This is a genomic window from Pontibacter populi (assembly GCF_040278685.1).
Taxonomy (GTDB): domain Bacteria; phylum Bacteroidota; class Bacteroidia; order Cytophagales; family Hymenobacteraceae; genus Pontibacter; species Pontibacter populi.
On the sequence record NZ_JBEOKT010000013.1, the window covers coordinates 57672 to 111179 of the forward strand.

Below are 53508 nucleotides of genomic sequence, written 5' to 3' on the forward strand. Positions count from 1 at the left end.
ATTTTTGCGACGTTTTCTGTTCATACTGGCCCTGGCGCTGCTTTTCGATATACGGGATTATACCTACGACCGCCATACCAATACCCTTACTGTACCCGGCCTGATCGGTGTGAACTATACAAAATTACTCTCGCTGTGTCTACTGCTGATCTATAGTTTTATAGTGATAGTTACCGAGACCGGAAGCACCGAAATGGCTTTACTTATAGCTGCTGTGGTGGCTGCTATAGTTGTATGGTTCTCGTCGGAACTGAAACCTCGTGTTTACTTTTTGCTGCTGGCTGATGGTGCCATGTTGCTGCATGCAGCGCTGGTGTACTTTATAAAAGTTTAAGCGGTAACCAGTGCCATGAAAGCCTGCGGCAGATGATCTGTCAGGTCAGATGCTATCATGGCGATGTCTCCCACTTTCTGTAAAGCAAGATCTCCGGCGAGCCCATGTACATAAACACCAACTATAGCTGCTTCTTCTAAACTATAGCCCTGCGCTACCAAAGCTGTCATTACACCGGTCAATACGTCGCCGGTGCCGCCGGTGGCCATGCCTGCATTGCCAGTGGTGTTAAAGTATAGTTTGCCTTCGGGGGTGCAGATAGCCGTATGTGAACCTTTCAGGCAAATGTAGCAACTATAGACCCGGCAAAATTCCTTCATATCCTGCAGCCGGTCGTAATCGTTTTTTGATTTGCCAACAAGCCGTTCAAACTCTTTAGGGTGAGGGGTAAAGATGACTTTGTTTTTAGGTAGCTGCGCTTTCAGTTTTTCGCTGCTGGCTATAATGTTAATGGCATCGGCATCTATCACCAAAGGTAATTCGCTGGTTGCCAGCAGTTGGCCTATGGCAGTTTTGGTTATTTTTTCGGTGCCTATGCCGGGGCCTAAACCAACCACGCTAAACTTCTCAACGTCTTCTGGCAGTCCTGAAATATGCTTGCGGTTATTATCTGTCAGCGTCATGGCTTCAGGCACAGCTGTCTGAAGTATAGGATAGCCGGATGAGGGCACATGCATGGTTAGAAGTCCTACACCACTTCGTAAACAAGCTCTTGCTGCCAGCACCGCAGCTCCCATTTTACCGTAGCCGCCACACAGCAACAATGCATGCCCATACAAACCTTTATGCGAGAATTTTTTGCGAGGCTTAATTAGCTTGCTTATATCATTTATAGTTGTGAAATAATGCTCCGTAGTTACATCAGCTATAAATGCCGGACTTAAACCAATAGGAACCACATGCCACTCGCCTACAAACTGCTCGTGCTGCGGCAGGAAAAAGGCCAGCTTCGGCAGCTCAAAACTTACCGTATAGTTTGCCTTTACGATAGCGCCATCATCTGGCGTTTGAGCATCGGTGTAAAGCCCGGAAGGCATATCTATAGCTGTGATGCAGGCGCTACTATTATTCAGGTGATCTATAAGTTCAGCAAACAAACCGGTTACAGGTCTGTTCAGTCCGGTGCCAAATAGCGCATCTATTATGCTATGGCTTTTATGCAGAGGCGGCAGGTCGGTAGCAGCGTTTATAATTTGCGGGACTATAGTTTCGGGGAGGCGTTGCAGGTTTACCTTGTGGTCGGGTGAAGCAGTTTCAGAGTCGCCAACTATAAATACTTTAACATGATACCGCTTTTGATGCAGCAGCCTTGCCACTACCAGTCCGTCGCCGCCGTTGTTACCGGGGCCACAAAAAATATAAACTGGCTCCTGCGGCATAAACTTATTCTCAAACCAGCCTGCAAAGGCTTTAGCGGCCCGTTCCATCAGCTCCAGCGAGTCAATCTCTTCATATTGCAAAGTGGCGGCATCGGCTTCGCGTGTCTGGGTAGCAGAAAGTATTTTCATGTGGAACAATGAATTAAAGTTTAGATAAAAACACAGGGTGTATTTATATTTTAAACTGTTTTATTTACTTTGTTAAGTATTTAGATGTTGCCAGAGCTACAGACTTATCCTGCTACGTTTCTTCATTTCTTCTTCATCAAATTAATTGAAAACAACTTAATTACATATAACATGAAACAGTTTTACATTTTATTATTCTCGCTCTTTATTGGGTTCACCTCTTATGCACAAACGGACTCCTTAAGTCTTCAAATCGCAGAGATAGAGAAGTCTTTAAACTATCAGTACGGCGAAATCTCGTTAGGGGAAGGCATGGCCAAATTAAAGGTGCCAAAAGGTTTTAAATACCTGGATGCAACGCAAGCAGAGTACGTGCTGACAGAGCTATGGGGTAATCCGGCATCAGGGACATCGCTGGGTATGCTGGTACCGGAAAATAAAGGCGTACTAAATGATGATACCTGGGTATTTGACATTGAGTTTGAGGAAATGGGCTATGTGAAGGACGATGACGCCGCGGAAATAGACTATACCGAACTGCTTGCCACGATGAAGAAAGACATGGCAGAAGGAAATAAAGAAAGAGTTGCTAACGGGTACGAAGAGATAGAACTTATAGGTTGGGCAGCAAAGCCATTTTACGATAACGAAAAGAAGACACTGCACTGGGCTAAAGAACTGAACTTTGGTGGTGCAGAAACAAATACGCTGAACTATAATGTGCGTTTGCTTGGTCGTAAAGGGGTTTTAATGCTGAATGCCATTGCCGGTATGAACAGCCTGCCTGAAGTAAGGCAGAATATACCACTGGTTTTAAATAGCGTGTCGTTTGAGCAGGGCCATAGTTATTTTGACTTTGACCCGGATGTGGATGATGTAGCAGCCTGGACGATAGGAAGTTTAGTAGCGGGAAAGTTACTTACAAAGGTTGGATTTTTTGCGCTTCTGCTTAAATTCTGGAAGATTATTGCAGTAGTTCTTGTGAGTGGAGGTGGTGCCTTATTCCGTTTTCTGAAAGGCAGAAAGAAAGAAGAGGAGGTATATGTTACAGAAACTGAAAAGGAAAAAGTGCTGAACTAATCTGTATTAAAAGCATTTAAGAGCCCCATATCAGCCAGTAACTAATAAGGCTGTTATGGGGCTCTTCTTTTAAAACGCAATGGTAGCGGTCATTTTAAACTTCAGGTTATCTTTTCGCTTTGGCAAACTATAAGCGCCGTAGCGGTAAAAAGCGCCAACACCAATTCCGGATAAAGCTGAGCTGATGATATTATTCAGCATCACCCCGGATTCAAAAAAGCCTTTACTCATGGTCTTTACCTGCGGAACTATAAAGTAAGGGAGTGGCTGTTCGACATTGCCGTAGCCTACATTTGTGACCAAAACAACATCAGGTTTAAAGAATTTGGTGCGTAAAAGGCGCTTGCCCAGGTCCTGCTGCAAAAACAAAGCAGTATATCGGTCAGAGAAGAACTCGTACGGAGCCATGGTTTCAAAGCCTTCGCCGGCATACAGTTCGTAATTGTCGGAGTAGCTGCCGTAACCGTTGTAGAGGTTCACAAACGGTACGTTGCCGTTAACCAAACCAGCTGCCAGCGTGGCGTTGGTCTTACCGAATGTGCGGTGCTGAAAACCGGCCTCCAGGCGCAGGTCGTATTTGTTGTAACTATAGTCTCCGTCCATCACATTATCTAAACCGCGCGTGTATTGCAACCATAACACAGGATATTTACCGGGCATAGCGGTGGTCTGGTTAAAGAGCTGCATGAGTTGCTCGCCGTAAGCAAAACGCAACCCAGCCGAGGCTTCGGTGATACTATAAGTTGCTTGCGGCTGATCGTTGGTAAAGTATAATGTTGGCCGGCGCTCTTCGTGTTGCAGTTGTGTGTTTAGTTGCAGATACCTGCCTACCCGGCCGCTCAGGTTTAGATGTTTATGGGTAGCGTAATCCAGCATAGGTAAAAGCGGTTGGCGCAGGTCTGATAGCAAAGTTGTTTGCCGGAACGGAAGTCTGCGTCCACCGGGCTCCAGCACATCTTCCCAGAAAGCGGCTTGTAGTTTTAAGTTGCTTGGTTTGTGCAGGGTTATAGTTGCATCGGCGCCGTATTTCTGTTCTTTATCTTTAAAACCATAGCCCCAGTAACCGCCAATGCTAAACCAGTCCAGGAGCCGGTCGTTGGTGTGGGCGCCGAGGCCTAAACGCAGGCCTTCAAACGTGCTGACATGAAACAGGCGATTCAGGTCTAAACTGATGGGGCCGATGGGCAGCTGTTTGGTAAGCAGGTACTCCATTACCCGGATGGTACGATCCAGTTTCTGGGCTTTGCCGGTGCTGTCCATAACGGTGTAGGTGCGCTGCTCAAAACTGTCCAGCGTGTCGGGGCGGTATTGCTGTAGCAGGCTTTCGGGTTGCTTGTTAGCATCGGATGTTTGCTGCAGGGCAATAATACTGAAGTCGCTTTTCTTCAGATCGGGGCTTAAGTTAATGTTGGAGATATATGTGCGGATGCGGCCGTAAGGCTGGTGACCTTTGAGCTCTATCTGCGGAATGGTTATCTCTACGTCGAGCTCTGTGGGGAACCAGCGGCCCTGCACTTTACTGAACTGCTGCTGTAGCTTTATGCCGCGTTTGTCGTCGCTGGCTGATTCGGCTATCACGTTCTGCACTGCCCACCCATCGGAGTTAATGTACAGCAATCCCTTCAGTCCGTTAAAATTCTTGCCTTTGAGCGGGGCAAACGAAATGATAAAAACAGAATCCTGGCCCGAAACTACGGTTTCCTGTAGTATGAAATCGTATTTGCGCGTACTTCCCGGGCTCAGCGGACTCAGGTAGTTCTTCCCGAAAAATATGGGCATATCAGCGTAAACAGAGAAGTCGCGGGCTTCGGCGGCAACTATACCAAAGCTAGGCTGCTGCAACCCCGATACGCGCGTGGCAACTATGGTTTCGTTGGTGCGGTTGGGTTTAAGGTAGGCGAAATTTGTAACGCTCTCCATTACAAACAGGTGCTGATTTTCCAGGAGCCTGCTCATTTTATAGTATGCCGAGTCTTTTGGATCTATAGTTAGCGTGGTGTCGCTGAAGTTGATGTTGCGTGGGTCGGTGGCGGTGAGTACGAATTTGTTGTAAGTGCGGTAAGTATAAGCTGTTATATTTTCGGTGCGGTTGCGTTCGCGGTTTTGGGTGGCCAGTTCTATAATGCGGTGTGCCGGGTTCTGGCCTGCCCTCACTATAACTTCCTGTAATTGCGCTGCCGATGGCTGCAGATACACATCAATCCTGCCTGTAGAGTCGGGCTGAATAAACTGGGGTGTGTAGCCTACATAACTAAAGCGCAGGCTGGTAATGGGTTTATGATGCTGCAGCCTGAACTGCCCTTCCAGGTTGGTGGTGGTGCCGGTTTCGCCATTGTTGGCAGCAATGCTTACAAAAGGTAGCCGCTCTTTGGTTTCGGCATCGCGCACGGTGCCATACACGTTGCGTACCTGCGCTATAGTTGGTATAGTTACAAGGCAAAGTAAAAATAGAAGTAGCAGACGAAGTTGTGGCATGCAGTAAAGATAAAGCAAAAGGCGCTTCTTCCTGCTACGGAAAAAACGCCTTTGTTTGTTAATTATAACTGGGCTGGTGCGAGCTTGTAGCTCGTACCTTAATTTGGCAGAAAGGTAAGGTACGAGCTACAAGCTCGCACCAGCAAAGGGGATGATTTACCTGTGCAAGCAATTAAAACGTGAGTGACATACCCATACCGGGTTTGCCGTTTGGCAGCACTGTCGGCGCAATTACAGGATTGTTCAGGCCTTTGTCTTTAAATATCTTGTCGTGGAGCCAGTATACGGTGTTTACCGATAAAATACCTACGCCAGCACCAGCCAGCACATCGGCCATCCAGTGTTCGTTGTTCATCACGCGCAGCACGCCGGTGGCACCAGCTATAGTATAGCTACCCACACTTATCCAGGGGCTCTTATGCCGAAATTCTTTATCAACTATAGTGGCAATGGTAAAAGCATAAGCTGTATGCCCCGACGGGAAAGCATGGCTGTCACCGTTAGGCCTGTCAATGTTTGTAAGCTTTTTTGTTGGCCATACCAAGGCTGAGGTAACTACACCCGAAGCTAGCAGCAAGCCTGTCTGGCGGCGGATGTCGTGGCGGTTCTGTGAAGAAAAGGCGTTGAAACCATACATGTAAGCTACCGGCAAAAAGAACAGGTAATCGTCTACCTTAGTGCTGAAATTCGGGAAGCTTTCGTGGCGGGCATCGCGGGCATCGTGACTACTGAAAAAGCCATTGCCCTGTATAGTATAGATGCCTGCCCCGATAAGTGCTGCTGCTGGAAGTACTGCTCTTGTAAGGTAGCGCCTGTTGCTGCCCTCTTTTAACTGCGACTCAGTGAAAGGCTTTTTCTGCCCCGGATAAACTGTATCGGCCGGCATAGCCACCACCGAGTCTACCGGGATTATCTTAACAGAATCAACCGCAATAGCAGTGGGCTGGACCCGTACTATAGTTTCCTGTTGCACTTGTGCCGCAACCGGGCTTGCTAGTACACTCAGCCAAAGCAAGTGTACCGCTATTAACTTAGTTAGCTTCAAAGTATGAAATGTTTTGTGTGAGTTTATTTTTACTAAAACTTTATAAGTTCTGAAATCGTGCCCGCAAAGGGTTGGTTTTTTTATAGTTGAGGTTAGAGGTGAGCTTACCGATCCACTTCTCCCAGTACAATATCTATAGAGCCAATTATAGCAATAAGGTCGGCAACCATGCAGCCCCGGCTAATTTCGGGCAGCACAGACAGGTTTACGAAGCTTGGCGCACGGCCATGGCAACGGAAAGGTACGTCGCTCTTATCGGTGGTTCTAAAAAAGTATCCCAGCTCGCCACGCGGTGTTTCGCCACGGAAGTATAGTTCCTGTGAGCCCACCATGCGCAGCTTTTTAGGGCAGGCCGCTTGCGGGTCAAAATCAGGGGTTCGTTTATAGTCGCCGGTTAACCTGTCAAGGCACTGAAGTATAATCTTGGCAGATTCTCTGCATTCTAAAGCACGTACATAGTTTCGGTCCCAGCAATCGCCGGTAGTGCCCACCATGCCTGTACCAATGGGTACATCAAATTCCAGCTCAGGATATACACTATAGCCATCTACACGACGCAGGTCATACTTTAGGCCGGAGCCGCGCAGCATCGGGCCGGAGCAGCCATAGTTTATCGCCACATCCAAAGGCAACACGCCTACATTGGCCGTACGGTCTATAAAGATCTTGTTCTCTAAAAGTATCGTGTCGAGCTCATCCAGCTTGGGCAACAGGTAGTTTATAAATTCGCGGCAGCGCTCCTCAAACCCAATAGGCAGGTCGTAGTATAGGCCTCCCACCCAGATATAGTTGTAGAGCATACGTGCCCCCGAAACCCACTCCAGCAAGCGCTGAATATGCTCGCGGTCGCGGAGCAGCCACAGGAACGGCGTAAAAGCCCCGATATCGATGGCGTAAGTACCAACAGCTACAAAGTGTGAAGCAAGGCGGTTGAGCTCGGCTACCAGCACCCGGATGTACTCTACCCGTTTCGGGATCTGGTCGGTAATGCCCATCAGTTTCTCAACGCCCATGCACCACACATGCTCCGAGTTCATGGCTGCCAGGTAGTCCATGCGGTCTACGTAAGGGATGGTCTGGTTATAGGCCATGTGTTCGGCGTGCTTCTCGAAACAGCGGTGCAGGTAGCCAATGTGCGGCGCCACTTCCTGTATCACTTCGCCATCGGTTATCACCTCAAGGCGCAAAACCCCGTGCGTGCTCGGGTGCTGAGGCCCCATGTTCACGATCATCTCGCCCGCCTTCAGGCCATCCAGGCTGAACTTGTTCGGCTCCGACTGCAGCAGGTATTCTTTGTAGATAGTTGACTGGCTCAAGTGCGAAATGATTAATGATTGCCAAAGTTCGGAAAAAGGCTTGAGAAATGCAGCAGTTTATAATTGCCTGTAACAATGGGTAAAAGTTTTGCCTTTAAGCGCTAATAAGTAGGATGGAGTAAATATAATGTTGGCGATATATTGTATCTTTGATATACACAATGAAGCTTTACCGGTGATCAATTGATATAGAACTAAACTTTTCTACCCTTTTTAGTTATGAACAAACTTTTACTTACATTCTTTCTTATCCTTTTGGGTTTTACAGCATTTGCACAAGCAGAATTTGAGCCTGGCTATTTTATAGATAATGATGGCAATAGGGTTGAGTGCTTTATCAAGAATGCTGACAAGAAAAATAACCCCACCCAGATCGTATACAAACTTTCTGAAAACGCTCTGTCTCAAATCGCAACTATAGATTCTATACAGGAATTCGAGATACTGAATTCAGTGCATAAGTACAAGCGGTTTACAGTAAACATAGACCGTTCTGAAAGTAACCCAAAATACCTGAGCCATAACCGGGAGCCTGAGTTTAAGGAAGAAACGCTTATGTTAAGATTAGCAGTAGAGGGTAATGCCAGCCTGTATACTTACTACGCATGGGGAGGTTTGCAGCGCTTTTTCTATAAAATGGAAGATTCTGATATTCAGCAGCTTGTGCAAAAGGATTACATTGTAAATGAAATTGAAATAAGAGAGAATAATGCCTACAAACAACAGTTGTGGACTAGTCTAAAATGCTCAACTTTTACTATGGACCAGTTTGACAGGGTTAGGTATATTGAAAAAGCACTGGTTAAGGTATTTGTAAAACACAATGAATGCGTTGGAGGCGCCTATACAGATTACACCAGAAGAAAAGCAAAAGGAGAGTTCAATTATTTTGTAAAAGCGGGCGTAGCTTCGGCAGCGCTGCAAATGAACCAGAAGGTACTTTTAAGAAAATCCTCGGGCAGTAATAGTGCCTCTGAGGAATATAAAATGGAGACCTACACTACTCAATTTGATCGGCAAATAGTGCCACAATTAGGTATTGAGATTGAATATGTTTTACCTGCTAATCATAGAAGATGGTCATTATTTCTGGAGCCTACATACCAATACTATAAAAGTAAGAACGATTTTATATATCGCACGCAAGTCAGCAAATATTCATTTTTAGTAGGCTCAGATCCTGGCACCTTAGAGGTAAATTATTCTCATATAATGTTCCCTTTTGGTGTAAAATACCATTATTTCTTAAATGATAATTCAAAGGTGTTTATGAGCGGTGCTGCAGCATTTAACTATGTTATAGATAAATCAGGTGCTTTTAAGTCTGAGAATTACATTAAGAAGCCCGTGTTTGATCAAACAAGTATCAATCTCTTGCCAAGCATTATTGGAAGTGTAGGATATAAGTATAAAAACAAATACAGCATTGAGGCCAATTATCATCTTAATAAAATGATGCTTGAAAATAAGAAATGGAAAACAACCATGAGTAATTCCTTTTCAGTAGTTCTAGGCTATAGATTACAGTAGTACAAAAACTAGCCAAGTTTACCTCTATTGCTTAAAATTTCAATGCTTATGAAGTTTCAATACCTGCTTATACTCGGTCTGCTGCTTATAGCCGATATTTTTGCTTATACCGAAGTGGTAGGTCTGATCCGGAAGCCTTCTGATACGTCGGTTGTACTTGGGTTGGTGCTGCTGGCTATACTTATAGTTGTTAATTTTATAGTTATCCGTTTTACCCTTTCCAAATTTAAATCTTAATGAACCGCCAAATTATTACCTGGGCTATTGCAGCCGTGCTTATACTTGTATTTTCTGTTACCGCCATGACCTCGTGCACCCGCATTGATGCCGGCCACGAAGGTATACTGGTGAAACTATATGGCACCGACAAAGGCGTGCAGGACGTGAGCCTTGTAACAGGGCGTGTATGGTATAACCCGTTTACCGAAGAAGTATACCAGTTCCCGACGTTTGTGCAGACAGTGGATTATGCTCCCTTTACAGTAAATGCCAAAGACGGTTCGGTATTTACTGTAGATCCTACTATTTCTTTCAGGGTAATGCCAGGTGAGAGTCCGCGTATTTTCAGTAAGTACCGCAAAGAGATAGGCCTGATAACCGAAACGACGCTTTACAACTATACCCGCGACGCTTTCCGCATTCAGTTTAACAAGTATAGCACCGACAGCATCATCTCTAACCGCCAAAGTTTTGAAGATAAGGTGCAGATAGCGCTTGGAGATGCTTTAAGTAAAGAAGGGTTTGACCTGGAGCAGATGACCAGTGGCTTACAGTACCCGGATGTAATTGTGCAGGCCGTAAACCTGAAGAACAAAGCCGTGCAGCAGGCCATGCAGGTAGAGAACGAGCTAAAAGTAGCCGAAGCGCAAGCCCGTAAAAAGATAGTAGAAGCTGAAGCCGAAGCAAAAGCCAACGAACTACGACAGCGTACACTTACCCCATTGCTGATTCAGCAGCAGTTTATCGAGAAATGGAATGGCAGCACGCCGCTTTATGGCAACTCGCCGACCTTCTTTAAGAACGTGCAGTAACGAATAACCAAGTACAAAAAAGGCTATCAAAATATAATCGGTAGCCCGCGCTAGTGTGAGCTTATAGCTCGTACTTTTTGCTTTAAATTATAGTTAAAACACGAGCTACAAGCTCGCGCCAGCAAAAAGCTGTTAGCTATAGTTATACTTACCAACTGCTTCGTAATCCATTTTAACACAACCAACTTTTATGCAATTGAAACTACTTTTTTCAAGATGGGTACAGGTAGCAGGTCTGCTCCTGATAGGTGGTGCTGTAGCCTGGGCTATAAAGCTAGCCGTTATTATCTCCACGAATGGCGAGATCATAACTACGGGAGCCGCGGCACTGCTCATGAAAATAGGTATGGTGCTGCTTTTGGTAGGGTCTACAGGTATAGGGTATTACCTGACTATAAATCGTGGCGTTTTGCTTCGGGTTCTTGCTATTATACTTTCCCCAGCCCTGGTTTTTGGCTCGTTTCTGCTGTTTGGTATGTTAACCAGCCCGTTATTTAAGAACAGTAGTATCAGTTATGCACAGGAAGAAGCGCCGATCGCCGTGGCAGTTATAGTTTACCTGGCCGTAGGGTTCTTACTTTACAGGAGTGGCAAACGTCGCACTCAATTTCAATAGTGCATTTGTAGTTACCTTACTACCTACTCCGGCTTCTCCCGCATATCAGGAAATTGCTCGTGAGGGTGATTGGTGAGCTTCACAGGTTCGCCCCGGAAACCGCTGTTTTCGTTGTGGTCGTCGTAGGGTACTTTAATGCCGTGGTAGTAGTCCTGTATTTTGTAGTCTTTGCGGAGCGGGTGGCCTTCCCAGTCGGCGGCGCAAAGGATGCGGCGCATGTCCGGGTGATTAGTAAAGTAAATACCCAAGAGGTCAAAGACTTCACGCTCCTGCCAGTCGGCGGTGCGCCAGATGTGGCTTACAGTTGGTACGGCATGTATAGCTTCGTTTTCAGAATTACGCGGTACCTGCACTTTCAGCATCAGGTGATGATCGTACGGAATAGAGTATAGGTTGTAAGCCACTTCCATAGTTCCGGCTTCGGGACCATTATCTATTCCAGTCAGGCAGGAAAGAAAATCGAAGTAGGTTTGTTCGTTATCGTGTAGTTCCAGGCATACGTCGGCGAGACGCTCGGTTTGCAGCACCAGGTAAGGTTGCAGGCTATCGGCCTTCTCGGCAATTATAGCCTCAGCGCCAAACTTTGCAACTATAAAATCTCTTAGCTCTCCGAACTGCACGTTGTCTTAATTTTGAATGCTTATACTTGCTGGTTACGTTTTGCCATGATCTGCTGCACAGCCCTTGGTGCGCGTATGGTTTCCTGGCGGATGATCTCCTGTAGTTTCAGGAAACCGCCGATCAGGGCTTCGGGGCGCGGAGGGCAGCCGGGGACATATACATCCACAGGAATGATTCTGTCAACGCCTTTTACTACATGGTAACCGTGCTCCCAGTAGGGGCCGCCACAATTAGAGCAACTACCCATGGATATCACATAACGCGGCTCCGGCATCTGCTCATACAAGCGTCGTACGCGGTCAGCCATTTTAAACGTAACCGTACCAGCCACTATCATCACATCAGACTGCCTCGGAGAAGCACGCGGAATAATGCCGAAACGGTCCAGGTCGTAGCCCGACGCATAAGCACCCATCATTTCGATAGCGCAGCAAGCCAGGCCAAAACCCATCGGGAACAGCGAGGTTAGTCGCGCCCAGTTCAGCAGGTCGTCCAGCTTAGTAATTACAATGCCGCCTTCTCCGGTTTTATCCAAGGTAATTAGTAATGATTAGTGAGTAATGACTAATTCTTCTTTTGTCCTTTGTCAAACTATCCTTTGTCAGGAGTTTTGCCTGGGCTATACTTTCGTTCGTTTACGCGCTGGTATACATCCGTTGGTATTTTAGAGCGGCTTTTAGGTATAACCGGGGCAGGCTTTATCCAGTCGAGGTGGCCTTTTGCCCAGGCATAAGCCAAGCCTAAAACCAGGATACCGATAAAAATAAACATTTCGATAAGCGAGAACCAACCCCACACGCCATCAGTCGCTTCAATCAGATCACGGCGCCCAAACACCGTTGCCCACGGAAACAGGAAAGCCAGTTCCACATCGAAAATAATGAAGATAAGCGCTACCACGTAAAAACGGGGGTTAAACTGCACCCATGAGTTGCCAATAGGTTCTTCACCTGATTCGTAGGTTGTGAGCTTTTCGGCATTTGGCCGGCTTGGGCGAATAAGTTTAGCCGTAAACAGGCCAATAACCACAAATATGGCACCGCCTACCAAAAAAAGCAGGATCGTTCCGAAATCTGAAGCATAGGTTTCTGCCATAGTTGCCACTGTTTACACAAATTTACAATAAAATTAGTTACCCCACCCCGGCCCTCCCCTAAAAACAGGATTCGTCTATTGCTATCATTTAGGTTCTAGTATTATAGTTGGCGTGGTCCAACCACCCTGCCACTCTCCCAAATCAAGTTGGGGATCTGTGACTTGTCTAAGAAGGGAGTTTCTAATAAGCTCCCTCCCCTGTTTTTAGGGGCTAAGATTAGGACACAAGTATAAAATGGCCGTTGCTCTTCGGGATTTGTAATCCCGAAGCCCCTACTATGAGGATTTGCAATCCGACTTTTAACCTCAGTTCAACAGCTGGCAAGGTATAAAACCGGATTACAAATCCTGATAATAACATACTTCCGGATTACAAATCCGAAAGAGCGGATAGGTCTTCCATCCTGTTAATCCTCTAATCCTATAAATCCTGATTCAGACAAACCTTTACCCTTATAACCCGGTAACTATAAACCCATCAACCACAAACTTAAGACCATGCTGACAGGCCGCGTAAATGCACCGGAACTATACACAAAACACGGTTGGTTGAACACTGACCGCGAATGGACCATTAAAGACCTGCGCGGCAAGATCGTACTGCTGGATTTCTGGACTTTTGGCTGCATTAATTGTCAGCATATTGTGCCCGACCTTAAGCGGCTGGAAGAAGAATTTGCGGATGTGCTGGTGGTAATTGGTGTGCACTCGGCCAAATTTGATGCTGAAAAACGAAACGAAACTATAAGACAGGCTATACGAAAGTTCGGGATCACGCATGCGGTGGTAAACGATGCTGACTTTAAACTTTGGGACCAGTATGGTATAAAGGCGTGGCCAACTATAGTTCTGATAGACCCGAAAGGTAAAGTAGTGGGCCAGCATGCCGGCGAAGGTGTGTATGACAAAGTGCAGCCTTATTTGCTGCGCATGAAGGCCGAGTTTAAAAATGAGCTGAATTATGAACCGGTGCGTTTCCACGTGGAGCAACCTGTAAGTTCGGCCTTATACTTCCCCTCCAAGCTGATACACGACAAGGAAGGCAATATTTACTTAGCCGACAGCGGGCATAACCGCATCCTGAAACTAAACCAGCAGGGGCAGATACTGGAAACTATAGGCAGCGGCAAACAGGGTTTTACTGATGGCAACTATACCGAGGCTGCTTTTTACGAACCGCATGGCCTGGCACTTTGTAACAACACACTTTACATCGCTGACTCTAAAAATAACGCCATCCGCAAAGCCAACCTCGAAACGAAAACAGTTACAACTATAGCTGGTACCGGTGAGCTGGAATATTATTTCCATGATGATAAGCTGGGAGAACCCGTAAACCCGAACAGTCCCTGGGACCTGCTTGTTTTCGATAACCACCTGTACATTGCCAGCGCCGGCAACCACCAGATATTACGCATGCACCTTGGTAACGAAAAAGTGTTACGCTTTGCAGGCACCGGCCGCGAAGCACTTGCCGACGGCCCTTTACTGGAAGCATCTTTTAACCAGCCCAGTGGCCTCACCCGCCACGACCATATGTTGTTTGTAGCCGATGCCGAAGCCAGCGCCATACGGACTATAAACCTCGACACCGGGCAGGTGCGCACTATAGTTGGCCACGGTTTATTTGATTTTGGTGATGAAGACGGCGACTTGGAGGAAGCGCTGCTGCAACATTGCGTAGGCCTGACCCGCATTGACCATGATATTTACATAGCCGATACCTACAACGGGAAAGTAAAAGTGATCGACACCAGCCGCAAGCGCGTCCGTACCTTAACCGAAGGCCTGCACGAGCCAAACGACCTTACTTTCCTGAACGGGCAACTATGGGTAACCAGCACCAACAGCCACCAGCTTTTTAAAATAGACCTGAATACCGGCGAGAAGGAAGAGGTTATAGTTGGTGGTTGATAATTGTTGATTTTTCTCTTGCAACGATTTCATCCCCCTGCCCCCTTCCAAGGGGGACTTTATCTCGTGATGTGAATTCGCTCAAACTAAATTGTCATTCTGTTAAGTCATAGATCCCGAGCTTGTCTCGGGGAAACTTGGTTCAAGGGAGGTTAAGCCTTCACTATTTACTCACAAGATCCTTACAGGATGACAAAAAAAAGTCCCCCTTTGAAGGGGGTAAGGGGATGACCACTCAAGGAGATAAACAATAACTAACAATCAGCAATTAACAATTAAGCAGCCGCTTTAGCGCTTAGTTCCTGCTTTACTCTCAAAGCTTGTTGCACATGGCGTTCCTGGTGAATAACTACAAATTCCAGCGTTTCGCCGATGCGCATTTTCAGCAGTTTGAAGAACTCTACAGGTATGGCTTTTTTATTCAGGTTGGCGCTTTTAGCAACTTGCAGCAATTGCTGTAAATCCTGCTGATGCTTCAGGAACTCCTCTATAGTTGCCGGGCCTAACGCACTGTTAGCAGGGTTCATGTGCTTTACCGTTTTGTGCTTTTTGCCGTTCTGCGGGCGCACCATGTCCAATGATTTTTTGCCGAGCCAGCTATAGGTTATACTTGGTACATAGTTACCGTCGGAGTTAGCTGCAATAGCGTTGGAGAGGGCAGGGTTATAGTAGCGGCTGTAACGGTTCAGGTGCTCCAGGCACTCCAGTATGCTCCAGCTTTCAGGGGTTGGTTTATAGTTCAGGGCAGCAAGGTCCAGTGCCGCAAACTCGTTTGTTACGGTTTGCTGCAGGTTGCCGGTGGTTTGCGAGAGTTGTTCTAAAGTAGTCATGGCTTCATAGTTTTATTTTGTACACCACAAAGTTACAGCAGGTTATAGGTGCCAATCCTTGACCGAGATCAATATTTATACTTTAATGCGGCTCAGCGTTTCGGGAGACATGCGCAGGTACGAGGCGATATACTTTTTAGGGATGTGCTGGAACAGGTGCGGGCTGCGCTGCATTACGCGTTGCAGGCGTTGCTCCGGCTCAGGCAACAGCAAATCAACTTCGCGCTCTATTTTGCCAACCAAAGCTTGCTCCAGTTGCTCGTACCAGAACCGTTTAATGCTGGGTCTTTCCTCCATCAGGTTTACGAGGTCGGTTTTACTGATGCCCAGCAGCTCACTCTTTTTAAGTGCCTGTATGTAATACGCCGACGGCTTGCCATCTACAAAAGATGGGAACGAGATCATCAGCGTGTTCGGGTAACCGAAACCAACACAAATATCTTCGTCGGGGAGTGGGTAGTAAATGCGGAGCGCGCCGCTGGTTACAAAGTATAAACCCTGCTCCACCTGCCCCTGCCGTATCAGGAAATCATAACGGTTCAGGTGCACCTGCTTTTTCCAGAGCGGCTCAAACGCAGCTATGTCTTCCGGGGTGAAGTATGGGATTTGCTGGAGAAGGGTGCGGAGCATAGAATATTGTTTCTTTCTTCAAAACTATCCCCTTGAGGGGATTATAGGGGTGTTAATATCAAGAGAAAAATGCCAATAGGTAACTTAGCTGTAATTATTCCGCAAATGTAAACACCCCTCACGCTCCCCTCAAGAGGAGAATCAATTACAACGAACTTCTTATACGAAGCATCAGAACCAAAACTATATGCTCATATTGTTAAGTAAAATACGGTTAGTATATACACCTTATAAGGTCGCCAGCTGAAGTTTAGTGATTATACAGTTTTGGCAGCTGTAGTTTTCAAATTTGTCTCACCTCTTTTCTGTTAATATATTCCTCCCTTATTACCCTAAGAAACAAGAGAATTGAGCATATAAAAAATGGCAGTCCAGAAATAAAGCTAATTCCTGCAAGTGTACTTGATAGTATTGTATGGGTAAGATAGTAGAAGCTTGTCCATAAAAAAATAAGACCTAATAGCTTTATCCAAAAAAGGAATCGGTAAATTTTTACTGTTAATGAAATCAAAAGAATAATTTGGCCAATCAAAGCGAAAAGTCCCACTGCTGCCAAAGATTGGTTATAATTTGCAAATGGAGAGAAGGAGAAATCGTACTTTAAGTAATTAAATAAAACAATTTCTATAAATCCCAAAAATCCAATTCCATGTCCAGCCCCAACAACTATTAAGAAGTTAAAGACTACTGTTAATATGGTGAGCCTTTTCATATAATTTCTATAGCTGCCAACATCTTAATATAGTATAAAGTTAATCTATAATTATACATCTTCCTAATCCTACCGCCGCTGCTCAAACTTCTCAGAACCACTCAAGCTGTCAAGCTCCTGCACTTCCACTTTCTCGACTCGCGCACGTTCTGGCCCTCGGTGAGCCCAGGCTTCGAGTTCCTTTACAGTTTCGGGGTTGCCTTCGGCTTCTAAGTATACGGTTCCGTCAGGCTCGTTTTGCACAAAGCCGGTAAGGCCGAGCTCCTGTGCTTTTTCCTGGGTGCTGGCTCTGAAAAACACCCCCTGTACTTTACCATGCACGCGCATGGCAACACGTTTCTTGTTTTTATCCATTGTTTAAAGTTAGAAGTAAGTTCTTTACTCCGACTGGTCATCGGCTTCACAAGCCTGCCTTACATCTTCCAATTGATCTTCGTTTATCCAGCCTTGTTTCACGGCATGCCTGGCAGCAGAAAGCGTTTCTTTTACAAGCTCCATTTCTACCCCCTGCTTTCGAATATCTTCTGCAATCTTCCTTACCTCGGCATCGCGTTCATCGGGGCTTACATCACGAATGTAAATAGATAGTATACGACCCGGATATTCTGCTACAACTTTCTGGTATGTTTCAGGGTCATGCTCCCCGCTATCGCCGATGCAGATAAATTTATGATCGGGATAAGTATCGAGTATGTGGCGTATTTTCTGGAGCTTATACTCCTGATCGCTGGTTTCAAAATCACCACGGTCGAGGCGGGTACCTTTGTCGCGCAGTAACAGTGGCCCTTCCGGTACATCATGAGATCTAAAAAAATTGATGAGCAGGTCATACAGGTTCCATTCGCTGCCCGAAACAAAAAAGAGGGGATTGTTACCTTTACCGTCGCTGCCTTTGCACAGGGCCCGCAAAAAACCTGCTATGCCCGGAAAAGGACTTCGCTCAGTCGCGTTTTTCATGAGCATGAGCTTTAACCGCCCAAAAAAGTTGGTGATATTAGATACCAGCACCGTATCGTCGATATCTGATATAATACCGAATTCTGCATCTTTCCCCGGAACAAAAATATGCGCTTCGGCATGAAGCCTGTCATTGTCAGTTTTATGGTCGAGCAGCTGCAATTGTACTTTGTTTCCTGTAACGCTATAGTCTATAGGGGCATCCGTCCGGAATTCGAAATCAAAATAGCCTTCTTCGTCTGTCTCCTTTTCTATCTCCTGGCCAGCAAAGCTGGCTTTAACCCTTATATGGGGTATTTCATCTGTTTCGAAGCGTTTATAAGTGTCTTTTAAGTGTTTTAAAACGCCGTCACCCTCTTTGGGCTGCACTACTTTCTCATCTTCCAGCACCCTCCCTTTTATATAAACATAAGTATCGTTGCCAAAGCCATAGTATGGCATTATATTGATCGGCTCGAGCAGATGCAGCTTATCCTTTGTAATAAATTTAGCCATAGATACCCTGTGCTCTACCCGCTCAAGTGCAGATAATAATTTCTCTTTCAGGTCTTGTGGTAAACTGGCCATAGTACTTTTTATAATTAAAACGGGCCTGAAGCAGGAGGAGTTGGTAAAACATATAATTTATCTTAACAGAACATTTATTGCACCGGTAAATGTTAAGGTAAGAGCAGGTATGGTTGCATGTAAAATTGTAACTATCTTTAACGCCCCTGGTGCCCGAGCGCATTAGGCGGGCACATTAATATAAAAAAGGTATGTCATTACTATTCAACGATTTTAAGAGCTGGGGCAAGCATTGCGCTGAAACCAACGAACCACTATATCAGCCCGTGCTTGATTACGAAATTGAGCAGAAAGGCCGCACCGAAGAATTTATCTGGGAAAACATTGCCAAAGCCTACGAAGTGATGAAGGACGCCGTAAAAACCGGCCTCACCGAAAACATGACGTCGCGCTCGGGCATGGTGAACAATGGTGCTAAAAAAGTGGCCAACTCGCCGGTTACGGTTTTGTCGCCGGAGTTCCAGATGCTGGTGTCGCGTGCGTTGGGTGCCAAAGAGGTTAACTCGTGCATGGGTCGCGTGGTAGCTGCTCCTACGGCAGGTGCCTCAGGCATTTTACCGGGTGCCTTTACTACACTGCAGGACCTGCACGGCCTGGAAGACAGAAAGATACACGAAGCACTGTTAGTTGCGGCAGGAATCGCGCTTATCATTGAGCAAAATGCATCGCTGGCGGGAGCTGTAGGCGGTTGCCAGGCTGAGACTGGTAGTGCTGCAGCCATGGCGGCTGGCGGTATTGTTTACTGTTTGGGTGGCGATGTACAACAGGTTTTTAATGCCGTTGCCATAACTATACAATGTATGCTTGGCCTGGTTTGCGACCCTGTTGCCGGCCTTGTAGAAGTGCCGTGTATCGTTCGTAATGCCAGTGCGGCCGCTATTGCCTATTCATCATCGCAGTTGGCCATTGCCGGTGTAGACCCGGTTATACCTGTTGACCAGTGCGTGGCAGCCCTCGGCGAAGTAGGCGAAAGCATGGAGCGCAAGTATAAGGAAACTGCCGAAGGCGGACTTGCCAACACACCAAGAGCCCGCGAAATAGAAAACTTTGTACTGGTGCAGGATGTAGAAATTCTCCCTGACGAAGACGCGGTGTAGTTAGAAAGTTGGGAAGTTAAAAAGTTAGAAAGGGTGGAGAACTGGAAAGTTTTCTGCCCTTTTTTATTTTATAGGTGAGGCAACTGTTTTTATAGTTTAGAGCTCTTTGTAGTAAGAAGTTATAGTTCAAAATTGTCATTTCGAACACTCTTGAGACGGGAGTCGAAGAGAGCCAGCGTAGCTGTGAGAAATCTTATACAGCTTCTAGATAGGACAAATAAGATCTCTCCTCACGTCGAGATGACAAATAGAAATTCCCCTCCCTGGAGGGGTTAGGGGTGGGTTAATACCTTCCCCGAAAGTCACCCTAACTATAAATTCCTAACATAGCCGATTAACCGCTAACTATAAAACTATGAGAAAGTACCTATTGCTTGTTTCTTTGGCGGGCACGCTTGTGTTCAGTTCCTGCTCTGTGCCGCCAATGGCTTTGCAATCTGATTTTAAACAGCAGTCCGAAGAATTACCTGTGGAGGGGCGCAAGGTTTTTAAGCCAAACGGCAGTTTTACTATTGGCAACTATACGGTGGCAAACGTAAATCTCGGATGGGTAAACATGGGTGGCTTCTCTATCTTTAGTTACAACAATGTAAAGGCAAGCCAGAAATACCAGTTTAGCCTGCAAAACGGGCAGGGAAATGAGTGGTATGTATTCGGAGCCAGCAAATTACAGCATAAATCATTAAAGGATAACACCGGCATAACGATAGAAGTAGCCCCGAACATGGAGTATTATGCCAGTCATTTCACATCGCCGGAGAGCGGGCAATGGCATTTACTAACCGTGGACCCGCGCCATTACCTGGAGCGTAAAAAGTTTGAAGGCGAACTATCTAACGGAAATACAACCTATAAAATAGAGCCGGTTTACAAGTTCGAAGGCAAATCGCTGCCACTTTCTGAGATCATCGGGTACGAGTTCAGGGATGGGGAAACTATAGTTGGTGCGGTGCAGGTAGTGAACAATGGCAACGTTTGGCTAAAGCCTCAGTTGGCACCTGATACACGCATGGTTCTGGCTAGTGCCATGGCATCTTTATTACTTTACGATAAGCTGAATGACCCTGTAGAGAACTTTGAACTTAATTAAGCAGGGCTACTGTTGCGGATTTAACTGCATTTTCATCACATTTTGCAGGATGTTCGTCACATTTACAGCTTTAAAAGTATAAAAGTCAGTAACTTGCGGCGCTTTACACAACTGGCGCTATTTCGACGTCAGTTCTAATCTGTACAGGTACTTATTTACATGAAAAATTTCTTTTGGTGGTGCGCCGGCGCCGACGACACCATCCTGGAAAAGTGTTCCAAGTCTGAGCATATAAAATATGCCGGCGTGGGCGCTACCGTTTTATTTACGGGCGTATTGGCCAGCATTTCGGGCGGTTATGCCCTTTACACAGTTTTCGATTCGGTACCAATGGCCGTGGCTTTTGGCCTGCTATGGGGAGCCGTAATCTTCAACCTCGACCGTTTTATAGTTTCCACTATCCGCAAAGAGGGCCGTTTCTGGAAAGAGCTGCTGATGGTAACACCGCGTGTACTGCTGGCATTGGTATTGGCTGTGGTCATCTCTAAGCCGCTGGAGTTGAAGATCTTTGATAAAGAGATACAGGCAATACTGAAGGAGAAACAAGCTGAGTTGGCAATTCAGCACAAAGCGTTGGTAAGTAAGCAGTTTTCGGAAGTAGATTCTGTTAAAAGTGAAATTGCCGGCATCCGGGCCGAGATAGAAGCTAAAATAAAGGAGCGCAATAAACTATATGAACTGGTAGCGGCCGAATCGGATGGAACTGGTGGAACCGGTAAAGTTGGTAAAGGTCCTGTCTATGAAGAGAAAAAGCGCCAGTACGATAAAGTAGACGAAGAACTGAAACTACTGCAAGCCAGCGCCGCCGATCGCATTCTGGTAAAAGAAAAGCGTATTGCCGACCTGATGAAGCAGTATGATGCCACAGTAAATGAAGGGCAGGAAAGCTTTTCGAACTACGACGGCCTGATGGCGCGCATAGATGCCCTGAATAAACTACCATGGCTGCCGGTATTTTTCATTACGTTGCTGTTCATTATGCTCGAAACGGCCCCGATTCTTACAAAACTTATTACAAACAAAGGTCCTTACGACGATATTCTGAAAGGTGTGGAACATGAGCGCACCACCCAGGAAATGCAGCGCGTAGCCGAGCGCCAGAAGCAATTCGATCTGAAACTAACTATAGCCGAAGCAAAGTTTGCAGCCCGTCAGGAATACGAGATAGAAGCCAAACGAGAAGAAGAAAAGCTTAAATCGGATGCACACCTGGAAACTGTTCGTGAGTCGGCGGCTGTCTGGAAGCAACGCAAACTGGCTGATATACACCGTAGCCCCAACACTTCCGCCGAGATACTGAACGACGGGGAAGAAAACGGCTACTATAAGTGGTAAAACCGGAGTCGTGAAATCATCCCCCTGCCCCCTTCAAAGGGAAACGGTCAGCAATGCGTAATTCAAAAATCGTTTTTTACGTTTGCAGATAAAAGTCCCCCTTTGAAGGGGGCAGGGGGATGATGACTACAGTAGGTGAACCTTTGCTAGCGCTCGCGCCATATAGTTCAAACTATAAACTAACCGCCCGGATAAGTATAAACAGCTTACCCGGGCGGTTGGCTTTTACAGGTTTTTTGCTGGCAATGTAGGCTATACTTTTCCGGAAATCGTAACTTGCAGTAACCAAACCCAACGTAGCATGACCGTTTCAAAAATGGCTCAAAACCTGATCGGCTCCGAAATTATAAAGGTGGCCGGCGAGGTAAACTCCATGATAGCACGTGGAGAACAGATCTGTAACCTCACCATCGGGGATTTTGATCCAAGCATTTATCCCATTCCGCAGGAACTTAAAGAAGGCATAACACAGGCCTATAACGAAGGTCATACCAACTATCCACCGGCAAACGGCGTGGCAGAACTGCGCAAATCGGTGGCTGCTTTCACTGAAGATAAACTGGGCCTGAAATACCCGGAAAATGACATACTAGTGGCAGGTGGCTCGCGCCCGTTGATCTATGCTACCTACCTGGCCTTAGTTGACCCGGGTGATAAAGTGGTTTTCCCGACGCCATCTTGGAACAATAACCACTACTGCCATTTATCTGGTGCTACGCCGGTTATGGTAGAGACCCGCGCCGAGAACAATTTTATGCCAACTGCTGCCGATATAGCCCCGCACCTGAAAGGCGCAACTATGCTGGCACTGTGCTCGCCGCTAAACCCGACAGGCACCATGTTCTCTAAAAAAGACCTGCAGGAAATATGCGACCTGGTAGTAGAAGAAAATAACAGCCGCTCAGAAGGAGAAAAGCCATTATACATACTTTACGACCATATTTATTGGATGCTGACCTTCGGCACTGAGCACGAGCATTTCGACCCGGTGAACCTGCGTCATGAGCTGCGCGATTATGTGGTATATATCGATGGCATCTCGAAGAGCTTTGCTGCCACAGGTGTGCGTGTAGGGTATGCCTATGGCCCGGCTATAGTTATGGATAAAATGAAAGCCATATTGGGTCACGTTGGTGCCTGGGCCCCGAAAGCCGAACAAATAGCTACAGCCCGTTACCTGAAGCAGCCGGAGTTGGTCTATAGCTTTATGCACGAACTGAAGCACAGATTACAGCGCAGCCTGGAAGTGCTTTACAAAGGCTTTAAAGAACTGAAAGAAGCAGGTTTTGCTGTAGATGCCATCGAGCCGATGGGTGCCATTTACCTTTCCGTAAAAATGGACCTGGCAGGTAAAACAACTCCGGCCGGCGACCTGCTGCAAACCAGCAAAGACATTACATTCTATATCCTGTCAGAAGCGAAACTGGCGGTGGTGCCATTCTCTGCTTTCGGTTCTGCACCGGATCTTAACTGGTTCCGTTTATCAGTTGGTGGCGCATCGCTGGAAGAAATAGAAAATTCGCTTGGTCGCCTGCGCTCAGCACTTGAGAAGCTGAAGTAAACTATAGTTCCAACTATAAAAATGGCCTGCTTTGGTTAGCAGGCCATTTTTATTCTACTTTTATCTGGCGGTTTATACTTTCTTCAAGGGATATAAATGTTTCGGTGCGCTGCACGCCGGCTATAGTTTGTAGTTTTTCGTTAAGTACTTCGCGCAGGTGTTTGGTGTCTCTGCAGATGATCTTTGCGAACATACTATAAGAGCCGGTTGTATAATGTAGCTCTACAATCTCCGGGATCTGGCGCATCTGTTCTACCGCCTCCCGGTACTCCGAGCCTTTCTCCAGGAACACACCAATAAAAGCGCAGACATCATAGCCTAAAGAGGCCGGGTTAACTATAAGCTGGCTGCCTTTTACTACACCCATCTCGTTTAGCTTGCGCATCCGTACGTGTATCGTGCCTCCTGATACACCTAACTCTTTAGCAATTTCTGTATAGGGCTGCAATACGTCCTGCATCAGCAATACCAATATTTGCTTATCCAGATTATCAATTTGGTAATTCATATCGCCAAAACCAAGTGTAAATTTTAATATTTACAATATAAGTGATGTAAAATTAAAATTATAATACTGGTATCAACTGTTTTTTGAAGAGTATTTAAAATTGCAGTGTAAATGTTGTCAATTTATAACTATAGATCATTAACCAGAAAACAGTTTAACATGATGGAAACACCAGTTTTAGAAACTCCCACTGCAATAGACCAGGTATTGAAACGCCTGAGCCGCCCGACGCTAACCGGAATATTACAGGTGCAGCAGGGTATTGTGCGGGCCACCCACGAGTTTATGTTTAAAAAAGGCCTGACCCAGGTAATGCCTTTAATGCTGTCACCGATAACAGACCCGCTTAACCATGGGGTAGTAGATGCCAGCATACCGTATGCCGATAAACGCTGGAGCCTTACCAAATCGATGATCTTCCATAAGCAACTGGCTTTGCTTAACCCGGCGCTGGAAAGCCTTTATATCGTGTCTCCGAACGTGCGCCTGGAGTTTGCAGACCGCGCCGAGACAGGGCGACATTTGTTCGAGTTTACCCAGATTGACTTTGAGTTTAAGAACAAGGACCGCTTTTATGTGATGGAATTTATGGAAGACCTGGTAAATTTTGTGTTTGCCCGCCTGAACGTCGAATTGCCGGAACAGCTGCTGCAACTGCGTGGCGAGTTGTTGCCACAGTACGAAAAATGGCCAGTGCACCGCACCGAAAAACTGGAGGCTGCCCTCGGCCCTGATTATGAAATGCTGCAATCAAAACTGTCTGATTCGCCGTTCTGGTTGCTGAACCATAAGCGTGAGTTTTATGACAAAGAAGACCAGATGAAGCCAGGCACTTATTTGAACTATGACCTGATATGGCCGGAAGGTTTTGGAGAAGGTTTATCGGGTGCTGAGCGCGAGAACGAGTACAAGCAGATACTGAAACGCATGACCGAGACCGGAACCAACAAAGAAATATTTAAGGACTACCTGGAAGTGGCTAAAAAAGGCGTTTTACCAAGAACAGCCGGGGCAGGTTTCGGGGTAGAGCGCATGACCCGCTTTATCTGCAAGGTTAAAGATATTGATGATGTAACTGTGTTTCAGCGTAAGCCTGGGCACGCGTCTATGTTTTAAACTATAGTTTTATGAACGACCCTGATAATAGAGATAATCCTGATAATACGCTGAAATAAAACGGCCTGCTATAGTTTGCAGGCCGTTTCATTTTTATATTCTGTTACATCAAAAATCAACAATTACTTCCTTTCCTTCCAGAGCTGGTTAAATGATTTTGGCGCGATCTTCATCGGTTCGCGGCGCTTGCTCCAGGTATCTTTCAGGATGTATTTTACTACATAGTTTTTAATGCCGGCTGGTGCCATGTTCATTAGTTTGCGGCTTTTCATGGCTTTTAACCAGAACTTAAAGGCTGTCTTTTCCTGCTTATCGGCAAGGCCCATGTCTACGCTTTGCTTGCGGTTAAGCAATAGCAGGTTGTGGATGTTGATCTTAACCGGGCAGACAGAAGTACAGGCGCCACACAGCGAACTGGCAAAGCTCAGGTGTTTGTTCTCAGCCATGCCATTAAAGTGCGGTGTAAGCACCGAGCCGATCGGGCCGCTGTAAGTACTCTCGTAGGTATGGCCGCCAATGTTCTTGTAAACCGGGCAAATGTTCAGGCATGCTCCGCAACGGATGCAGTTTAGGGCCTCGCGTTTTTCCGGGTGCGCCATTAATTCGGTACGGCCGTTATCCAGCAGTATCACATACATTTCTTCCGGGCCATCTTTTTCATGTGGCTGGCGCGGACCTGTAAATATGGTATTATAAACAGTTACGTTCTGCCCTGTTCCGCTGGTGCTTAGTAGCGGCCAGAAAAGGTCCAGGTCCATTATAGATGGCAGCATTTTCTCGATACCAACTATAGCAATGTGCGTTTTCGGGAAGGTAGTTGATAAACGGGCATTGCCTTCGTTTTCGGTTACGGCTACACCACCCACATCAGCTAACAAAAAGTTACCACCAGTTATACCTATCTCTGCAGATGTATATTTGTCTCTCAAAAGGCGGCGGGCGACGCTAACCAGTTCCTGGGCATCGTCGGTGGGTGCTATGTTAAGCTTGCGCACAAACAGCTCGGCAATATCCTTTTTAGACATGTGCATAGCTGGTGTCACAATGTGGTAAGGGCGCTGCTCGGCCAACTGAACAATATATTCGCCAAGGTCAGTTTCCACCACTTCTACGCCGTTCTTTTCCAGGAACTCGTTCATGTGTATCTCCTCTGTTATCATCGACTTCGATTTAACAACAGATTTGGCACGTTTGCGCTTCATTATCTCGCCAATCTCTCTTAAAGCCTCCTGTGCATCGCGTGCCCAGATAACCTTGCCGCCTCGGGCTGTAAAGTTGGCTTCAAACTCCATCAGGTACTTATCCAGGTCCTTAATGGTGTTGGTTTTTATATAGGAAGCTCGCTCGCGGGCGAGTTCGTGATCAGAATATTGGGTGAGGCCACGCTGCACAGCGGCATTATATTTACCGATGTTGAACTTGATGGTAGCGCGGTGATTTGAATCGAATGCTTTTGTTTCTGAATCGAGCAGAAACTGTTTTAGTTTACTCATAACTATTTCGCCTACTGTATTGGCCGATTTATAGTTGCCGCAACTATAAAAAAGAAAACTCTTAAAGTTAGAAAGTTAAAAAGTTAAAAGGTTAGAAAGTTGGTAAGTTTTTGAAGTAGGAACTAAAGAAACTATAGTCAACTTAGGAGTGAACTATAGTTTGCAGTCCTGCCTTCTTTAACTTTTTAACTTTCTAACCTTCTAATTTTCTAACTACAGAAGCTTACTTTTTATTGCTGTCTACAACTATGCGGTTGTCGCGGTTAGCGAGCTCCCAGGTAGTGTAGAACGCTAAACGAGCCACTTTTTCAGCGCTGTCGAACAGGATCTTATCTACTGAGTCGCTTGGGCGGTGATAGTCGGCGTGTACACCGTTAAAGTAGAAAATGATCGGAATGCCGTTCTTGGCAAAGTTGTAATGATCTGAGCGGTAGTAGAAACGGTTAGGATCGTTCTCGTCGTTGTATTTATAGTCCAGCTTCAGGTTTGTGTACTTCTGGTTAGCCTCCTCGTTTATAGCGTGTAGCTCTGAAGAAAGCTTGTCCGACCCGATCACATAGATATAGTTGCTGTCGTTGTTCTTCTCATAATCAAAGTCCATTCTTCCGATCATGTCGATGTTAACGTTAGCCACTGTATTTGCCAGCGGGAAGATCGGGTTCTCTGAATAATACTCAGAGCCAAGAAGTCCTTTTTCTTCAGCAGTAACCGTCATGAACAGGATGCTGCGACGTGGGCCATGACCGGCTTTTTTAGCAGCTGCAAATGCCTCGGCAAGCTCAATAACTGCTACTGTGCCTGAACCATCGTCGTTGGCGCCGTTAAAGATCTTGTCTTCGCCTGGGGCATCTTGCTCCACACCTACGTGGTCGTAGTGTGCGGTTACAACTATAACTTCGTCTTTCTTGTCTGTACCTTCTATAAAGCCAAGTACGTTCTCGGTAGGTAATGGCGTGGTGTTGCGCTGTGTTAATACATTTATGCTGGTAACAGGCTTATAGTTGGTAGCTGCAGCGTTCAGTTTTTCAGGGGTTGTGCCTAAAATGGCTGCACCCAACATTGGCGATGCAATAAAAGTGGTAGTACGACGGCTGTCTGTTTTACCTGGCAACGAGAGCGATGCCTGGCGCAAACGACCAGCATAGCGCTGGTTCATCATTGTAAAGGTGTCGGCGCCAAGTACATACATAACACTTGCGGCTTCGGCTTTACGTGCCAGCTGACCGATGTTATTCATCTTCTTTTCAGCCTCATTCATGTTCATAACCACCGTTACAAGCATTTTGCCTTTCAGGCTTGCTGTATCAATGGCAGCGTTATCGGCAATAAATACCGGCGTAGCACTTTTCTCGGTTGTGTAAACCGACGAACCCATCGGGAAAAAGTCCTGCATCATGGTAAACTTCTTTGTGCCTACCATTACATGGCCCTCACCCCAGTTGCCTTTCTCCAGGTTAAAGGTTTGGTAATAAGGGTTGGCGCCATTCTGCACCGGTCCCATCAGGCCATCTTCTCTAAACTCTTTGGAAATGTACTCAGCAGCCATTTTCTGACCTTTCTCGCCAGTGTTGCGGCCTTCGTACTCATCCGAAGCAATTATAGTTAAGTGCTTTGAAAGGTCTGCGGCTGTTATGGTCTGGCCATAGGTAGTAGCCACGGCGCGTAGTTGTTCGGCGTCTGTAACGGGGCCTTTTGCGGTCGGGGTTTTAGTGGCGCAGCCCGTTGCGAGCAATGCCGCCAGCACAAAACCATAGGTATGCAGGTGTTTCATTGTTTTAAGGTAAGGTTATAGTTTGGTCAGGTTGAGTTACTGTTTTATGATTAGCACTGTGGCAAAAGCGGCAACGCCCTCTTTTTTGCCTACAAAGCCAAGATATTCGGTAGTGGTGGCCTTAATAGAAATATCGTTTTCAGGTATTCCCATTACTTTGGCAAGGCAGGCTTTCATATCCGGTATGTGCGGGTTAACCTTCGGGTCCTGCAGGCAGATAGTAGAGTCGATGTTGCCAATGTCGTAGCCTTCGCGGGCCAGCATGTGTACTACTTCTTTCAGTAAAAGTTTGCTGTCTATGCCTTTGTACTGCGGGTCTTTATCTGAAAAATGGAAACCGATGTCGCGCATGTTGGCAGCACCCAGCAGGGCGTCGCATATAACGTGAACAAGTACATCGGCATCGGAGTGGCCCAGTGCGCCGTGTGAGTGTGGGATTTTGATGCCACCCAACCAGAAGTCAAGTCCTTCCTGTAGTTGGTGCACATCGTAACCGAAGCCGGTTCTGATCTTTAATTTCATAGGTATAGGTTACGCTTTTTTAATGAAGCGGAGTATCGTAAAGTAAATCTAATCGAAAAATACGATTTTGTGGCAGTGTAGGTGCTTTTTCTTTGACGGGTTGAGAAGCTGATGGTTTAACCTATAGTTGGAAGTGCGTTTAAAAATAAAAGCCGTCTACCTGAATGGTAGCCGGCTTTTACTGATATCTGTTACAACAGTGCTGGCTTATGCTTCTATTTCAGCCAGTGCGGGGTAATCTATATAACCTTTAGCGCCCGGTGTGTAGAATGTGTTCTTGTCCGGCTGCTGTAGCTCTGCATTTTGTTCAAAGCGCTCAGGCAGGTCCGGGTTTGCGATAAAAGGTACACCAAAAGCTACCATGTCTGCATTTCCTTCGTCCAGTACTTTGTTACCGCTCTCTTGCGTAAAGCCGGCGTTTATAATAAGGTTGCCTTTATAGATAGGGCGGTAACGCTTCGCGATATTTGGCTCTGCGCCCGGCACGCTGCTTACATCTGTAAAGGGCTCAGATAAGTGCAGGTAAGCCAGGTTATAGTTGTTCAGGTTTTCAACTATATAGTCAAAGGTTGAGATAGTTTCCTCGTTCAGAGACATGCCAAAAACGCCGTGCAGGCTTGGGTTCAGGCGAACACCTACTTTCTCAACCGGCACCACTTCTTTAATCGCATCTATCACTTCAAACAGAATGCGAGCCCTGTTCTCAATTGAGCCGCCGTACTCGTCCGTACGAATGTTTGAGGTTGGCGAAAAGAACTGGTGTAGCAGGTAACCATTAGAAGCATGAATCTCCACGCCATCAAACCCAGCCGCTAGGGCATTCTTTGCTGCGTTCTTAAAATCCTGCACTATGGCTTTGATATCAGGTATGGTTAAGGCGCGAGGGGTAACCGTATCTTTAAAGCCTTTTGGTGTATAAGCCTTGTCGTTAGGGTTTATAGCTGACGGCGCTACAGGTAATTCTCCGTTATGGAAATCGGGGTGCGACATACGGCCTACGTGCCATAGTTGCAGGAATATCTTGCCGCCTTCTTCGTGTACCGCTTCTGTTACTTTTTTCCAGCCCTCCACCTGCTCTTCCGAGTAAATGCCAGGGGTATTGATATAACCAACAGCTTGTTTAGATATCTGCGAACCTTCCGCAATGATAAGTCCGGCACCTGACCGCTGGCGGTAATAAATTGCTATCAGGTCGTTTGGTATGTTGCCTTCGTTGTCTGCGCGACTGCGTGTCATAGGAGCCATAACTACTCGGTTCTTCAGTTGCAGTCCGTTGAGGTTTATCGGTTTTAAAAGCGCTTGTGTCATATTATGTATTTGTAATTAGTGTTATTCAATTTAGAGAGAGCTTTAATGCTTTTTATTCGCGTTCGGCTCAAGGTAATTTTAAAATCTATATTCAGGTTTGTACATTATTTGTGTATACAAACATTGAGTCAAAAAAAATGTTTAACCCCGTAATTTATCCAGCAGGTTACTTGTATGTACTGCTTCCTCGCGGGTAAGCCCATGGAAACGCGCAAACAGCTCCGGCGATTTGTTATCTATCTCCTCCAGCTTTTTCAACCCTTTGTCAGTTATGCGCACATCAATTTTTCGGCGGTTGGCATCGCAAATATCGCGTGTTACATAGCTCTTCTCGATCAGCTTGTCTATCAGGCGGGTAACATTGGAGTTTCGGTCTACCATGCGGTTCTGTATATCGCCAAAGCAAACAGGGTTAGGGTGTTGGCCACGCAATATGGCCAGTACATTATGCTGCTGTAGCGTAAGCCCAAACTCTTTAAAGAATGGGATCACCTGTTGGTTTACCCAGTTGTTGGTAAACAACAGGTTAGCCATCAAACGGCGGTAATCGTCTGTAAAGTGCTTCTGATGTATTTCGTCTTCTATTCGCATGACTTAGCTACTATAGCTGGTACAAATTTATACCTGATGTTTGTATATACAAATGTTATGCCTGAAAAGTTCTGATTCTAAAAATGGAACATAGCGAACGAATAAGTTTATGAAGCAGAAAAAGCGGCTGTTGAGGCCGCTTTCTGTACTTTACATCAACTATAGTTTATACTTCCGCCGCTACTTCTTTCTCTTTCTTCTCAGCTTTATAAAGCAGGGTAGAGCAGTTATTTGGGTCAAGTATTTCACGGGCGCAGCGCTGGATATCCTGTGGCGTGATGGCCTGTATCTTTTCGCCTTCGGTGTTTACGAAATTGGCATCGCCTAATAGCTTGCCATAAGCTAAGTTCATAGCACGGTTCAGCAACTCAATCTCCGAGAATACTAAACTGGTTTCGGCCTGGTTCTTTACTTTGTTCAGTTCGTGCTCATCTACCGGCGTATCCATCAGTTCCTGGTTAATCTTCTCGATGGCGGCATTGGCCTCCTGCAGGTCTACGCCTTCGTTCAGTTTGCCTTGTATAATCAGCAGGCCTGGTTCTATACTTCCAGTTACGGATGCTGAAATAGAGTTGAAAAGCTTCTGCTCTTTTACCAGTTGCTCATAGAGTCTGCTCGATTTACCACGTCCCAGAATATCGCTGATCAGGTCGACGGCATAGTAGTCATCGTGTGTGCGGTGAGGCATGTGGTAGGTTTTATAGATGGCGCTAAGCGGCACATCTGAGCTGGTTTCCAGTACACGCGGCTCGTTTTGCTTTGGCTCATTTGGTATATGGCGTTCATACTTTTCGCCGGCAGGTATCGGGCCAAACCATTTTTCGGTCAGCTCTTTGGCATGGTCGAAGGTAATATTGCCTGCCACTACCAAAATAGCGTTGCTTGGCGAATAATGCTTTTTATGGAAAGCTTTCACAATGTCCATCGTAGCATCCTCGATATGCGAAATCTCCTTACCTATAGTTGCCCATTTGTACGGGTGGTTTTTATAAGCTAAAGGGCGTAGTTTCAGCCACACATCGCCGTAAGGTTGGTTCAGGTAGTTCTGCTTAAACTCTTCTACCACTACTTTGCGCTGCACTTCCAGGCCGTGGTCACTAAATGCCAGGTCCATCATGCGGTCCGACTCCAGCCAGAAACCGGTCTCTATATTTTGTGCCGGCACGGTCAGGTAATAATTGGTTATGTCAGGGCTGGTAAAGGCGTTGTTCTCGCCGCCTACGCGCTGTAAGGGCTCATCATAAACTGGGATATTCACCGAACCGCTGAACATCAAATGCTCGAACAAATGGGCAAAACCAGTATGCTCTTCCACTTCATCGCGTGAGCCCACATCATACAGCACATTTAACACTGCCATTGGCGAGGTATGGTCTTCGTGCACGATCACGCGCAACTCGTTATCAAGCGTAAATTCCTTAAATTGTATCATATCTTAATTGTTAAATTGCTACATGGTTAAATTGTTATACTATACACTATAGTTCGTGAGTTTTATAACAATGCAGCCATTTAGCCATCAACCATAAACAAAAGTATAAATTAGCAACTATATTTTGTAGCTGAGGCTAATATAGTAACTTGCCTACCCGTAACGAAGTTTCTAATTTCTGAGATGAACTATAACCGCAAAGAATATTCCGACGACGAACTGATCTCCCTTTACAGAGCTATATTGAAGCCGCGCATGATTGAAGAGCGTATGCTGGTGCTGCTGCGCCAGGGCAAGGTAAGTAAATGGTTTTCCGGCATTGGCCAGGAAGCTATTTCTGTAGGATCGGCGATGGCGTTGGAACAGGATGAATATATTTTACCGCTGCACCGCAATTTAGGTGTATTTACCAGCCGAAACATGCCCCTGGATAAACTCTTTGCGCAGTTCCAGGGTAAAACAACCGGCTTCACCAAAGGCCGCGACCGCTCCTTCCACTTCGGGTCTAACGAGCACCATATAGTTGGTATGATCTCGCACCTGGGTCCTCAATTAGCTGTAGCCGACGGTATAGCGCTGGCCGATCTGTTGGACAAGAAAGAAAAAGTGACACTGGTTTATAGTGGCGATGGCGGTGCTTCGGAAGGCGATTTTCATGAGGCGCTGAACGTGGCAGCGGTTTGGGGCCTGCCGGTTATTTTCATGATCGAGAATAACGGGTATGGTTTGTCTACGCCAAGCAACGAGCAGTTTAAATTCAATCAGTTTATAGATAAAGGCCCTGCTTATGGCATAGATGCTTTGCAGATAGATGGCAACAACCTGCTGGAAGTGTACCATACAGTAAAGCAGACAGCGGCCAGTATGCGCAAGAATCCGCGCCCGGTGCTGATAGAGGCGATGACATTCAGAATGCGTGGCCATGAAGAGGCCAGTGGTACGAAATATGTGCCGCAGGAGCTGTTCGAGAAATGGGCGAAGAAAGACCCGGTTGAGAACTACGAGAAGTTTTTGCTGGATGGCCTGGTACTTACTCCAAAAGCGGTAGAAACTATACGCGAAGAACTGAAAGCAGAAATTGAAGAAGGACTGCAGACAGCCTTTGCCACACCAATGCCTATTGCCAACCGCCAGGATGAAATAGCTGACATGTATAAGCCTTATGTGCAGCAACCTGTAGCACCGGCCTCAGGAGCCAAAACCGAGAAACGTTTTGTAGATGCCATTTCGGATGGTTTGCGCCAGAGCATGGAACGCTACCCGGAACTGGTTTTAATGGGTCAGGATATTGCCGAATATGGTGGTGTGTTTAAAATTACAGAAGGTTTTGTTGATAAATTCGGTAAGGACCGCGTGCGCAACACTCCGCTTTGCGAGTCGGCTATAGTTGGTATTGGCCTGGGCATGTCTGTAAAGGGTAAAAAAAGTATGGTGGAGATGCAATTTGCCGATTTCGTGACCTGCGCTTTTAACCAGATCGTGAACAACCTTGCCAAAAGCCATTACCGCTGGGGCCAGAATGCCGATGTGGTAGTGCGTATGCCAACAGGTGCAGGTACTGCAGCTGGTCCGTTCCATTCGCAAAGCAACGAAGCCTGGTTCTTCCATACACCAGGGCTTAAAATAGTTTACCCTTCGTCGCCGTATGATGCCAAAGGGTTGCTGAACGCCGCTATCGAAGACCCGAACCCGGTGATGTATTTTGAGCACAAACTGCTTTACCGTTCTATTTCTCAGGATATTCCGGACGATTATTATACTATAGAAATAGGCAAAGCTAAAACAGTGGCCGAAGGCGAAGACTTATCGATTATAACCTATGGTATGGGCGTGCACTGGGCCAAGCAACTACAGCAGGAAATGCCGGGCACAAGCATAGAAATACTGGACCTGCGTTCTCTGCTGCCCTGGGATAAAGAGGCCGTACGCAATACGGTAGCCAAGACCGGCCGCGTTATAATACTACACGAAGATACATTAACAGGTGGCATAGGCGGCGAAATTGCAGCCTGGATCGGGGAAAATTGCTTTGAGCATCTGGATGGCCCTGTTGCCCGTGTTGCCAGCTTAGATACAGCCGTGCCTTTTGCACCGCCACTGGAAGCAGAGTTTTTGCCTAAACAGCGCCTCCGCGAAAAGGTAGAGGCCATACTTGCGTACTAATAACAGAACTTACCCGAACAGCCATGACCTATAACCGGATTTTATGCTTTGTGTTGCTGTGTGCAGCGCTTTCGTTTGCTACAGGTTGTAATAAAAAAGGAATTCCCTGCCCGACACCTAATGGCAAAAGCACGAAGGTGTCTGTGAAAGGCTCCGGTAACATGGAAGCTATAAAAGTATCAACTAACAAGAACGGGTTGGTACAAAGGAAGAAGAAATTCCTGTTCTTCTAAGATAAAACCTCGTAAACTATAAGTATGTTGTAAGAGAGGAGGCCTATGATGCAAGCGTTTACTAAATGGATATTCAGTTTTTTGTTGCTACTGTTACTGGGTTCCTTGCCTGCCATGGCGCAGATAAAGAACCTGAGCGACGATAAGCAAAAAAAGGAACAAAAGCGTTTTCTGAGGGAAGCCGAAAAAACGGAATCTACTTATAAAGAAACCCACCTGAATACGGATGCTTATACCTTTAAAAAAGGAGAAGCTGCCCGCAAAAGGGTGAAAAAACGTGATGAGCGTCGTCAGTATAAGTTTGATGAGGCGGGCAAGCCGCTGAAAAAGAAAACATTCCTGCGCCGGAAGGCAACCAAGAAGCAGGCTGGCGGGTAATAAACTACGTTACAAACAACATTTAACTATGAACTGGCACCCTTTGAACAGCACCGAACAGCTAGATAAAATACTGGAAGAATCGAAGCATACCCCTGTTGTTATCTTTAAACACAGTACTTCCTGCTCGATCAGTTCAACAGCTAAAAGCCGCCTGGAACGCCAATGGGCTGGCAAAGGCCTCGACCACGTGAAACCTTATTACCTGGACCTGCTGGCTTACCGCCCTGTATCAAATGAAATAGCAGAAGTATTGCATGTGCAGCATCAGTCGCCGCAATTGTTGCTGGTGCAGGATGGCATGTGTACCTATGATGCCTCCCACTTAGGGATAAACTTAGATGAAATGAAGAAAAAAGTTGCTGCCTCTAACTAAAGAAGCAGCAACTTTCGTTCTAATTCTGATAGATAAAACTTACCGTTTGCTTTATTTCCGGGTGAAGGCTTAGCGCAACCGGGCAGGTGCGGGCAGCATTCTCCAACAAAGATTTTTCTTTTGCAGTATAGGCTATAGCCGGCATTTTAAATGTAAGCACAATCTCGCCTATGCGGCGTGGATCAGCAACCATAATTTTAGTGGTTTCTATTTCCATGCCTTCCAGGGAAATGCTGTTGCGTTCAGCCACGATGCCCATTATGGTCATCATGCAACTGCCAAGCGCAGCGCAAACAAGGTCAGACGGTGAAAATGCTTCGCCGCGGCCGTTGTTATCGAGTGGTGCGTCGGTGATGATCGTGTTGCCCGATGCAAGGTGACTGGCCTGGGTGCGAAGCTCGCCCTGGTATTTATTTTTGATAGTTGCCATTTTGCGTATTGATTTGAATAAAGCGTGAATTTACTTACTTTTAAATAAACTATAAATTATTCCAAGTGATCCGATACATCGCTTTCGTGCTTACGCTCGCTTTTGCAGGTATTGCTTTGCCGGCGCTTGCCCAGTCTGAAGAAGAACAGTCTTTTGAAAAAGAGCTGAGCTATGGTATAAATCTGAACTCGAATGGCGGGCTTATTGGCGGCGCCTTTATCCGGTCGGCTTATACGATGAGCGATAATATGCTGCAGTTTGGCGCCCTTGAGGTTGTAGAGGTAAAACATCCCCGGGAGCAGCGCTTTTATAGTGGCGAAACCGGTGATTCGTACATCCGGGGTAAGCAGAATTATTTATTTGTAATGCGTCCGCAGTATGGCCGTGAGCTGGTACTTTTCCGGAAAGCAGCCGAATCGGGGGTACAGGTAAATGCAATAGGTGCAGTTGGCCCATCGCTGGGTTTCCTGGTGCCTTATTATGTGCGCTACAACTATGGGCAGGCAGGTATCCCGAACGATGTACGGACCGAACAATACAACCCTGCAGACCATAAAGACCTGGCTCGCATACAGGGCAGTGGCGGTGTGTTCACAGGTTTAGGCGAAGCATCGCTGAACATAGGAGCGCACGTAAAAGCCGGCCTTAGCTTCGAGTATGGTCGCTATAACGAAAGTATAGCCGGTGTTGAAGTAGGTGTGATGCTGGAAATGTATACCAAAGAGCTGGTCATTATTCCGGAAGCAAGTAACAACAGCCGCTTTACTTCTGTGTACCTAAATATCTATTACGGACGCCGTAAATAACCCCGCGGCGAACAATTCTTTAATGGTTCATGTTGCAAAGGAAAGAGACACAAAACTAATGTCTCTTAAAACATTACTTCCTATCTTTGCAGCATGGATGAAATCATATCACTTCCGGTAATACAGCCCAATACCACTCCGGCAGAACTGAGTGAAAACGGCAAGATACGTAAGCCAAACTGGCTTCGCGTAAAGCTGCCTGTAGGGCAGGAATATGCTAAAGTACGTAACATCGTAGACGAATATAAACTGCATACCATCTGCGAAAGCGGCAACTGCCCAAACATGGGTGAGTGCTGGGGCGCAGGTACGGCCACCTTCATGATTCTGGGTAATGTTTGTACGCGCAGCTGCTCTTTCTGCGCTGTAGCTACAGGCCGCCCGAACGAGTACGACGAAGATGAGCCACGCCGTGTAGCTGAGGCTATACAGTTGATGGGTGTAAAGCATGCCGTTATCACCTCTGTAAACCGCGATGAGTTGAAAGACCGCGGCGCTGCTATCTGGCACGAAACAGTAAGGTTAGTAAAAGAACTGTCGCCGGCTACAACTATAGAAACCCTGATACCCGATGTAAAAGGAACCTGGGATGCTTTGATCACCATGATCTCTCCGGGTCAGGAAGTGGTATCGCATAACATGGAAACGGTGAAGGAATTATACCGCCAGGTGCGCCCGCAGGCCAAGTACGAGCGAAGCCTGGAGCAGATCCGTCGCACAAAAGAGTATGGCAAACGCACGAAGACTGGTATTATGCTAGGCCTCGGCGAAACACGCGAGCAGGTTTACCAGGCCATGGATGATCTTGCTGCCAACGGTTGCGATATTTTAACCTTAGGCCAATACTTACAGCCAACAAAACTACACATAGAAGTAGCAGAATTTATACACCCAGACCTTTTTGCGCATTACCGTGAAGAAGGTTTGAGCAGAGGTATCAAATATGTGGAGTCAGGACCGTTGGTTCGTTCATCGTACCACGCCGAGCGCCATGTGAATGTATAAGTTTGAATAAGATTTTTTGAAAGCCCTGTTACCCCTCCGGTAATAGGGCTTTTTTTGTTGCTTTTTTCCCGGAAAACTTACGAGTGTTTTTTTTTGTCATCCCGAGCGTTAGCCGAGGGATCTTATGTGTCCTATAGTCTAATTAGTCTTCTAACCTGAACCAAGCTGTAGTATCAAATCACTTCTAATCCTGGGAGCTTTATTTACCTATCGTTTCAATTCAGCTTTGGTGCCCTCACGGCCGGGAGGCCCCGTCTTCGGGCGTCGCGCTGTGCGAATCTCTTTTGCTCATTCTTCGCAATGGCTTCGCCACCAGATATTCACAAGGCGCTCAACCCAAAGACTGAGAAATTTCTCATAGCAACCGCTTTTCTATAGTTTGAACCGGTAAGCTTCGAGTTTTATCGTGGCTGTAGTTCCGTAGGGACAGGTCGCGACCTGTCCACGCGATAGGCTGAAGCCATGAAACAATAAAGTCAACTATAGAAAAGGCCGAAAGTCCCCCTTTGAAGGGGGCGAAGGGGGATGTTAAACTGTACCAGATCTCTCACGCTGTTCGAGATGACAAAGTAAAAAGCAGAAAGCTCCCCGCCTTAGACTACCGGTAAGAGATTTCGAAGGAAGAGAGCGTAGCTCTGAGGGGTTGGGGTGGTTGGAAAACGGTAACTATAAACCCAGCCATACACTATAAATCTTTTACCTTTTTTCTCCATAATACATTAAGACCAGGCTTTAGCTAATCATCCATATAATCATGCATAATCTAGTCTATTCCACGATGTTAATTATAGGATTTTGAGATTTTTTTTAACGGAAGTGTATGCGGTGTTATATATTTTGTATAATGGATGATTTTTATAAAAATGTAAATTATTTTATATATATGGCTTTTTTTATATATTAATCTATAATTTTTTGAATTTATCACAACATATTCCGATATTTTAAGTAAATGAAATTGTTCAATATGTATAGATCAATCTATATATATTCTATTCCGCGAATATTTCATTTCAATATATCCATATGAATAAAATTTTACTGCTGATTTGTGCCATCTTATCTGTCGGCATTACCCTTAGCTATGGACAGACACAAGATGTACTGGGCAATGCAAGTAGTTATGCAGTGCTCGCCTCCACTCAGATCAACAACACCGGCCAGACAGGCGTTACTGGTAACGTGGGTGTAAGCCCAGGTAGCACCATTAATGGAGAGTCGGGACTTGTTGTGAAATCCGGCAAAGTTGAAAACAACACGCCGTCTGCTGTTAATGCTGCTCAGGACGCCTTGGTTGCCTACAACGCTTTATATGCCCGAACACCTACCACAAGTATAGCGGGGAACCTCGGAGAAAGTGCTTTGCCTTTAGGGCCTGGTACTTACAAAATTTCAGGGGATGCCAGTTTTAAAGGCGTGCTTGCAGTGGATGGCCGCGGAGATGTTAACTCCGTTTTCGTGTTTATAATAGATGGTAACCTGCTTACGGATGCTCCGGCGGCGGGTGTACTGACTATGAACGGCGCGCAGCCAAGCAATATTTACTGGGTCGTAACAGGTGATGTGATCCTGGGAGGCTCTACGGGTTTCCAGGGAACGATACTCGCGCAAGGCGATATAACACTGGATGCGGGCGTAGTAGTTATAGGTAGGGTGCTGTCATTAACAGGTCAGGTTAACCTGACCTCTAATAACGTGTTCCTGCCAAACGTTGTGGTTACCGACTTAGCTGTTACCAAAGAAGCAGCCGAAGGAAATTACACGGTAGGTTCCGAAGTAACTTACACGATTACTACTACCAACAACGGTCCTGGTACGGCTACCGATGTGCAGGTAAAAGAGAACATACCGGCAGGTCTTGAATTTGTGCGTGTTGAGTTTGCCTCACAAGGGACTTACGATGAAACTACCCACACCTGGAATGTAGGCACGCTTGTAAATACAGGCACAGCCACACTCAAACTGGTATTTAAAGTAATTGCATCAGGTAATATCAAAAACGGAGTTACAGTAATTGGTAAAGATCCGGATCCAAACCCAGGCGATAACACCGAAGAAGAACCAATTGATGTACCAGTACCGGCTGCTAACCTCAGCATTACTAAAACAGCAAGCGGCGCACCTTATAAAGTTGGTGGATTAGTAACTTATACTATAGTTGCCAGCAACAGCGGTCCTAACGCAGCTGAAAATGTAGTAGTAACAGATATACTGCCAGCCGGCCTGCAATACCAGAGCCACGAAGTAACAAAAGGTACTTACGACCCAACTACAGGAATTTATGCAGTAGGAACACTGGGCAAAGACGAGAGCGTAACACTGACTATAGTTGCTAAAATAGTAGCTGCCGGTAACATTGTGAACGTGGCTACCATTACAAGCCCAACCTTACCAGACCCTACCCCAGGCGACAACACCGACGAAGAACCGATTGATGTTACCTGCGATGCTCCAACGTTAACTATAACAGGAGATGGTGACGTATGCGAAGGTGAAGAAACAACCTTTACTATAACAGAGGTGATAGGTGCAACTTATACCTATACTTTACCTGCAGGCTTTACAGAAGTATCCAGAACGGCTACAACTATAACTATAAAAGCTGGCAACACAGGTGGCACCCTTGAGGTGAAAGTAACAGACCTGTGCGGAAATGAATATACCGTTGTTAAAGATGTGGTTGTAACTCCTAAACCAGTTGTAACTATAAGCGGTCCGGCGCAGGCTTGTGCTAATGCAAAAGGCCTAACCTACACTGTAGTTGGTGCCGGCGAAGGTGCAACTTACGAGTGGAGCGTAACTGGCGGTATAACCCTTACAAGTGAGCCAGGTGCAGCAACAGCAACTATAAATGTAGGCGCAACAGGTGGCACGATCTCGGTAAAAGTGAAGAACAGCTGTTTCGAGAGCGAGCCGGCAACTACAACTATAACCATACTTCCTGTTCCTGAAAAACCAACGCCAATTGCAGGTACCAGCGAACTTTGCGCAGGCAGCACGCCGACGTATGAGATTGCTCCGGTAGCAGGCGCTACAGGATACACTTGGACAGTACCAACCGGCTGGGAGATAACTGAAGGTCAGGGTACGACGAAGATAACAGTACTGGCAGGTGCAACCTCAGGTAACGTAACGGTAACAGCGGATAACGAATGCGGAAGCAGCGAAGCAGCAACCTTTACGGTAGCAGCCAGCGATGTACCGGCAGCAGCAACTATAACTGGAACCGCCGGAGCTTGTATCGGTACCTCGCTGACCTATAGTGTAACTCCTGTTGATGGTGCTACAGACTATAACTGGACAGTGCCACAAGGCTGGACAATTGTAAGCGGAAATCATACCCCAACTATAGAAGTAACTGTAGGCGAGCAGGCCGGTGATGTAACTGTAACTATAAGCAACAGCTGCGGAGCAGGTGCAACAGCAACTATGGCAGTAGCCCCAACCGTTAAGCCAGCTACACCAACTATAACTGGTCCGTCTGAGACGTGTGCAGCAAGCACAGGCAATGTATATAGTGTAACAGCTGTAGAAGGCGCCACCAACTATACCTGGACAGTACCACAGGGCTGGACCATTGAAAGCGGCGACGGCACGAACAGCATTACAGTAACTGCAGGTGAAACTGGCGGTGAAGTAACCTTGATCGTAACCAACGCGTGCGGCGACAGCGATGCAGGAGTATTTGCAGCTGGAATCACAACACCGCCAACTTCAGCAGGACCAATAACCGATAACAGCTCACTTTGCGAAGGCCTGACTTACAGCATCGCAGCAGTAGAAGGTGCTACAGATTATACCTGGACAGTTCCGGCTGGCATCACGATCATCTCTGGCCAGGGCACAACATCTATCAAAGTGAAAGCGGATAATGCCAATGTAACTGGAGATATCAGAGTGGTAGCTAACACAAATGGCTGCAGCAGTCCTGAATCTGTGATCGCGCTGGATATGTCGCTGGTAAGCGGTGACCTGAACTTCCCGAAAGCCTTTAGCCCGAATGGTGATGGTATAAACGATGCCTGGAAGATCACTAACCTGGAGAAATATACCGGCAACGAAGTGATGATCTTTAACCGCTACGGCACGGAAGTTTACAAGCAGAAAAATTACCAGAACGACTGGACCGGAAAAGGTCTGGAGCAGGGTACATACTTCTATAAAGTGATCGTGAAACTATGCGACGGCAAAGACCAGGTGTTTACAGGTTATGTAACCATCTTCCGCTAAGCATCAGGCCAACATAAAGCAAAAACATTTAAGAAAATGAGAATAGTTTACACACTGCTGGCCCTGCTTTTAGCCTTCTCGGCGAGCGCCCAGCAAAACCCACAGTACTCACAATACATCTTCAACAGTATGGGCATTAACCCTGCTTATACTGGCAGCAAGAATGTGCTCAACGTAAATGCCTTCCACCGCTCGCAGTGGACAGGCATTGATGGGGCGCCAACTACACAGGCGCTTAGCATAGACGGCATCCTGGCCAGCAGCAAACTGGGACTTGGTTTAGCGCTGACCCGCGACCAGATCGGGGCACAGTCTGCTATCTCGGCATATGCCAACATTGCGGTTAAGTTGCCGGTAAGCGAAACGGGCGTATTTAGCCTGGGCCTTGCACCGGGACTGGTACAAACCAAAATTGATGGCAACGAACTGGGTATTGAGAATGATCCTTCCATACCTGCAGGCTCAGAAACTAACATTCATCCGGATGTCAAGATCGGAGCTTACTTCCATACGCAGCGTTTTTATGCGGGCCTTTCGGCATCAGACCTGCTGCAGTACAAGGATATGGATAACATTGAGCCGGAACGCCACTATTACTTTACTACAGGCTATGTGTTTGATGTAGGTCCGTTTGTAAAGCTGAAGCCAAGTATGCTTGTGAAAGAGGATTTTAACGCCCCGACAGCTGTAGACCTGAACGCCTTTGTATTGTTAGCCGACAGATTATGGTTAGGCGGATCGTACCGCACGAGCATGAAACTCTTTAACGACACCCCGGACAATAATAACATAAAAAACCGTACGGCCATCGCTTTTATCGGGGAACTGCAGATCCATAAATCGCTGCGCTTAGGTTATGCCTACGATAAGATGCTCAACGACCTGGATTCTTTTAACACACACGAAATATCAATCGGGTATTACTTCTTCAGAAAGACTGATACCAGAATGCTTACCCCACAATACTTTTAATCTATAGCCTGAAAGCATATGAACTATAAATCTACACCCATCTATTTAGTTGTAGCAGCCATGCTGAGCTTTGGCTCGGTGGCGCAGGCGCAATCAGACCTCCGTAAAGCTAACAAGCATTTTGATAACTATGCCTTTGCACTTGCCCTTGAAGACTATAAAACAGCTATAGAAAAGCGCGAGCCAGACGCTGAAACCACCCAGCGTATTGCTGACGCTTACCGCATGACGCGCCAGACGCACCAGGCAGAGCAATGGTATGCCAAGGCCGTGCAACTACCGGGCAGCAATCCGATGAACCATTTCTTTTATGCAGAAGCGCTTCGCAGCAACGGTAAATATGCCGAGGCAAAAGTAGAATATATGAAATGGGGTGAGACCATGCCTGAAAATGCTGAGAAAGCACAGAAACTGGTAGCCGCTACTGACCAAACTATAAAGTGGTTGCAGCAGGAGCCAACTGCCGAGGTACAGACATTAGCTGGCGTTAATGTGGGCGGTTTTTCTGATTTCAGCCCGGCGCCGTTTGGCAAAGGCATCATCTTTACTTCTGACAGAGGAATTTCTGCTGATGCAAAAGCAGATGTGTATGGCTGGACCGGCCGCCCTTACCTGCAACTATTCACTGCTGAACCGGATGCGCAAGGCAACTGGGGAGCACCTACAGCATTGCAGGATGTGGTAAACTCAGAATACCATAATGCAACAGCATCGGCGGCTACAGATGGCCAGGTGCTTTATTTTACAAGAACCCACATGGTACGCCAGCGCAACAACGTAAACCCTGACCCAACCAGCTGGGTAAAAGATGCCGAGAAGCCGGAGCATATTAACCGACTGGAAATATTTTCGGCTGAGAAAGTAGATGGCAACTGGGGCAACATCCAGCCATTTGCTTATAACAACGTTACTGAGTATTCAGTAGGTCACCCGGCGCTGTCGGCAGATGGGCAGATCCTCTACTTTGCCTCTGATATGGCTGGTAGCCTGGGTGACACTGATATTTTTTATACAACCCGCCAGGCCGATGGCAGCTGGGGCAAGCCTGTAAACGCAGGTGCAACTATAAACACGCCGGGCCGCGAGAGCTTCCCGTATGTAGATGCCGACGGTAAACTATACTTTGCATCGGATGGGCATGCGGGCATGGGCGGCCTGGATATTTTTGCTGCCCTTGGTGAACATGGCAACTGGGGCGGTGTCCGTAACATGGGCAACCCGATAAACTCTCCTAAAAACGACTATGGTATTATGTTTACAGAGCCGGGCGAAAGCGGAATGTTGTCATCTAATCGCGATGCTGACAACGGCACCGAAGACATCTATAGTTTTAAAGTGTTGAAAAAGCCGGTGGTGATTGCCATCAAAACTCTGGAGCGCAAGCAGAACGAGAAGAAAAAGAACATAGAAGTGCCGCTACCGCAGGTTAAGGTTGTAGTGTCTCAGGAAAATAAAGCTGACTCAGCTACGGTTATCTCTGATGATGAGGGTAAATACTTTATGGATGGCTTTAAAGGCGCGAACTATTCGCTGTTAGGCACAAAGGCCGGTTACCTTACACAGCAGGCAGTTACCCGGGTACCGGAAACAGCAGGTGATACTATACAGGTAGCGCTCTTATTCGACAAGAATGAGCTGGACCGCGTGATCGTGCTGGAGAACATCTATTACGACCTGGATAAATGGGACATCAGACCAGATGCAGCTACAGAACTGGACAAACTGGTAACGGTGCTTCAGAACAACCCGGAAATTAAAATAGAAATGAGCTCGCATACGGATAGCCGCGAAAGCCAGAACTATAACCAACTGCTGTCTGAGCGCAGAGCCAACGCCGCTGTAGATTACCTGGTATCGAAAGGTGTAGACAGAAGCCGCCTGACAGCCAAAGGCTACGGTAAGACCAGGCTTGTAAACGGTTGCGGCGATAACGTGGAGTGCCCTGAAGAGCAGCACCAGCAAAACCGCAGAACCGAGTTCAAGATAAAATAAGACAGATCAATTGAATTGATATAAAAAATCTCATTAGCTTTCATAGTTTGGAAAGGCTCCGCAGGTTCTGTCGGAGCTTTTTTATTGGCTATAGTTGGCGAGTTATAGTTGTAGCTATAAACAATGTGCCCCGTTGCACGTTCTGAATTAAGTTTCTGCTTCTACCCTATGAAAATACGTCTTCTTTTAAGCTTTTTTCTGCTTGTTATCTGTCCGGCAACTATGGCGCAAACTATAGTGAAAGGTGTTGTCCGGAATGCGCAAAGCCAGCAAACTATACCAGGCGCTATAGTTAAAGTCAGCACCAGCCAAACCACGCAAACCGCTACAGATGGCAGCTATAGTTTAACCGTTCCGGCGCAGGCAACTTACCTTATTATCTCGCACATCGGGTTTGTAGCTGATACTATAACAATAGAGCATGGGCAAACTATAGTTTACTATACCGAACTACAGCCCCGTCAGAATATTTTAAAAGAAGTTAAAGTGCAGGGTTTCGAGACTAACCGGCCTTTGCTGCAAACGGCAGGTGCCATTAGTATAGTTGATAGTGACGTTATTCAGCGCTCGGATGAAAGTTCGTTGGTGAGGGCTGTGAACACGGTGCCGGGTGTGCGGATGGATGAACGTGCGCCGGCCAGTTACCGCATTTCGGTTCGGGGCAGCACACTGCGCTCGCCTTACGGCATCCGGAATGTGAAGCTATACTTTAACGGCATTCCGCTGACCGAAGCAAACGGAACAGCTGCGCTTAACTTATTAGATGCTGCAAGTATAGAAAGTATAGAAATTCTGAAAGGACCTACAGCAAGTGTTTACGGCGCAGGAACTGGTGGTACGGTACTGTTAGAGCCGAAGCGCGGGCAACTTGGCGCATCCATTGGAGCTGGCATAACGATGGGGTCTTACGGTTTCCAAAAATATGCAGCTACAGCCAGTGCAGGTTCTGCTAAAAATAACGTGCTGGTACAGTACACTCATCAGCAATACGACGGCTACCGCGAGCAATCCGCTTTCGATAGAAAAGTGCTACTCATCTCTCCGGAGTTCTATGTATCGGATAAGCAAACGATAACTTCGCATATCATTTACTCTGATCTGTATTACGAACTGCCCGGCGGCATTACAAAAGAGCAGTATGATGCAAACCCAAGGCAGGCACGCGGCGGCGAGTTTGGAAGCGTGAAGCAGCAGACAGCCATGAACCAGGAAGGCATAAACATCGGCCTGAAGCAGGACTATCGTTTCACAGATAATTTCAGTAATTCAACAGCCATCTATAGTTTGCACCGCTTCCGCGATCATCCGTTTAACACCGACTACGAACGCAACGCAAACCAGGAATATGGCGGACGCAGCAGCTTTACCTACAAAACAACTATAGCTACCTTACCGGCAACTTATACTTTTGGCGGCGAGTTTCAGCGCGGTTTTGAAGCAGCTCGCACCTATGACAACAACAGTGGCTCTGTAGGCGCCCTCCGCACCGACGATGAAGTAACAGCTAAAACCGGCTTTGTATTCAGCCAGGCAGAGCTCGAGTTGCCATCTGATTTCATCTTTACTGCAGCCCTCAGCCTGAATGACACACAATACGAGATCATAAGACTAGCGCAGGCACCAACTATAAACTATACCAAAGATTTTGAGGCTGTACTTTCGCCAAGAGTTGCGCTGCTTAAAAGATTGACCGACCAGATATCAGCACATGCCAGTATAAGCTCCGGTTTCTCGCCACCTACCGAAGAAGAGATACTGACCTCAGATGGAAACTTAAACGAAGACCTGGAAGCTGAAAAAGGAACGAACTATGAGTTGGGAGTGCGCGGCTATAGTTTGCAGAACAGGCTGAGCTTTGATGTGGTCGGTTTTTACTTCAGGTTGAAAGAGACTATAGTTAGCCGCCAGGATGCATCGAGTGTGGCTGTGTTCCGGAATGTGGGGTCTACTTCTCAGAAAGGTTTAGAAACAGCGCTGAACTATAGTATAATAGATGCTCCGGCAAATGCAGTAAGTCTGTTTAAAGTGTGGGGAAGCTATACCTTTAATCATTTCCGTTTCAAAGAATATCAGCAGGACGAAGATGACTTTAGTGGCAATAAACTGACTGGCATAGCACCGCACACCGCTACAGCAGGTTTAGATCTGGCAACGAATGTGGGGTTGTACTTTAATGCAACGGCTAACTATACAGAGAAGATTCCGCTAAATGATGAGAACACGGTCTACGCTGACAGGTTTGTAGTTATAGGCGCAAAAGCCGGTTACCGCAAAACTATAGCTGGGCAGCTGCAGCTGGATGTTTTTGCCGGAGTGGACAACCTGACCAATGAAACCTATAGTTTAGGAAATGACCTGAACGCTTTTGGTGGCCGCTTTTATCAGCCTGCCCCGGACCGTAATTATTTCGGTGGAATCAGTCTGAACTATAGTTTTAAATAAGTTTATCGGGTAGTTTGCGGTACAGGCGGATAACTCGACATAATATTGGCAATCGCTTTGTTAAGGTCGTAGCTGCCTAGGGCGGTGGGGTCTATTTCTGCTTCGTACCAGCCGCGCCACACCAGTTGGTTGGTACTGGCTTCTATCAGGTCTATGATCAGGGTACCTGGCGGCAGATCGCTCACACTCCTGTAAGCAGGCATTCCGGATACACTATACCTGAACCTGTAGCCATACCAATAACTATAGCCATACCCAAATCCGGGAGCAAAATCCGCTTCCGATGCCTTTGTGGCGGGCAACGCAATGTCGTAGGCGATGAGCAGGTCCGGAGATTCCTCTGCGGGCCGCATCCCTGTTTTCACTAATTCACTTTCAATAGCTTGTTTTATCTGCTGATCGAGCAGTGGGCTGTAGGCCGGGCCGCTGCCTATAGTGGGCGTAGGAAGTTCTGCACTATGCCAGGCGTAGGTCTGGTAAACTCTGAAATTTGAAGAGCTGTTGTAACTGCTTTTTATATCCGGCCCTACCGTGCAATAAGTAAGGAGCAACAGTAGTAAGAAGGCCGGTATTTGCCGCAGAACAGAGTCGAATACTTTTGAAGCGTGGTACATTGCTGTGAGGGTTGGTGGCGAATAATGTAACTATACGCACCACCCGGGGCAATGGCTGTCAAAAGCCGGATACTTAAGGGGTTAATTACTTTTTCTTGCGGAACCAGCTGCGCTGCTTAAGAGCACGCTCCTGGGCAATAAAAGTGTTTAGCTCTTCAGCCATTGTTGTTTCGTTAGCTACTTCAGCTTCTACTGAGAATGGAGCTGCAACCGGAGCTTCAATGCCTTCAGTTGGTAAAGCAAAAGCAGGGATAACAGAAACATGAACTTTAGCGGCAGCTGTAGCAACTATACCACCAGAGGTTAACATCGCAGCACCTGATGGAGTGTTTGCTCCTTGTGCTAAACGTAGGGCTAAGCTGCTACCTGTTGTAGCTACTTGTGCCATTGCAGAAGTATAACTAATTACCAAAATCGTAACAAAAGCAACTAGTAATACTGATTTTTTCATATTGTTTATAGTTTTTTGACTACTCTAACGATTTAACGGTTGCAAAGTTATGGATTTTATATATACAAAAAGCGGAATATGTAAAAAATTGTCCTATGGATTTATGAGTAAAGTGCCAAAAGTTAGTTTAGTGCACGCTAAAGCCATTTTCTTGCACTGAATATTTTTGAAAAAAAATTAAAAATTTTTTAAAACTATGATTCAGTGTTTAGACTTTTATTGAAATAATACATTTTTTGCAATTTATGGGTTGTTAGTCGATGAAATTCAGGGGTTTGTCGAGGACTTTTAAAGTAAGAGTTTAAAAACAAAAAAGCCTGACCGATGTGGCCAGGCTTCTGTTAGTATAAGTTGGGAGTTAGGTTAGCCGATAGCTACCATCTCATTTCCATTCTCGTTGTAAGCTTCTATCGGGGCGCAAGAGCAAACCAGGTTACGGTCGCCATATGCACTGTCGATGCGGCTAACAGTTGGCCATACTTTATTGTCGCGCAGGTAAGCCATCGGGAACACTGCCTTCTCACGAGAGTAAGGTCTCTCCCAGTTCTCTACCATCACTACTTTCATTGTATGTGGCGCGTTCTTCAGCACGTTGTTCTTCTGGTCAGCTTTGCCGGCTTCAATCTCACGAATCTCCTCACGTATCGAGATCATCACCTCGCAGAATCTGTCCAGTTCTTCCTGTGCTTCAGACTCAGTTGGCTCCACCATCAAAGTACCAGCTACCGGGAACGATACAGTCGGCGCATGGAAACCATAGTCCATCAAACGCTTCGCAATATCCTCTACCTCTACGCCATACTTCTTGAACTCACGGCAATCTAGGATCATCTCGTGCGCGCAACGGCCTTTAGAGCCTACATAAAGGACAGGATAATGCTGCTCCAGGCGAGCCTTAATATAGTTCGCGTTCAGTATAGCGATCTTCGTAGCCTCTGTTAAGCCTTCGCCGCCCATCATGGCAATGTAAGCATAAGAGATAGGAAGAATAGAAGCAGAACCCCAAGGCGCAGCAGAGATAGCATTGATCGCATCTTTACGACCAAGATCAACTACAGCGTGACCAGGCAGGAACGGAGCAAGGTCTTTTACCACACCGATCGGGCCCATACCAGGACCACCACCACCGTGAGGGATACAGAAGGTCTTGTGCAGGTTCAGGTGGCAAACGTCAGCGCCAATGTGTGCCGGCGACGTTAAACCTACCTGTGCATTCATGTTGGCACCGTCCATGTAAACTCGGCCACCGTTGTCATGTATTATCTGGCAGATCTCGATGATGCTCTCCTCGTACACACCATGTGTAGATGGGTACGTTACCATTAAGCAAGACAATTCATTCTTATACTGTTCAGCTTTCGCGCGCAGGTCAGCAACATCAATGTTACCTTTCTCATCACACTTAACTATAACCACTTTCATACCGGCCATAACCGCAGAAGCTGGGTTAGTACCGTGTGCAGAAGATGGGATAAGCGAAATGTTACGATGATGATCGCCGCGTGACTCGTGGTAAGCACGGATAACCATCAGGCCAGCGTACTCGCCCTGTGCACCTGAGTTAGGCTGCAACGAAACCGCATCAAAACGGGTGATCTCACAAAGCCACGCTTCCAGGTCTTTAAATATTTGTGCATAACCTTTTGTCTGATCAGCTGGAGCGAATGGGTGCAGCTGCCCGATCTCTGGCCATGTAACCGGGATCATCTCGGCAGTAGCGTTCAGCTTCATGGTACAAGAGCCCAAAGAGATCATCGAGTGAACCAGAGAAATGTCTTTGTTCTCAAGGTGCTTCATGTAACGCAGGATCTCGTGCTCAGAGTGGTGCTTGTTAAACACTTCGTGCGTGAGGTACTCACTCTTACGGATCAGGCTGTCAGCCCAGGTTACATCAGTTTCTTCTGGTAGTGCATCTATAGTTAATACTTCAGCAGACTTGCCAGCTACTTTCGCAAATACAGCAAGTATAGCCTTTACATCTGCCAGGTTGGTGTTCTGGTGAAGCGAGATACCGATGTTGTTCTCACCGAAGTAACGGAAGTTGATACCTGCTGCTTCAGCTTCAGTACGGATAGCATCTCTCAGTTCAGCACTCTCTACAGCAATTTTAAGTGTGTCAAAGTACTGCTCGTTCTGCTGCTCAAAGCCTAATGTTTTCAGGCCTTTCTCCAGTTGCTGCGCTAAAGCATGTGTATTTAAACCGATATACTTCAGGCGACGTGGACCATGGTAAACAGTATACATACCAGCGATAACAGCTAATAATACCTGTGCAGTACAGATGTTGGAAGTAGCTTTCTCACGACGGATGTGCTGCTCACGAGTCTGCAGGGCCATGCGGTAAGCCTTGTTGCCGGCTGCATCCACAGAGATACCAATAATACGGCCCGGGATAACACGCTTGAACGAATCTTTTGTAGCAAAGTACGCCGCATGCGGACCACCAAAGCCCATTGGCACACCAAAACGTTGCGTAGTGCCAACTACAGCATCAGCGCCCATTTCACCCGGAGGGGTTAATAAGGTAAGCGAAAGGATGTCGGCAGCAACAGCTACATACATTTCCTGCGCATGTGCTTTAGATATAAAGTCTGTATAATCAAAAATGGCACCGTCAGCAGCAGGATACTGCACTAAAGCACCAAATAAGGTTTCGTCAGCGAAATCTACTTCACGGTGATCGCCGATTACCAGCTCAATACCGATCGGAATAGCGCGCGAAAGAAGGATATCTATAGTTTGCGGCAATACCAGTTCCGATACGAAGAAACGATTGGCAGTTTTGCGGCCTCCTTTACGGTTTGCAAAGAACATACCCATGGCTTCGGCAGCGGCAGTACCTTCGTCCAGCAACGATGCGTTGGCGATCTCCATACCTGTCAGATCCATTACCATTGTCTGGTAATTGATCAGGGCTTCTAAACGGCCCTGTGCGATCTCAGCCTGATAAGGAGTATAGGCAGTATACCAACCCGGGTTCTCCATAATATTACGAAGTATAACCGGAGGCATAATCGTGTCATTGTAGCCAAGCCCGATATACGACTTGTATACTTTGTTCTGCTTCGCGATCTGAGAGAATTGGTTCAGGAATTCAGTCTCTGTCAGGGCAGCTGGCAGGTTTAATGGGTTTTTTAGTCGGATGGCGGCCGGTACGGTCTCCTCAATCAGCTGGTCCAGCGAGTCTACCCCGATGGTTTGCAGCATGTCCTGCATCTGCTCTTTGTCAGGACCGTTGTGGCGCTCCTTAAACACGTCTGCAGGTTTGGTTTTAAATATCATATCGATGAAATATTGATTGGGAAATTGGGTTAAATCTTATTGAGTAAAACTATGGCTTTAAGGCCGTTTATGATTTTCTACAAAAGTAATAGTAATTGTTTTTATATTGAACCATCAAAGGTAAATAGTTATGCGTGTGCAGACACTCTATATATATAGGTGTAATTTGCCAGCTATAGTTTATGTGCCACACCTTAAACAGGCGCCCCAGGGTAATGTTCCGGAGGGCTGGTGCAGGCATATCTTCAAACAGTAAACAGCAAAGAATAATTCAGCATTTCACATATGAGTAAAGTTAAGATCGGTCTCATTAAAGAAGGTAAAATACCCGTAGATAAGCGTGTGCCTTTAACGCCTAAAAAGTGCGTTGAAGCCATGCAGGAATTTCCGGAACTGGAAGTAGTAGTGCAGCCAAGCGAAGTGCGTTGTTTTAAAGATGCTGAATACGAAGAGCTGGATGTAACGGTACAAACCGACCTTAATGACTGTGATGTTTTGATGGGCGTAAAAGAAGTGCCGATAAATGAGCTGATCCCGGACAAGACCTACTTCTTCTTTTCGCATACTATAAAAAAGCAGCCCCACAATGCCAAACTGCTGCGGGCTGTGCTAGATAAGAACATCACCCTTATAGATTATGAGCTGCTGACTGATGCGAAAGGGCAGCGTGTGGTAGCCTTTGGCCGCTATGCCGGTATAGTTGGTGCTTATAATGGCATACTCACTTACGGTAAAAAACACAAATTATTCGACCTGAAGCCAGCTTACCTGTGCCACGACATGGACGACATGCAGGAGGAATACTTTAAAGTGAAGCTGCCTCCCATAAAAATTGCCGTAACAGGCGGCGGCCGTGTGGCAGGAGGCGCTATGGAAGTGCTTAATAAAATGGAGATCCGGAAAGTAAGCGTGTTCGACTTTTTATACAAGCAATTCAACGAGCCGGTATATGCCCAACTGCACTCCGGCGACTATAACACCCGGCCCGATGTAGAAGTGTGGGACTCGCCCGACTTTTATGCACACCCCGAACTATACCAAAGCACTTTCCGGAAGTTTACCCGGGTAACCGACCTGCTAATGGCCTGCGCTTACTGGGACCCACGCGCCCCGAAACTATTTACAGAAGAAGACACCTGCGAACCGGATTTCAAGATCAATACTATAGCCGACATTACCTGCGATGTAGACGGATCGATACCTACCACCAAGCGCGCCACTACCATACCTGACCCGGCCTACGACTATAACTGCAGAACCGGAGAATTAGAGCCTCCTTATAGTTCAGAAGACAACATAACGGTAATGGCTGTTGACAACCTGCCCTGCGAACTGCCCCGCAATGCCTCCCGCGATTTTGGCCGTAACATTATAGACTATGTATTTCCACAATTCTTTAACAACGATGAGGGTGGCATGCTGGCAAGAGCAACTATAGCTAAAGAAGGGGAGCTAACAAAGAGATATGAGTACCTGCAGGAGTACGCAGATAGTGTAGCAGGAGTAAAAGGAGAAGTATAGTTACTATATATAATAGAGTAAAAATCAGGAATCAGAAAAGCCCTGCTACCTATAGCGGAGCTTTTGCTTTAAATAGAAGTATAATCTAGGGTTAAGAAATTCTTGAATAGTTCCGGAACTTTGCCGGGTCCTTAAACTGTTATCACTTCACGCCCGGAGCAGCCAGGCAGGCATACCAGCTTCTTTAACGGAGGCGGGCAGAAAGGGGCAGGGCACCGGAAGGGCAACAGTGTAAAATAATCTTGCACGTTTCCAGCCACTTAGGGGGTGGCATATAAAATCTTTGCTTCGGGTGCTTGCAGGCTAAAAAAGGATTCGTACTTTTGCATCCCGTTCAGCAGGAAGGGAAGTGAAGTTGGGGAGGAGAGATGAACGAGCAAGCGGGCCTTAAATCCCAGTCCTGTGTTCAGCAGCGGCATTTCATGCTACGGTCTTCCGGGAAAAATTTCCGAAATATTTTTCTTTCACTGCTTGCAAACATCGCCTGAATGGTGTTACCTTTGCAACCCGGTTCAGCAGCAGGCTGAC

Annotated in this window: 46 protein-coding genes (1 of these 46 cut by a window edge); 23 read left to right on the forward strand and 23 right to left on the reverse strand. The window is 46.6% G+C overall.

From position 1 onward, the window contains the following. Positions 1-334: the final stretch of a UbiA prenyltransferase family protein gene (locus tag ABS362_RS14110; protein ID WP_350413141.1), read on the forward strand. It extends 566 nt beyond the left edge of the window; 334 of the gene's 900 nt are visible here — the last part of the coding sequence; its start codon lies beyond the left edge, outside the window; the stop codon is at positions 332-334. On the opposite strand, the gene ABS362_RS14115 is transcribed toward ABS362_RS14110, so the two are convergent. Continuing rightward, a complete protein-coding gene (locus ABS362_RS14115; protein ID WP_350413142.1) occupies positions 331-1842 on the reverse strand; it encodes an NAD(P)H-hydrate dehydratase in 1512 nt (503 codons plus the stop codon). The genes ABS362_RS14110 and ABS362_RS14115 overlap by 4 nt on opposite strands. 171 nt (positions 1843-2013) lie before the next feature. Here ABS362_RS14115 and ABS362_RS14120 point away from each other — a divergent pair, with 171 nt between their 5' ends. Beyond that, positions 2014-2922: a DUF2167 domain-containing protein gene (locus ABS362_RS14120; protein WP_350413143.1), complete on the forward strand. Its 909-nt coding sequence runs from the start codon at positions 2014-2016 to the stop codon at positions 2920-2922. A 69-nt stretch (positions 2923-2991) separates the two neighbouring features. On the opposite strand, the gene ABS362_RS14125 is transcribed toward ABS362_RS14120, so the two are convergent. From ABS362_RS14125 to ABS362_RS14135, 3 genes are all read right to left on the reverse strand, one after another. Next, positions 2992-5397, reverse strand: coding sequence for a DUF5686 and carboxypeptidase-like regulatory domain-containing protein (locus ABS362_RS14125; RefSeq protein WP_350413144.1), 2406 nt, complete (start codon positions 5395-5397; stop codon positions 2992-2994). 172 nt (positions 5398-5569) lie between these two features. Beyond that, positions 5570-6442, reverse strand: a complete 873-nt coding sequence (locus tag ABS362_RS14130) for a phosphatase PAP2 family protein (protein WP_350413145.1) — start codon at positions 6440-6442, stop codon at positions 5570-5572. A gap of 104 nt (positions 6443-6546) precedes the next feature. Next, on the reverse strand, positions 6547-7758 hold the full coding sequence (locus tag ABS362_RS14135) for an NADH-quinone oxidoreductase subunit D (RefSeq protein ID WP_350413146.1): 1212 nt from the start codon (positions 7756-7758) through the stop codon (positions 6547-6549). A 219-nt stretch (positions 7759-7977) separates the two neighbouring features. Here ABS362_RS14135 and ABS362_RS14140 point away from each other — a divergent pair, with 219 nt between their 5' ends. From ABS362_RS14140 to ABS362_RS14155, 4 genes are all read left to right on the forward strand, one after another. Then, positions 7978-9288, forward strand: a complete 1311-nt coding sequence (locus tag ABS362_RS14140) for a hypothetical protein (RefSeq protein ID WP_350413147.1) — start codon at positions 7978-7980, stop codon at positions 9286-9288. Between the two features lie 48 nt (positions 9289-9336). After that, entirely contained in the window at positions 9337-9525 is a 189-nt protein-coding gene (locus ABS362_RS14145) for a hypothetical protein (protein ID WP_350413148.1), read from the forward strand. Further along, positions 9525-10319 (forward strand): SPFH domain-containing protein, encoded by a 795-nt coding sequence (locus ABS362_RS14150; RefSeq protein ID WP_350413149.1) that lies wholly within the window; start codon positions 9525-9527, stop codon positions 10317-10319. The genes ABS362_RS14145 and ABS362_RS14150 overlap by 1 nt, the downstream gene beginning before the upstream one ends. Before the next feature lie 190 nt (positions 10320-10509). After that, positions 10510-10935 carry a hypothetical protein gene (locus tag ABS362_RS14155; protein ID WP_350413150.1) on the forward strand — a complete coding sequence of 142 codons (426 nt, stop codon included), beginning with the start codon at positions 10510-10512 and terminating at the stop codon, positions 10933-10935. Between the two features lie 23 nt (positions 10936-10958). Here the strand turns inward: ABS362_RS14155 and ABS362_RS14160 are convergent, their stop codons facing one another. The 3 genes from ABS362_RS14160 to ABS362_RS14170 are packed head-to-tail and all read right to left on the reverse strand — an operon-like array spanning position 10959 to position 12651. Continuing rightward, entirely contained in the window at positions 10959-11555 is a 597-nt protein-coding gene (locus tag ABS362_RS14160) for an NADH-quinone oxidoreductase subunit C (protein WP_350413151.1), read from the reverse strand. A gap of 20 nt (positions 11556-11575) precedes the next feature. Next, entirely contained in the window at positions 11576-12097 is a 522-nt protein-coding gene (gene nuoB / locus ABS362_RS14165; protein WP_434086526.1) for an NADH-quinone oxidoreductase subunit NuoB, read from the reverse strand. A 50-nt stretch (positions 12098-12147) separates the two neighbouring features. Next, entirely contained in the window at positions 12148-12651 is a 504-nt protein-coding gene (locus ABS362_RS14170; protein WP_350413153.1) for an NADH-quinone oxidoreductase subunit A, read from the reverse strand. Between the two features lie 498 nt (positions 12652-13149). Between ABS362_RS14170 and ABS362_RS14175 the strand changes: the two genes are divergently transcribed. Next, a complete protein-coding gene (locus ABS362_RS14175) occupies positions 13150-14565 on the forward strand; it encodes a thioredoxin-like domain-containing protein (protein WP_350413154.1) in 1416 nt (471 codons plus the stop codon). Between the two features lie 275 nt (positions 14566-14840). Here the strand turns inward: ABS362_RS14175 and ABS362_RS14180 are convergent, their stop codons facing one another. The 5 genes from ABS362_RS14180 to ABS362_RS14200 all read right to left on the reverse strand — a co-directional run bounded on the left by ABS362_RS14180 (position 14841) and on the right by ABS362_RS14200 (position 18261). Next, complete coding sequence (locus ABS362_RS14180) at positions 14841-15395, reverse strand: DinB family protein (RefSeq protein ID WP_350413155.1); 555 nt, start codon at positions 15393-15395, stop codon at positions 14841-14843. Between the two features lie 75 nt (positions 15396-15470). Next, a complete protein-coding gene (locus ABS362_RS14185) occupies positions 15471-16025 on the reverse strand; it encodes a Crp/Fnr family transcriptional regulator (protein WP_350413156.1) in 555 nt (184 codons plus the stop codon). A 283-nt stretch (positions 16026-16308) separates the two neighbouring features. Next, positions 16309-16737 carry a hypothetical protein gene (locus ABS362_RS14190; RefSeq protein ID WP_350413157.1) on the reverse strand — a complete coding sequence of 143 codons (429 nt, stop codon included), beginning with the start codon at positions 16735-16737 and terminating at the stop codon, positions 16309-16311. A gap of 69 nt (positions 16738-16806) precedes the next feature. Beyond that, complete coding sequence (locus tag ABS362_RS14195) at positions 16807-17091, reverse strand: acylphosphatase (RefSeq protein ID WP_350413158.1); 285 nt, start codon at positions 17089-17091, stop codon at positions 16807-16809. A 24-nt stretch (positions 17092-17115) separates the two neighbouring features. Beyond that, positions 17116-18261: an App1 family protein phosphatidate phosphatase gene (locus tag ABS362_RS14200; protein ID WP_350413159.1), complete on the reverse strand. Its 1146-nt coding sequence runs from the start codon at positions 18259-18261 to the stop codon at positions 17116-17118. A gap of 191 nt (positions 18262-18452) precedes the next feature. On the opposite strand from ABS362_RS14200, the gene sdaAA reads away from it, so the two are divergent. The 4 genes from sdaAA (at position 18453) to ABS362_RS14220 (ending at position 23344) form a co-directional block, all read left to right on the forward strand. Next, on the forward strand, positions 18453-19358 hold the full coding sequence (gene sdaAA / locus ABS362_RS14205; protein WP_350413160.1) for an L-serine ammonia-lyase, iron-sulfur-dependent, subunit alpha: 906 nt from the start codon (positions 18453-18455) through the stop codon (positions 19356-19358). A 355-nt stretch (positions 19359-19713) separates the two neighbouring features. Beyond that, positions 19714-20448, forward strand: coding sequence for a hypothetical protein (locus ABS362_RS14210; protein ID WP_350413161.1), 735 nt, complete (start codon positions 19714-19716; stop codon positions 20446-20448). Between the two features lie 159 nt (positions 20449-20607). Next, positions 20608-21783, forward strand: a complete 1176-nt coding sequence (locus ABS362_RS14215; protein WP_350413162.1) for a DUF4407 domain-containing protein — start codon at positions 20608-20610, stop codon at positions 21781-21783. Between the two features lie 301 nt (positions 21784-22084). After that, entirely contained in the window at positions 22085-23344 is a 1260-nt protein-coding gene (locus ABS362_RS14220) for a pyridoxal phosphate-dependent aminotransferase (protein WP_350413163.1), read from the forward strand. 49 nt (positions 23345-23393) lie between these two features. Here ABS362_RS14220 and ABS362_RS14225 read toward each other — a convergent pair whose 3' ends face one another. Further along, entirely contained in the window at positions 23394-23852 is a 459-nt protein-coding gene (locus ABS362_RS14225) for an Lrp/AsnC ligand binding domain-containing protein (RefSeq protein WP_350413164.1), read from the reverse strand. A 159-nt stretch (positions 23853-24011) separates the two neighbouring features. Between ABS362_RS14225 and ABS362_RS14230 the strand changes: the two genes are divergently transcribed. Continuing rightward, positions 24012-24968, forward strand: a complete 957-nt coding sequence (locus ABS362_RS14230) for an asparagine synthetase A (protein ID WP_350413165.1) — start codon at positions 24012-24014, stop codon at positions 24966-24968. 122 nt (positions 24969-25090) lie between these two features. Here ABS362_RS14230 and ABS362_RS14235 read toward each other — a convergent pair whose 3' ends face one another. From ABS362_RS14235 to ABS362_RS14260, 6 genes are all read right to left on the reverse strand, one after another. Then, positions 25091-26461 (reverse strand): LutB/LldF family L-lactate oxidation iron-sulfur protein, encoded by a 1371-nt coding sequence (locus ABS362_RS14235; protein WP_350413166.1) that lies wholly within the window; start codon positions 26459-26461, stop codon positions 25091-25093. 223 nt (positions 26462-26684) lie between these two features. Then, positions 26685-28232 (reverse strand): M28 family peptidase, encoded by a 1548-nt coding sequence (locus tag ABS362_RS14240; protein WP_350413167.1) that lies wholly within the window; start codon positions 28230-28232, stop codon positions 26685-26687. Positions 28233-28268: 36 nt separating this feature from the next. Beyond that, on the reverse strand, positions 28269-28754 hold the full coding sequence (gene ispF / locus ABS362_RS14245) for a 2-C-methyl-D-erythritol 2,4-cyclodiphosphate synthase (RefSeq protein ID WP_350413168.1): 486 nt from the start codon (positions 28752-28754) through the stop codon (positions 28269-28271). Positions 28755-28961: 207 nt separating this feature from the next. Next, the gene (locus ABS362_RS14250) at positions 28962-30062 is read right to left on the reverse strand and encodes an alkene reductase (protein WP_350413169.1); all 1101 of its coding nucleotides are present in this window, start codon (positions 30060-30062) and stop codon (positions 28962-28964) included. Between the two features lie 141 nt (positions 30063-30203). Then, positions 30204-30653, reverse strand: a complete 450-nt coding sequence (locus ABS362_RS14255; protein ID WP_350413170.1) for a MarR family winged helix-turn-helix transcriptional regulator — start codon at positions 30651-30653, stop codon at positions 30204-30206. A 166-nt stretch (positions 30654-30819) separates the two neighbouring features. Next, positions 30820-32085, reverse strand: a complete 1266-nt coding sequence (locus tag ABS362_RS14260; RefSeq protein ID WP_350413171.1) for a M16 family metallopeptidase — start codon at positions 32083-32085, stop codon at positions 30820-30822. Positions 32086-32268: 183 nt separating this feature from the next. Between ABS362_RS14260 and ABS362_RS14265 the strand changes: the two genes are divergently transcribed. From ABS362_RS14265 to ytxJ, 4 genes are read left to right on the forward strand one after another with little or no spacing between them, the layout of a single operon-like run. Continuing rightward, the gene (locus ABS362_RS14265; protein WP_350413172.1) at positions 32269-34248 is read left to right on the forward strand and encodes an alpha-ketoacid dehydrogenase subunit alpha/beta; all 1980 of its coding nucleotides are present in this window, start codon (positions 32269-32271) and stop codon (positions 34246-34248) included. Positions 34249-34271: 23 nt separating this feature from the next. Next, positions 34272-34481: a hypothetical protein gene (locus ABS362_RS14270; RefSeq protein ID WP_350413173.1), complete on the forward strand. Its 210-nt coding sequence runs from the start codon at positions 34272-34274 to the stop codon at positions 34479-34481. A gap of 45 nt (positions 34482-34526) precedes the next feature. Beyond that, a complete protein-coding gene (locus ABS362_RS14275) occupies positions 34527-34859 on the forward strand; it encodes a hypothetical protein (protein WP_350413174.1) in 333 nt (110 codons plus the stop codon). 28 nt (positions 34860-34887) lie between these two features. Then, positions 34888-35235: a bacillithiol system redox-active protein YtxJ gene (gene ytxJ / locus ABS362_RS14280; protein WP_350413175.1), complete on the forward strand. Its 348-nt coding sequence runs from the start codon at positions 34888-34890 to the stop codon at positions 35233-35235. A 19-nt stretch (positions 35236-35254) separates the two neighbouring features. Here ytxJ and ABS362_RS14285 read toward each other — a convergent pair whose 3' ends face one another. Next, positions 35255-35665, reverse strand: coding sequence for an OsmC family protein (locus ABS362_RS14285; protein WP_350413176.1), 411 nt, complete (start codon positions 35663-35665; stop codon positions 35255-35257). A gap of 65 nt (positions 35666-35730) precedes the next feature. Between ABS362_RS14285 and ABS362_RS14290 the strand changes: the two genes are divergently transcribed. The 6 genes from ABS362_RS14290 (at position 35731) to ABS362_RS14315 (ending at position 47112) form a co-directional block, all read left to right on the forward strand. Next, positions 35731-36471 (forward strand): hypothetical protein, encoded by a 741-nt coding sequence (locus ABS362_RS14290; protein ID WP_350413177.1) that lies wholly within the window; start codon positions 35731-35733, stop codon positions 36469-36471. A 102-nt stretch (positions 36472-36573) separates the two neighbouring features. Next, complete coding sequence (lipA, locus tag ABS362_RS14295; protein ID WP_434086527.1) at positions 36574-37476, forward strand: lipoyl synthase; 903 nt, start codon at positions 36574-36576, stop codon at positions 37474-37476. A 1026-nt stretch (positions 37477-38502) separates the two neighbouring features. Next, positions 38503-41706 (forward strand): ice-binding family protein, encoded by a 3204-nt coding sequence (locus ABS362_RS14300; RefSeq protein WP_350413179.1) that lies wholly within the window; start codon positions 38503-38505, stop codon positions 41704-41706. A 36-nt stretch (positions 41707-41742) separates the two neighbouring features. Beyond that, the gene (locus tag ABS362_RS14305) at positions 41743-42678 is read left to right on the forward strand and encodes a PorP/SprF family type IX secretion system membrane protein (RefSeq protein WP_350413180.1); all 936 of its coding nucleotides are present in this window, start codon (positions 41743-41745) and stop codon (positions 42676-42678) included. An 18-nt stretch (positions 42679-42696) separates the two neighbouring features. Further along, positions 42697-44670, forward strand: coding sequence for an OmpA family protein (locus tag ABS362_RS14310; RefSeq protein ID WP_350413181.1), 1974 nt, complete (start codon positions 42697-42699; stop codon positions 44668-44670). Between the two features lie 168 nt (positions 44671-44838). Further along, positions 44839-47112 (forward strand): TonB-dependent receptor domain-containing protein, encoded by a 2274-nt coding sequence (locus ABS362_RS14315; protein ID WP_350413182.1) that lies wholly within the window; start codon positions 44839-44841, stop codon positions 47110-47112. A gap of 2 nt (positions 47113-47114) precedes the next feature. Here the strand turns inward: ABS362_RS14315 and ABS362_RS14320 are convergent, their stop codons facing one another. The 3 genes from ABS362_RS14320 to gcvP all read right to left on the reverse strand — a co-directional run bounded on the left by ABS362_RS14320 (position 47115) and on the right by gcvP (position 51459). Next, a complete protein-coding gene (locus ABS362_RS14320; RefSeq protein ID WP_350413183.1) occupies positions 47115-47726 on the reverse strand; it encodes a DUF4136 domain-containing protein in 612 nt (203 codons plus the stop codon). A gap of 85 nt (positions 47727-47811) precedes the next feature. Then, a complete protein-coding gene (locus ABS362_RS14325; protein ID WP_350413184.1) occupies positions 47812-48177 on the reverse strand; it encodes a hypothetical protein in 366 nt (121 codons plus the stop codon). A 363-nt stretch (positions 48178-48540) separates the two neighbouring features. Then, positions 48541-51459 (reverse strand): aminomethyl-transferring glycine dehydrogenase, encoded by a 2919-nt coding sequence (gene gcvP, locus ABS362_RS14330; protein WP_350413185.1) that lies wholly within the window; start codon positions 51457-51459, stop codon positions 48541-48543. Positions 51460-51744: 285 nt separating this feature from the next. On the opposite strand from gcvP, the gene ABS362_RS14335 reads away from it, so the two are divergent. Beyond that, a complete protein-coding gene (locus ABS362_RS14335) occupies positions 51745-52980 on the forward strand; it encodes an NAD(P)-dependent oxidoreductase (RefSeq protein ID WP_350413186.1) in 1236 nt (411 codons plus the stop codon). Positions 52981-53508 lie beyond the last annotated feature (528 nt).

Bases quoted from the DNA above. Each gene is read 5' to 3' on its own strand.
- ABS362_RS14115 (WP_350413142.1), bottom strand. From the start codon at position 1,842: ATGAAAATACTTTCTGCTACCCAGACACGCGAAGCCGATGCCGCCACT.
- ABS362_RS14120 (WP_350413143.1), top strand. From the start codon at position 2,014: ATGAAACAGTTTTACATTTTATTATTCTCGCTCTTTATTGGGTTCACC.
- ABS362_RS14125 (WP_350413144.1), bottom strand. From the start codon at position 5,397: ATGCCACAACTTCGTCTGCTACTTCTATTTTTACTTTGCCTTGTAACT.
- ABS362_RS14140 (WP_350413147.1), top strand. From the start codon at position 7,978: ATGAACAAACTTTTACTTACATTCTTTCTTATCCTTTTGGGTTTTACA.
- ABS362_RS14145 (WP_350413148.1), top strand. From the start codon at position 9,337: ATGAAGTTTCAATACCTGCTTATACTCGGTCTGCTGCTTATAGCCGAT.
- ABS362_RS14150 (WP_350413149.1), top strand. From the start codon at position 9,525: ATGAACCGCCAAATTATTACCTGGGCTATTGCAGCCGTGCTTATACTT.
- ABS362_RS14155 (WP_350413150.1), top strand. From the start codon at position 10,510: ATGCAATTGAAACTACTTTTTTCAAGATGGGTACAGGTAGCAGGTCTG.
- ABS362_RS14170 (WP_350413153.1), bottom strand. From the start codon at position 12,651: ATGGCAGAAACCTATGCTTCAGATTTCGGAACGATCCTGCTTTTTTTG.
- ABS362_RS14175 (WP_350413154.1), top strand. From the start codon at position 13,150: ATGCTGACAGGCCGCGTAAATGCACCGGAACTATACACAAAACACGGT.
- ABS362_RS14180 (WP_350413155.1), bottom strand. From the start codon at position 15,395: ATGACTACTTTAGAACAACTCTCGCAAACCACCGGCAACCTGCAGCAA.
- ABS362_RS14185 (WP_350413156.1), bottom strand. From the start codon at position 16,025: ATGCTCCGCACCCTTCTCCAGCAAATCCCATACTTCACCCCGGAAGAC.
- ABS362_RS14190 (WP_350413157.1), bottom strand. From the start codon at position 16,737: ATGAAAAGGCTCACCATATTAACAGTAGTCTTTAACTTCTTAATAGTT.
- ABS362_RS14195 (WP_350413158.1), bottom strand. From the start codon at position 17,091: ATGGATAAAAACAAGAAACGTGTTGCCATGCGCGTGCATGGTAAAGTA.
- ABS362_RS14200 (WP_350413159.1), bottom strand. From the start codon at position 18,261: ATGGCCAGTTTACCACAAGACCTGAAAGAGAAATTATTATCTGCACTT.
- sdaAA (WP_350413160.1), top strand. From the start codon at position 18,453: ATGTCATTACTATTCAACGATTTTAAGAGCTGGGGCAAGCATTGCGCT.
- ABS362_RS14210 (WP_350413161.1), top strand. From the start codon at position 19,714: ATGAGAAAGTACCTATTGCTTGTTTCTTTGGCGGGCACGCTTGTGTTC.
- ABS362_RS14215 (WP_350413162.1), top strand. From the start codon at position 20,608: ATGAAAAATTTCTTTTGGTGGTGCGCCGGCGCCGACGACACCATCCTG.
- ABS362_RS14220 (WP_350413163.1), top strand. From the start codon at position 22,085: ATGACCGTTTCAAAAATGGCTCAAAACCTGATCGGCTCCGAAATTATA.
- ABS362_RS14225 (WP_350413164.1), bottom strand. From the start codon at position 23,852: ATGAATTACCAAATTGATAATCTGGATAAGCAAATATTGGTATTGCTG.
- ABS362_RS14230 (WP_350413165.1), top strand. From the start codon at position 24,012: ATGATGGAAACACCAGTTTTAGAAACTCCCACTGCAATAGACCAGGTA.
- ABS362_RS14235 (WP_350413166.1), bottom strand. From the start codon at position 26,461: ATGAGTAAACTAAAACAGTTTCTGCTCGATTCAGAAACAAAAGCATTC.
- ABS362_RS14240 (WP_350413167.1), bottom strand. From the start codon at position 28,232: ATGAAACACCTGCATACCTATGGTTTTGTGCTGGCGGCATTGCTCGCA.
- ispF (WP_350413168.1), bottom strand. From the start codon at position 28,754: ATGAAATTAAAGATCAGAACCGGCTTCGGTTACGATGTGCACCAACTA.
- ABS362_RS14250 (WP_350413169.1), bottom strand. From the start codon at position 30,062: ATGACACAAGCGCTTTTAAAACCGATAAACCTCAACGGACTGCAACTG.
- ABS362_RS14255 (WP_350413170.1), bottom strand. From the start codon at position 30,653: ATGCGAATAGAAGACGAAATACATCAGAAGCACTTTACAGACGATTAC.
- ABS362_RS14260 (WP_350413171.1), bottom strand. From the start codon at position 32,085: ATGATACAATTTAAGGAATTTACGCTTGATAACGAGTTGCGCGTGATC.
- ABS362_RS14265 (WP_350413172.1), top strand. From the start codon at position 32,269: ATGAACTATAACCGCAAAGAATATTCCGACGACGAACTGATCTCCCTT.
- ABS362_RS14270 (WP_350413173.1), top strand. From the start codon at position 34,272: ATGACCTATAACCGGATTTTATGCTTTGTGTTGCTGTGTGCAGCGCTT.
- ABS362_RS14275 (WP_350413174.1), top strand. From the start codon at position 34,527: ATGATGCAAGCGTTTACTAAATGGATATTCAGTTTTTTGTTGCTACTG.
- ytxJ (WP_350413175.1), top strand. From the start codon at position 34,888: ATGAACTGGCACCCTTTGAACAGCACCGAACAGCTAGATAAAATACTG.
- ABS362_RS14285 (WP_350413176.1), bottom strand. From the start codon at position 35,665: ATGGCAACTATCAAAAATAAATACCAGGGCGAGCTTCGCACCCAGGCC.
- ABS362_RS14300 (WP_350413179.1), top strand. From the start codon at position 38,503: ATGAATAAAATTTTACTGCTGATTTGTGCCATCTTATCTGTCGGCATT.
- ABS362_RS14305 (WP_350413180.1), top strand. From the start codon at position 41,743: ATGAGAATAGTTTACACACTGCTGGCCCTGCTTTTAGCCTTCTCGGCG.
- ABS362_RS14310 (WP_350413181.1), top strand. From the start codon at position 42,697: ATGAACTATAAATCTACACCCATCTATTTAGTTGTAGCAGCCATGCTG.
- ABS362_RS14315 (WP_350413182.1), top strand. From the start codon at position 44,839: ATGAAAATACGTCTTCTTTTAAGCTTTTTTCTGCTTGTTATCTGTCCG.
- ABS362_RS14320 (WP_350413183.1), bottom strand. From the start codon at position 47,726: ATGTACCACGCTTCAAAAGTATTCGACTCTGTTCTGCGGCAAATACCG.
- ABS362_RS14325 (WP_350413184.1), bottom strand. From the start codon at position 48,177: ATGAAAAAATCAGTATTACTAGTTGCTTTTGTTACGATTTTGGTAATT.
- gcvP (WP_350413185.1), bottom strand. From the start codon at position 51,459: ATGATATTTAAAACCAAACCTGCAGACGTGTTTAAGGAGCGCCACAAC.
- ABS362_RS14335 (WP_350413186.1), top strand. From the start codon at position 51,745: ATGAGTAAAGTTAAGATCGGTCTCATTAAAGAAGGTAAAATACCCGTA.